Annotated in this window: 52 protein-coding genes and 3 tRNA genes (2 of these 55 running past the window's edge); 38 read left to right on the top strand and 17 right to left on the bottom strand. The window is 75.5% G+C overall.

The genetic code is table 11. The features are described 5' to 3' along the window. From ACI798_RS04925 to ligA, 7 genes are all read left to right on the top strand, one after another. On the top strand, window positions 1–129 hold the final stretch of the coding sequence (locus tag ACI798_RS04925) for an electron transfer flavoprotein subunit beta/FixA family protein (protein WP_456940228.1). The gene continues 651 nt to the left of window position 1, outside the view; only the last 129 of its 780 coding nucleotides appear in the window; its start codon lies off the left edge, out of view; its stop codon occupies window positions 127–129. A 38-nt stretch (window positions 130–167) separates the two neighbouring features. Then, window positions 168–1,130: an electron transfer flavoprotein subunit alpha/FixB family protein gene (locus ACI798_RS04920; protein WP_457047377.1), complete on the top strand. Its 963-nt coding sequence runs from the start codon at window positions 168–170 to the stop codon at window positions 1,128–1,130. A gap of 141 nt (window positions 1,131–1,271) precedes the next feature. Further along, window positions 1,272–2,453: a cysteine desulfurase family protein gene (locus tag ACI798_RS04915; protein WP_456940226.1), complete on the top strand. Its 1,182-nt coding sequence runs from the start codon at window positions 1,272–1,274 to the stop codon at window positions 2,451–2,453. Between the two features lie 5 nt (window positions 2,454–2,458). Continuing rightward, a complete protein-coding gene (mnmA, locus tag ACI798_RS04910; RefSeq protein WP_456940225.1) occupies window positions 2,459–3,526 on the top strand; it encodes a tRNA 2-thiouridine(34) synthase MnmA in 1,068 nt (355 codons plus the stop codon). A gap of 165 nt (window positions 3,527–3,691) precedes the next feature. Next, complete coding sequence (locus ACI798_RS04905; protein WP_457047376.1) at window positions 3,692–5,542, top strand: bifunctional metallophosphatase/5'-nucleotidase; 1,851 nt, start codon at window positions 3,692–3,694, stop codon at window positions 5,540–5,542. Between the two features lie 43 nt (window positions 5,543–5,585). After that, on the top strand, window positions 5,586–6,614 hold the full coding sequence (locus ACI798_RS04900; protein ID WP_456940223.1) for a methionine synthase: 1,029 nt from the start codon (window positions 5,586–5,588) through the stop codon (window positions 6,612–6,614). A 58-nt stretch (window positions 6,615–6,672) separates the two neighbouring features. After that, a complete protein-coding gene (gene ligA / locus ACI798_RS04895; RefSeq protein WP_457047375.1) occupies window positions 6,673–8,823 on the top strand; it encodes an NAD-dependent DNA ligase LigA in 2,151 nt (716 codons plus the stop codon). A 3-nt stretch (window positions 8,824–8,826) separates the two neighbouring features. On the opposite strand, the gene ACI798_RS04890 is transcribed toward ligA, so the two are convergent. After that, entirely contained in the window at window positions 8,827–9,495 is a 669-nt protein-coding gene (locus ACI798_RS04890; protein WP_457047374.1) for an ACT domain-containing protein, read from the bottom strand. A gap of 185 nt (window positions 9,496–9,680) precedes the next feature. Here ACI798_RS04890 and gatC point away from each other — a divergent pair, with 185 nt between their 5' ends. Genes gatC through gatB form a run of 4 tightly spaced genes read left to right on the top strand, consistent with a single transcriptional unit; the run spans window position 9,681 to window position 13,178 of the window. Continuing rightward, entirely contained in the window at window positions 9,681–10,010 is a 330-nt protein-coding gene (gene gatC, locus ACI798_RS04885) for an Asp-tRNA(Asn)/Glu-tRNA(Gln) amidotransferase subunit GatC (RefSeq protein WP_456929161.1), read from the top strand. Continuing rightward, on the top strand, window positions 10,007–11,503 hold the full coding sequence (gene gatA, locus ACI798_RS04880) for an Asp-tRNA(Asn)/Glu-tRNA(Gln) amidotransferase subunit GatA (protein WP_457047373.1): 1,497 nt from the start codon (window positions 10,007–10,009) through the stop codon (window positions 11,501–11,503). The genes gatC and gatA overlap by 4 nt, the downstream gene beginning before the upstream one ends. Continuing rightward, entirely contained in the window at window positions 11,500–11,682 is a 183-nt protein-coding gene (locus tag ACI798_RS04875) for a hypothetical protein (protein WP_456940218.1), read from the top strand. Before gatA ends, ACI798_RS04875 begins: the two co-directional genes overlap by 4 nt. Continuing rightward, window positions 11,679–13,178, top strand: coding sequence for an Asp-tRNA(Asn)/Glu-tRNA(Gln) amidotransferase subunit GatB (gene gatB, locus ACI798_RS04870; RefSeq protein WP_457047372.1), 1,500 nt, complete (start codon window positions 11,679–11,681; stop codon window positions 13,176–13,178). Before ACI798_RS04875 ends, gatB begins: the two co-directional genes overlap by 4 nt. Before the next feature lie 39 nt (window positions 13,179–13,217). Here the strand turns inward: gatB and ACI798_RS04865 are convergent, their stop codons facing one another. Beyond that, window positions 13,218–14,390: a PQQ-dependent sugar dehydrogenase gene (locus tag ACI798_RS04865; RefSeq protein ID WP_457047371.1), complete on the bottom strand. Its 1,173-nt coding sequence runs from the start codon at window positions 14,388–14,390 to the stop codon at window positions 13,218–13,220. A 133-nt stretch (window positions 14,391–14,523) separates the two neighbouring features. On the opposite strand from ACI798_RS04865, the gene ACI798_RS04860 reads away from it, so the two are divergent. From ACI798_RS04860 to ACI798_RS04850, 3 genes are read left to right on the top strand one after another with little or no spacing between them, the layout of a single operon-like run. Next, window positions 14,524–15,912: an NAD(P)/FAD-dependent oxidoreductase gene (locus ACI798_RS04860; RefSeq protein WP_457047370.1), complete on the top strand. Its 1,389-nt coding sequence runs from the start codon at window positions 14,524–14,526 to the stop codon at window positions 15,910–15,912. Window positions 15,913–15,923: 11 nt separating this feature from the next. Beyond that, window positions 15,924–16,877 (top strand): 2-hydroxyacid dehydrogenase, encoded by a 954-nt coding sequence (locus ACI798_RS04855; protein WP_456940214.1) that lies wholly within the window; start codon window positions 15,924–15,926, stop codon window positions 16,875–16,877. 17 nt (window positions 16,878–16,894) lie between these two features. Next, window positions 16,895–17,275, top strand: coding sequence for a PH domain-containing protein (locus tag ACI798_RS04850; protein WP_456940213.1), 381 nt, complete (start codon window positions 16,895–16,897; stop codon window positions 17,273–17,275). On the opposite strand, the gene ACI798_RS04845 is transcribed toward ACI798_RS04850, so the two are convergent. Further along, window positions 17,272–18,096: a helix-turn-helix transcriptional regulator gene (locus ACI798_RS04845; protein WP_456940212.1), complete on the bottom strand. Its 825-nt coding sequence runs from the start codon at window positions 18,094–18,096 to the stop codon at window positions 17,272–17,274. The genes ACI798_RS04850 and ACI798_RS04845 overlap by 4 nt on opposite strands. 79 nt (window positions 18,097–18,175) lie before the next feature. On the opposite strand from ACI798_RS04845, the gene ilvD reads away from it, so the two are divergent. From ilvD to ilvC, 6 genes are all read left to right on the top strand, one after another. Further along, on the top strand, window positions 18,176–19,879 hold the full coding sequence (gene ilvD / locus ACI798_RS04840; protein WP_456940211.1) for a dihydroxy-acid dehydratase: 1,704 nt from the start codon (window positions 18,176–18,178) through the stop codon (window positions 19,877–19,879). 136 nt (window positions 19,880–20,015) lie between these two features. Then, the gene (locus ACI798_RS04835) at window positions 20,016–22,724 is read left to right on the top strand and encodes a putative bifunctional diguanylate cyclase/phosphodiesterase (RefSeq protein ID WP_457047369.1); all 2,709 of its coding nucleotides are present in this window, start codon (window positions 20,016–20,018) and stop codon (window positions 22,722–22,724) included. Then, complete coding sequence (locus tag ACI798_RS04830; RefSeq protein ID WP_456940209.1) at window positions 22,717–25,389, top strand: putative bifunctional diguanylate cyclase/phosphodiesterase; 2,673 nt, start codon at window positions 22,717–22,719, stop codon at window positions 25,387–25,389. The genes ACI798_RS04835 and ACI798_RS04830 overlap by 8 nt, the downstream gene beginning before the upstream one ends. Before the next feature lie 288 nt (window positions 25,390–25,677). Then, window positions 25,678–27,546: an acetolactate synthase large subunit gene (locus ACI798_RS04825; RefSeq protein ID WP_457047368.1), complete on the top strand. Its 1,869-nt coding sequence runs from the start codon at window positions 25,678–25,680 to the stop codon at window positions 27,544–27,546. A 13-nt stretch (window positions 27,547–27,559) separates the two neighbouring features. Further along, entirely contained in the window at window positions 27,560–28,087 is a 528-nt protein-coding gene (gene ilvN / locus ACI798_RS04820; RefSeq protein WP_456940207.1) for an acetolactate synthase small subunit, read from the top strand. A 45-nt stretch (window positions 28,088–28,132) separates the two neighbouring features. Beyond that, window positions 28,133–29,158: a ketol-acid reductoisomerase gene (gene ilvC / locus ACI798_RS04815; RefSeq protein ID WP_456940206.1), complete on the top strand. Its 1,026-nt coding sequence runs from the start codon at window positions 28,133–28,135 to the stop codon at window positions 29,156–29,158. Window positions 29,159–29,225: 67 nt separating this feature from the next. Here the strand turns inward: ilvC and ACI798_RS04810 are convergent, their stop codons facing one another. Beyond that, window positions 29,226–29,807: a hypothetical protein gene (locus ACI798_RS04810; RefSeq protein ID WP_456940205.1), complete on the bottom strand. Its 582-nt coding sequence runs from the start codon at window positions 29,805–29,807 to the stop codon at window positions 29,226–29,228. A gap of 115 nt (window positions 29,808–29,922) precedes the next feature. After that, window positions 29,923–30,795, bottom strand: coding sequence for a hypothetical protein (locus ACI798_RS04805; RefSeq protein WP_457047367.1), 873 nt, complete (start codon window positions 30,793–30,795; stop codon window positions 29,923–29,925). A gap of 194 nt (window positions 30,796–30,989) precedes the next feature. Between ACI798_RS04805 and serA the strand changes: the two genes are divergently transcribed. Both serA and ACI798_RS04795 read left to right on the top strand, forming a co-directional pair. Next, a complete protein-coding gene (serA, locus tag ACI798_RS04800) occupies window positions 30,990–32,591 on the top strand; it encodes a phosphoglycerate dehydrogenase (RefSeq protein WP_457047366.1) in 1,602 nt (533 codons plus the stop codon). A 15-nt stretch (window positions 32,592–32,606) separates the two neighbouring features. Next, entirely contained in the window at window positions 32,607–33,629 is a 1,023-nt protein-coding gene (locus ACI798_RS04795) for a 3-isopropylmalate dehydrogenase (RefSeq protein WP_456940202.1), read from the top strand. 94 nt (window positions 33,630–33,723) lie between these two features. On the opposite strand, the gene ACI798_RS04790 is transcribed toward ACI798_RS04795, so the two are convergent. Next, a complete protein-coding gene (locus ACI798_RS04790; protein ID WP_456940201.1) occupies window positions 33,724–34,143 on the bottom strand; it encodes a nuclear transport factor 2 family protein in 420 nt (139 codons plus the stop codon). Between the two features lie 154 nt (window positions 34,144–34,297). Between ACI798_RS04790 and ACI798_RS04785 the strand changes: the two genes are divergently transcribed. Continuing rightward, window positions 34,298–35,194: a LysR family transcriptional regulator gene (locus ACI798_RS04785; protein WP_456940200.1), complete on the top strand. Its 897-nt coding sequence runs from the start codon at window positions 34,298–34,300 to the stop codon at window positions 35,192–35,194. 181 nt (window positions 35,195–35,375) lie between these two features. Further along, complete coding sequence (gene cimA, locus ACI798_RS04780) at window positions 35,376–36,971, top strand: citramalate synthase (RefSeq protein WP_456940199.1); 1,596 nt, start codon at window positions 35,376–35,378, stop codon at window positions 36,969–36,971. A gap of 111 nt (window positions 36,972–37,082) precedes the next feature. On the opposite strand, the gene ACI798_RS04775 is transcribed toward cimA, so the two are convergent. The 5 genes from ACI798_RS04775 to ACI798_RS04755 all read right to left on the bottom strand — a co-directional run bounded on the left by ACI798_RS04775 (window position 37,083) and on the right by ACI798_RS04755 (window position 40,243). After that, window positions 37,083–37,487, bottom strand: a complete 405-nt coding sequence (locus ACI798_RS04775; RefSeq protein ID WP_457047365.1) for a hypothetical protein — start codon at window positions 37,485–37,487, stop codon at window positions 37,083–37,085. A gap of 81 nt (window positions 37,488–37,568) precedes the next feature. Further along, on the bottom strand, window positions 37,569–38,222 hold the full coding sequence (locus ACI798_RS04770; protein WP_457047364.1) for a response regulator: 654 nt from the start codon (window positions 38,220–38,222) through the stop codon (window positions 37,569–37,571). Then, a complete protein-coding gene (locus ACI798_RS04765) occupies window positions 38,219–39,331 on the bottom strand; it encodes a sensor histidine kinase (protein WP_456940196.1) in 1,113 nt (370 codons plus the stop codon). Before ACI798_RS04765 ends, ACI798_RS04770 begins: the two co-directional genes overlap by 4 nt. An 83-nt stretch (window positions 39,332–39,414) precedes the next feature. Next, complete coding sequence (locus ACI798_RS04760) at window positions 39,415–39,744, bottom strand: putative quinol monooxygenase (protein WP_457047363.1); 330 nt, start codon at window positions 39,742–39,744, stop codon at window positions 39,415–39,417. A gap of 118 nt (window positions 39,745–39,862) precedes the next feature. Beyond that, entirely contained in the window at window positions 39,863–40,243 is a 381-nt protein-coding gene (locus ACI798_RS04755; protein WP_457047362.1) for a VOC family protein, read from the bottom strand. Window positions 40,244–40,297: 54 nt separating this feature from the next. Between ACI798_RS04755 and ACI798_RS04750 the strand changes: the two genes are divergently transcribed. The 10 genes from ACI798_RS04750 to ACI798_RS04705 all read left to right on the top strand — a co-directional run bounded on the left by ACI798_RS04750 (window position 40,298) and on the right by ACI798_RS04705 (window position 48,729). Beyond that, window positions 40,298–41,110 carry a fumarylacetoacetate hydrolase family protein gene (locus tag ACI798_RS04750; RefSeq protein WP_456940193.1) on the top strand — a complete coding sequence of 271 codons (813 nt, stop codon included), beginning with the start codon at window positions 40,298–40,300 and terminating at the stop codon, window positions 41,108–41,110. Beyond that, the gene (gene gltX, locus ACI798_RS04745) at window positions 41,107–42,600 is read left to right on the top strand and encodes a glutamate--tRNA ligase (protein ID WP_456940192.1); all 1,494 of its coding nucleotides are present in this window, start codon (window positions 41,107–41,109) and stop codon (window positions 42,598–42,600) included. The genes ACI798_RS04750 and gltX overlap by 4 nt, the downstream gene beginning before the upstream one ends. A 167-nt stretch (window positions 42,601–42,767) precedes the next feature. After that, window positions 42,768–43,880 (top strand): CPBP family intramembrane glutamic endopeptidase, encoded by a 1,113-nt coding sequence (locus ACI798_RS04740; protein ID WP_457047361.1) that lies wholly within the window; start codon window positions 42,768–42,770, stop codon window positions 43,878–43,880. Window positions 43,881–43,942: 62 nt separating this feature from the next. Beyond that, a tRNA-Gln gene (locus ACI798_RS04735) sits at window positions 43,943–44,014 on the top strand. 45 nt (window positions 44,015–44,059) lie between these two features. Next, window positions 44,060–44,132, top strand: a tRNA-Glu gene (locus tag ACI798_RS04730). A gap of 113 nt (window positions 44,133–44,245) precedes the next feature. Next, window positions 44,246–44,318: transfer RNA gene (locus ACI798_RS04725), tRNA-Glu, on the top strand. A 130-nt stretch (window positions 44,319–44,448) separates the two neighbouring features. Beyond that, window positions 44,449–45,537 (top strand): galactose-1-phosphate uridylyltransferase, encoded by a 1,089-nt coding sequence (gene galT / locus ACI798_RS04720; RefSeq protein WP_456940190.1) that lies wholly within the window; start codon window positions 44,449–44,451, stop codon window positions 45,535–45,537. Then, window positions 45,534–46,697, top strand: a complete 1,164-nt coding sequence (gene galK / locus ACI798_RS04715; RefSeq protein WP_456940189.1) for a galactokinase — start codon at window positions 45,534–45,536, stop codon at window positions 46,695–46,697. Before galT ends, galK begins: the two co-directional genes overlap by 4 nt. Before the next feature lie 21 nt (window positions 46,698–46,718). Beyond that, on the top strand, window positions 46,719–48,401 hold the full coding sequence (locus ACI798_RS04710; RefSeq protein ID WP_456940188.1) for a sodium:solute symporter family protein: 1,683 nt from the start codon (window positions 46,719–46,721) through the stop codon (window positions 48,399–48,401). Window positions 48,402–48,417: 16 nt separating this feature from the next. Further along, window positions 48,418–48,729: a hypothetical protein gene (locus ACI798_RS04705; protein ID WP_456940187.1), complete on the top strand. Its 312-nt coding sequence runs from the start codon at window positions 48,418–48,420 to the stop codon at window positions 48,727–48,729. 45 nt (window positions 48,730–48,774) lie between these two features. On the opposite strand, the gene ACI798_RS04700 is transcribed toward ACI798_RS04705, so the two are convergent. Beyond that, window positions 48,775–49,026 carry a hypothetical protein gene (locus ACI798_RS04700; protein WP_456940186.1) on the bottom strand — a complete coding sequence of 84 codons (252 nt, stop codon included), beginning with the start codon at window positions 49,024–49,026 and terminating at the stop codon, window positions 48,775–48,777. A 178-nt stretch (window positions 49,027–49,204) separates the two neighbouring features. On the opposite strand from ACI798_RS04700, the gene ACI798_RS04695 reads away from it, so the two are divergent. Beyond that, complete coding sequence (locus ACI798_RS04695) at window positions 49,205–49,981, top strand: helix-turn-helix transcriptional regulator (protein WP_456940185.1); 777 nt, start codon at window positions 49,205–49,207, stop codon at window positions 49,979–49,981. Window positions 49,982–50,014: 33 nt separating this feature from the next. Here ACI798_RS04695 and ACI798_RS04690 read toward each other — a convergent pair whose 3' ends face one another. Then, window positions 50,015–50,254 (bottom strand): hypothetical protein, encoded by a 240-nt coding sequence (locus ACI798_RS04690; RefSeq protein ID WP_457047360.1) that lies wholly within the window; start codon window positions 50,252–50,254, stop codon window positions 50,015–50,017. 178 nt (window positions 50,255–50,432) lie between these two features. Between ACI798_RS04690 and ACI798_RS04685 the strand changes: the two genes are divergently transcribed. Continuing rightward, window positions 50,433–51,227 (top strand): response regulator transcription factor, encoded by a 795-nt coding sequence (locus ACI798_RS04685; protein WP_457047359.1) that lies wholly within the window; start codon window positions 50,433–50,435, stop codon window positions 51,225–51,227. Here the strand turns inward: ACI798_RS04685 and ACI798_RS04680 are convergent. Together ACI798_RS04680 and ACI798_RS04675 are read right to left on the bottom strand one after the other, a co-directional pair. Beyond that, window positions 51,208–52,317: a molybdopterin-dependent oxidoreductase gene (locus ACI798_RS04680; protein ID WP_457047358.1), complete on the bottom strand. Its 1,110-nt coding sequence runs from the start codon at window positions 52,315–52,317 to the stop codon at window positions 51,208–51,210. The two genes, ACI798_RS04685 and ACI798_RS04680, sit on opposite strands and share 20 nt — an antisense overlap. A 39-nt stretch (window positions 52,318–52,356) precedes the next feature. After that, the gene (locus ACI798_RS04675) at window positions 52,357–53,019 is read right to left on the bottom strand and encodes an IclR family transcriptional regulator (protein ID WP_456940181.1); all 663 of its coding nucleotides are present in this window, start codon (window positions 53,017–53,019) and stop codon (window positions 52,357–52,359) included. A gap of 105 nt (window positions 53,020–53,124) precedes the next feature. Between ACI798_RS04675 and leuC the strand changes: the two genes are divergently transcribed. Beyond that, window positions 53,125–54,546, top strand: coding sequence for a 3-isopropylmalate dehydratase large subunit (gene leuC, locus ACI798_RS04670; protein ID WP_457047357.1), 1,422 nt, complete (start codon window positions 53,125–53,127; stop codon window positions 54,544–54,546). Between the two features lie 5 nt (window positions 54,547–54,551). Next, complete coding sequence (gene leuD, locus ACI798_RS04665; RefSeq protein ID WP_457047356.1) at window positions 54,552–55,157, top strand: 3-isopropylmalate dehydratase small subunit; 606 nt, start codon at window positions 54,552–54,554, stop codon at window positions 55,155–55,157. 22 nt (window positions 55,158–55,179) lie between these two features. Here the strand turns inward: leuD and ACI798_RS04660 are convergent, their stop codons facing one another. Both ACI798_RS04660 and ACI798_RS04655 read right to left on the bottom strand, forming a co-directional pair. Further along, the gene (locus ACI798_RS04660) at window positions 55,180–56,115 is read right to left on the bottom strand and encodes an NUDIX hydrolase (RefSeq protein ID WP_456940178.1); all 936 of its coding nucleotides are present in this window, start codon (window positions 56,113–56,115) and stop codon (window positions 55,180–55,182) included. Beyond that, window positions 56,105–57,671, bottom strand: the 3' portion of a protein-coding gene (locus tag ACI798_RS04655; RefSeq protein WP_456940177.1) for an RNA degradosome polyphosphate kinase. Its footprint extends 539 nt past the window's final position; 1,567 of the gene's 2,106 nt are visible here — the last part of the coding sequence; its start codon lies beyond the right edge, outside the window; its stop codon occupies window positions 56,105–56,107. The genes ACI798_RS04660 and ACI798_RS04655 overlap by 11 nt, the downstream gene beginning before the upstream one ends.

The following is a 57,671-nucleotide window of genomic DNA, read 5'->3' as shown; positions in this document are numbered from 1 at the left end:
GCCACCGCCACCAGCCAGGTCCTCGACTTCGCCGGCCGCCCGCCGAAGGGCGAGGGCGTCAAGGTCACCGACGAGGGCAACGGCGCCGAGGAGCTCGTGGGCTTCCTCGCCGCCCAGAAGCTCGTCTGACCCGGCCCGGATCGAAGCGAAGAGGAGACTGAACAGCCATGGCAGAGGTCCTGGTCCTCGTCGAGCTGAACCCGGCCGACGGCACCGTCCGCAAGGGCACCCTCGAGGCGCTCACCGCCGCACGCGCGCTGGGTGAGGTCTCGGCGGTCGTCGCCGGCGGCCCCGGCGTCGCCGCCGGCGCCCGCGAGCAGCTCGCCCAGTACGGCGCGGCGAAGGTCTACGTCGCCGAGTCCCCGGAGATCGACGACTACCTCGTCGCCCCCAAGGCCGAGGTGCTCGCCCAGCTGGTGCAGCAGGCGTCCCCGGCCGCCGTCGTCATCCCGTCCTCCCCGGAGGGCCGGGAGGTCGCCGCGCGGCTGGCGCTCAAGACCGGCAGCGGCTTCCTCACCGACGTCAGCGAGATCGCCGCCGACGGCACCGCCACCCAGGTGGTCTTCGCCGGCCAGCAGATCGTGCACTCGAAGGTGACGACCGGCACGCCGGTCTACACGCTGCGCGGCAACTCGGTCACCCCCGAGCCGGCCCCCGCCGCCGGCGAGGAGGTCCCGGTCGAGGTCAGCCTGTCCGACCAGGCGAAGCAGACCCGCGTGGTCGACCGGGTCGTGGAGCAGAAGAGCAACCGGCCCGAGCTGACCGAGGCCTCGATCGTCGTCTCCGGTGGCCGCGGTGTGGCCAGCGCCGAGAACTTCTCGATCATCGAGGCCCTGGCCGACTCGCTCGGCGCCGCCGTCGGTGCCTCGCGCGCCGCGGTCGACTCCGGCTTCTACCCGCACAGCTTCCAGGTCGGGCAGACCGGCAAGACCGTCTCGCCGCAGCTCTACATCGCCGTCGGCATCTCCGGCGCGATCCAGCACCGCGCGGGCATGCAGACCTCGAAGACCATCGTGGCCGTCAACAAGGACCCCGAGGCCCCGATCTTCGAGCTGGCCGACTTCGGCGTCGTCGGCGACCTGTTCCAGGTCGTCCCGGCCGCCACCGAGAAGATCGCCGCTCGGAAGTAGTCGGAGCACCCCGCTGCAGGGGTCGTTCCGGTCCGTCACCAGATGGGCGCCGATCCCCACGGGGGTCGGCGCCCGTCGCCGTTCCCGGGGGTCACCGGCGTCACCCGAGCGGGTCCGTCGTGCGCGACTAACCTGGGCGGAGTGACCTACCTCGACCACGCGGCGACCACGCCGGTGCTCCCCGAGGTCCTGGCCGCGATGACCGAGCAGCTCGGCCGGGTGGGCAACGCCTCCTCGCTGCACGCGAGCGGCCGGGCCGCGCGGCGGGCCGCCGAGCAGTCCCGGGAGCGGCTGGCCGAGGCGCTGGGCGCCCGCCCGTCGGAGGTGCTGTTCACCGGCGGCGGCACCGAGAGCGACAACCTCGCGGTGAAGGGCCTGTACTGGGCGCGGCGGGAGGCCGACTCGCGCCGGCGGCGGCTCGTGGTGAGCCCGGCCGAGCACCACGCCGTCCTCGACAGCGCCGAGTGGCTGGCCAAGCACGAGGGCGCGGAGGTCACCTGGCTGCGCCTGGAGCCCACCGGGCGGGTGACGCCGGAGGCGCTGGCCGACGCGCTGGGCGACGGCTCGGACGTCGCGATGGCCAGCGTCATGTGGGCCAACAACGAGATCGGCACGGTCAGCGACGTCGCCGCGCTGGCGGAGGTGGCGCACGCGGCCGGGGTGCCGCTGCACACCGACGCGGTGCAGGCCGTCGGCCAGGTGCCGGTGGACTTCGCCGCCAGCGGCGTCGACGCGCTCACCATGACCGGCCACAAGCTCGGCGGCCCGATGGGCGCCGGCGTGCTGCTGCTGCGCCGCGACGCCGAGTGTATGCCGCTGCTGCACGGCGGCGGCCAGGAGCGGGACGTCCGCTCGGGCACCCTCGACGTGGCGGCCATCGTCGGCCTCGCCGTCGCCGTGACCACCGCCGTCGCCTCCCGGCCCGAGCGCGTCGCCCGGCTGGCCGCGCTGCGCGACCGGCTGGTGGCCGGGGTGCTCGAGCAGGTCCCCGACGCCGAGCTCAACGGCGCCCCGCTCGACGACGTCGTGGCGGGCAGGCCCGGGCGGCTGCCGGGCAACGCGCACCTGTCCTTCCCCGGCGCCGAGGGCGACGCGCTGCTCATGCTGCTCGACGCCCGCGGCATCGAGTGCTCGACCGGGTCCGCGTGCAGCGCCGGGGTGGCCCGGCCCAGCCACGTGCTGACCGCGGTCGGCGCCGACGCCGCGCGGGCGCGCAGCTCGCTGCGGTTCAGCCTGGGCTCGCCGAGCACCGGCGAGGACGTCGACGCGCTGCTGGCCGTGATCGCCCCGGTCGTGGAGCGCGCCCGCGGGGCGGGGAGGTAGCGACGGTGCGCGTGCTCGCCGCGATGAGCGGGGGAGTGGACAGCGCGGTCGCCGCGGCGCTGGCGGTCGACGCCGGCCACGACGTCACCGGGGTGCACCTCGCGCTCTCGCCGGACCGGCAGACGCTGCGCAGCGGCGCCCGCGGCTGCTGCAGCGTCGAGGACGCCCACGACGCCCGGCGGGTCGCCGACGAGCTCGGCATCCCGTTCTACGTCTGGGACCTCGCCGAGCGGTTCACCGAGGACGTCGTCGAGGACTTCGTCGCCGAGTACGCCGCCGGCCGCACGCCCAACCCGTGCCTGCGGTGCAACGAGCGGATCAAGTTCACCGCGGTGCTCGACCGGGCGCTGGCGCTGGGCTTCGACGCCGTCGTCACCGGCCACCACGCGCGGCTGGCGGACGGGGAGCTGCGCCGGTCGGTGGACGCGGCCAAGGACCAGTCCTACGTCCTCGGCGTGCTCACCCCCCGCCAGCTGGCCGGGGCGGTGTTCCCGCTGGGGTCGACGACCAAGGAGCGGGTGCGCGCGATCGCCGCCGAGCGCGGGTTCGCCGTCGCCACCAAGCCCGACTCGCACGACATCTGCTTCATCCCCGACGGCGACACCCGCGGCTTCCTCACCCGGCGGCTGGGGACGGCGCCCGGGCCGGTCGTCGACGCCGCCACCGGCGCCACCGTCGGCACGCACGAGGGCACGCACGGGTTCACCGTCGGGCAGCGGCGCGGGCTGGGCATCGCCGTCGGCGACCAGCGGCCGCGCTACGTGCTCTCCATCGAGCCGGTCACCCGGACCGTGACGGTGGGGACCGCCGAGCTCGCCGGCGTCGCGGAGGTCCGCACCGGCCGGCCGACGTGGACCGGGGCGGCCCCGGAGCTCCCGCTGCGCGCGGAGGTGCAGCTGCGGGCGCACGCCACCGCCGTCCCCTGCACGGTGACCGCCGGTGCCGACGGCGGCCTGGTGATCGCGCTCGACGAGGCGCAGCGCGGTGTCGCGCCCGGACAGTCGGCCGTCCTCTACGCGCCCGACCCGGAGCGGGGCGACCTGGTGCTCGGTCAGGGGACCGTCAGCGGCTGACCGCCCGACACCTGATCGTCACCTGGAGGACGTGGTGCCGGAACCGTCCGTCACCTACCGTGTCGGCCGAGCCACTTCCTGAGCACGGCTACGTAGCTCGGCTCACGACCCCCGCCCGGGCCGCCGTCTCCGATGGCCCGCTCCGCATGTCCTCCGGAGGACTCCTTGCGCCGAACGCGCTTCCCCCTCGCCGCCGCCGTCGCGGTGGCGACCACGGCCGGTCTCGTGGCCGTCCCGAGCGCGGCCCAGGCCGCGCCCAAGGACGTGACCGTCCAACTGCTGGCCATGAACGACTTCCACGGCCGGATCACGCCGCAGACCGGGACCGACGGCTCGCTGGCTACCTCCCCAGGGCCGAACGGCACCTACGGCAACTCCGACGACGTCACCGTCCCGGTCGGCGGTGCGGCACAGATCGCGGCCACCGTGCAGCGGCTCGAGTCCGCCTTCAAGGACACGACGCAGGGGCCGTCGACCTCGCTGTTCGTCGGCGCCGGTGACCTGGTCAGCGCCTCGCCGTTCGAGTCGAGCGTCTTCAAGGACGAGCCGACGATCGAGGCGCTCAACGCCATGGGCCTGGACGTCTCGTCGGTGGGCAACCACGAGTTCGACCGGGGCACCGAGGAACTGCGCCGCATCTCCGCCGCCACGGACGGCACGTACAGCGACGACGTCGAGGCCTGCCAGGGCGTCACCCCGGGCGTCGACGGCTGCTTCGGCGAGGACGAGCACGCCTTCCACGGCGCCGAGTTCCCCTACCTGGCCGCCAACGTCATCGACAAGGCCACCGGCCAGCCGATGCTGCCGCCGTACCAGGTCTTCCGGACGCCGGCGAACCAGCGCTTCGCGCTCATCGGGGTGGTCACCGAGACCACTCCGACCATCGTGTCGCCGACCGGCATCACCGACGTCACGTTCATCGACGAGGCCGAGGCGATCAACCGCTGGGTCCCCGAGCTGCAGCGGCAGGGCATCCAGGCCATCGGCGTGCTGATCCACGAGGGCGGCACGGTCACCGACCCGAACGCCCAGCCCTTCGTCAACGGCTGCGCCGGTCTGTCGGGCCCGATCGTCGACATCAACAACCGGACGTCGTCCGCTGTCGACTTGATCATCAGCGCCCACACGCACAACGCCTACAACTGCCGCCTGAACGATCCGGACGGCACGCCGCGACTGGTCACCCAGGCCGGCTTCTACGGCCGTCTCGTGACCGACATCCGGCTGCCCATCAGCCGGACCACCGGCGACGTCAACCGCGCTTCGGCCGCCTACGCGGCCACCAACGTGCCGGTGACCCGCGAGGCTGCCGACCCCGAGGTGCAGTCGATCGTCGACTACTGGAACGCCCGCGCCGCCGAGCCCGGCAACGTGGTCGTCGGCACTGTCAGCGGCCCGCTGCTGCGGGCGCGGGCCGCGGACGGTGTGACCGTCGTCCGCAACGACGAGTCGGTCCTGGGGACCTTCGTCGCCAACGCGCAACTGGCCGGGGCACAGGCGCGACCGGAGCTGCTGTCCCCGGTGGTCGCCTTCATGAACCCCGGTGGTCTGAGGACCGACGTCGCCGCCGGTGAGGTCACCTTCCGGGAGCTCTTCGACGTCCAGCCGTTCAGCAACACCGTCAACACGATCACGCTGACCGGCGGGGCCATCGACGACGTGCTCGAGCAGCAGTTCCGCGGGCTCCCGGACGGGTCGCAGGACCTGGTCCTGTCCACCTCCGACGGCTTCCGTTACGAGTACGACCGCAGCCGGGCCGAGGGGGACCGGGTGTTCGACTGCTCGATCACCATCAACGGCACCCCGGTGAGCCCGACCGGCACCTACCGGGTCGCGGCGAACTCGTTCCTCGCCGGCGGCGGGGACTCCTTCACCGCGTTCCGGACCGGGACGAACCAGGTCACCGGCCCCGTCGACGTGGACACGTCGGAGGACTACCTCCGCGCCAACACCCCGCTGACGCCGCCCACGGGCGACCACGCGATCCCGGTGACGACGCCCAGCTGCGCCGCCTGACCGGGAGGGTGGCCACGGCGGCGGCGGTACTACCGTCGCCGCCGTGGCCACCCCGACCGAGCCCGACCCGACCAGCACCGACCCGAGGCCGGCTCCCGCACCGTGGGGGCCGGCCTCGGGCGTCGGGTCGCTGCCCGGCACCGACCCGGCCGAGGCGCTGCGGGTCGTCCTCGGGGAGCTGCCGGGCCTGCCGCACCTGCCCGAGCTGCCCGCCCGCGGCGCGGGCGCCGACCTGCTCGGCCGCAGCGCCGCGCTGCTGGTCGACCTCGCCGTGGACCTCACGCCCGCCGGCTGGCGCCTCGTGCCGCGCCCCGGCCGGGACCTGCGCCGCGCCCAGGAGTTCCTCGCCCGCGACCTCGACGCCCTGCACGACGTCGCCGGCGACCACCGCGGACCGTTCAAGGTGCAGGCCGCGGGGCCGTGGACGCTGGCCGCCGGCCTCGAGCGCGAGCGCGGCGAGCGGGCCGTCGTCGACGCCGGCGCCCGGCGCGACCTCGGGCAGTCGCTGGCCGAGGGCATCGCCGCGCACGTCGCGGCCGTCACCGCACGGGTGCCCGGCGCCCAGGTCGTCGTCCAGCTCGACGAGCCCTCGCTGCCGGCGGTCCTCCAGGGCGCGCTGCCGACGGCGAGCGGCTTCGGCCGGCTGCCCGCCGTCGCCGCCCCCGACGTCGAGGCGGAGCTCGGCGCCGTCGTGGCCGCGCTGCCCGTCCCGGTGGTCGTGCACTGCTGCGCGGACCGGGCGCCGCTGGACCTCCTGCGCGCCACCGGCGCGGCCGGGCTGTCGTTCGACCTCGGGCTGGTCCAGGACCTCGACGCCGTCGGCGCCGCCGTCGAGGCCGGCACCCACCTGCTGCCCGGCGTCGTCCCCGGGACCGACGCGCCGCTGCCGGCGCCGAAGGCCACCGCCTCGCGGCTGCGCGCCTGGTGGCGCGAGCTCGGCTTCCCGGCCGATGCGCTGCACGAGGCGGTCACCCTCACCCCGGCCTGCGGGCTGGCCGGCGCGAGCCCCGCGTACGCGCGGGCGGCGATGGCCCACGTCCGCGAGGCCGCGCGGTACCTGCTGCCCGAGTGACCGACACCCGATCGGGCGGACCGGCACCGGAGTCACACCCGGCGGATACCGTGCCCGCGTGAGCACGGACGCCGAGCTGGACACCCCGCAGGTCCCCGCGGTCGCCGACCGGGAGGACCTCACCGAGGTCCCCGACGACGCGCGCACCCGCCACCGCGACCTCTCCGAGGAGCTCGACCGCTACGCCTTCGCGTACTACGTGCGCGACGAGCCGCTGGTCAGCGACGGCCAGTACGACGAGCTCATGGCCCGGCTCAAGGCCATCGAGGCCGACCACCCGGCGCTGGTGACGCCGGACTCGCCGAGCCAGAAGGTCAACGGCGGGTTCACCGCCACCTTCGCGCCCGTGCAGCACCTCGAGCGCATGCAGAGCCTGGACAACGTGTTCGACGGCGACGAGCTGTCGGCGTGGGCCGGCCGGGTCACCCGCGACGCCGGGGCGGGCGTGCGCTGGCTGTGCGAGCTCAAGGTCGACGGGGTCGCGGTCGCGCTGGTCTACGAGGACGGCCGGCTGGTCCGCGCGGCCACCCGCGGCGACGGGACGACGGGGGAGGACGTCACCCCCAACGTGCGCACGATGGCCGACGTCCCGCAGCAGCTCACCGGCGACGACGTCCCCGCGCTGCTCGAGGTCCGCGGCGAGATCTACTTCCCGACGGCGGCCTTCGCCGACGTCAACGCCGGCATGGTCGAGCAGGGCAAGCCGCCGTTCGCCAACCCGCGCAACGCCGCGGCGGGCTCCCTGCGGCAGAAGGACCCGCGGGTGACCGCCTCCCGGCCGCTGCGGCTGGTGGTGCACGGCCTCGGCGCGCGGCGCGGCTTCGAGCCGGAGCGGCAGTCGGAGGCCTACGAGCGGCTGCGCGCGCTCGGCCTGCCGGTGAGCGACCGGTTCGCGGTGGTCGACGACCTCGAGGCGGCGTGGGCCTACATCGAGCGCTACCGCGAGCAGCGGCACTCGGTGGAGCACGAGATCGACGGCGTCGTGCTCAAGGTGGACCAGGTCGCCCTGCAGCGCCGGCTGGGCTCGACCTCCCGGGCGCCGCGCTGGGCGATCGCGTTCAAGTACCCGCCGGAGGAGGCCACCACCAAGCTCCTCGACATCCGGGTCAACGTCGGCCGCACGGGCCGCGTGACGCCGTTCGCCTACATGGAGCCGGTCAAGGTCGCCGGCTCCACCGTGCAGCTGGCCACGCTGCACAACGCCGGCGAGGTGAAGCGCAAGGGCGTGCTCATCGGTGACACGGTCGTCATCCGCAAGGCCGGCGACGTCATCCCCGAGGTGCTCGGCCCCGTCGTCGCCGCGCGCACCGGCGACGAGACCGAGTTCGTCATGCCGACGCACTGCCCCGAGTGCGGCACCGAGCTGCGGCACGAGAAGGAGGGCGACGCCGACATCCGCTGTCCCAACGCGCGGTCCTGCCCCGCGCAGCTGCGGGAGCGGGTGTTCCACGTCGCCGGGCGCGGGGCCTTCGACATCGAGGTGCTCGGCTACGAGGCCGCGATCGCGCTGCTGGCCGAGCAGCTGCTCGAGGACGAGGGCGACGTCTTCGACCTCACCGAGGACAAGCTGCGCCACACGTCGTTCTTCACGAAGAAGGACGGCGACCTCTCGGCCAACGGGCAGCGCCTGCTGGCCAACCTGCAGTCGCGCAAGGACGTCCCGCTGTGGCGGGTGCTGGTCGGGCTGTCGATCCGGCACGTCGGCCCGACCGCCGCGCAGGCGCTCGCCCGCGACTTCCGCTCGCTGGACCGGATCGCCGAGGCGTCGGAGGAGGAGCTCGCCGCCGCGGACGGCGTGGGCCCCACCATCGCCCGCTCGGTGCGCGACTGGTTCGCCGTCGACTGGCACCGCGAGGTCGTGGAGAAGTGGCGCCGGGCCGGGGTGAAGCTGGCCGACGCCGGGGAGGACGCCCCGCCCGGGCCGCTGACCGGCGTCACCGTCGTCGTCACCGGGTCGCTGCGGGACTACAGCCGCGACCAGGCGATCGCCGCGATCCAGGAGCGCGGGGGCAAGGTGACCGGCTCGGTGTCGAAGAAGACCGGCTTCGTGGTGGTCGGCGCCGACCCCGGCAGCAAGTACGACAAGGCCGTGCAGGTCAAGGCGCCGGTCCTCGACGACGACGGCCTGCGGGTGCTGCTCGAGGAGGGGCCCGAGGCCGCCCGCGCCGTCGCGACGATCGGCGACGGGAGCGAGCCGGCGGCGGAGTAGGCGCTACGCCGGGGGCAGGTGGGCGACGCTGGCCGCGATCCCGGTGAGGTGGGTCAGCCGCAGCAGCTCCGAGCGGCGGTAGGCGGGACCGCCCGAGCGCCCCAGGACGACGGCGGTGCGCGGGTCGCCGAAGGGTGCGGCCATCATCTCGACGGCCATCTCCCGCCACCGCTCGGGCAGCCAGTCGTCCTCGCTGGGCAGCAGCCGGGGCGAGGCCAGCGGCAGCCACGGCAGCTGCACGCCCTCGAACGCCGGTGCCGCGTCGGAGGCGGCCAGCGCCTCGCAGCCGCCGTCGTCGTCGGCGTGCAGCACAGCCGCCCAGCCGCTGTGGAACACACGCGGCAGCTCGGCGGCCAGCAGCTTGACCGCGGTGCCCTCGGCCGCCCGCGCCAGCCCCTCGAGCAGGTCGAGCTCGCGGTGGGTGTCCAGCGGCCCGGCGAAGGGGCGCAGCGTCTCCACCTGCACGCCGGGCACCGAGTGCACGGCGGTGATCAGGCTGTCGGGCAGCCGGCCGGGCGGGAGATCGACCACGACGTCGTCGACGGCGACGCCGCCGCCGCGCTCGAGCACGTCGACCGAGACGATGTCGACGCCCGCCGTGCCCAGCGCGGTCGCCACCGCGCCGAGCAGGCCGGGGCGGTCGGGCACGACCAGCCGCAGGAGATAGGACACGGGTGCCTCCGCAGGCGACGAGGTGAGCCGATCTCCGTCGATCGTGGTCCGAGCAGCTTCCCGCATGCGCCGCCCGGGGTCGAGCACCGCGCCCGGCCGGACCGGCGCCGCACCCGCCCCACGTACAGTGAACAGGTTGCGTCCCTGGCGCCGGCCGGCGCCGACGACAGGAGTCCTCCCCGAGCATGAGCCCGACCACGCCCGACCGCGGAGCGTCGCCCGCCCTCGGCCGCCAGGACATCGCGCACCTCGCGCGACTGGCCCGGCTGGCCGTCACCGACGAGGAGCTCGACCGCTTCGCCGGCCAGCTGGGCGCGGTCCTCGACGCGGTGGCCCAGGTGCAGCGCGCCGACGTCGAGGACGTCGCCCCGATGACCCACGCCGTCCCGCTGACCAACGTGCTGCGTGACGACGTCGCCACGCCCTGCCTGCCGCGCGACGCCGTCCTGGCCGGCGCGCCCGCCGCCGAGGACGACCGCTTCCGCGTGCCGCGCATCCTGGGGGAGGAGGAGTGAGCGACCTCACCGCGCTGCCGGTCACCGCGCTGCAGAGCGCGCTCGCCGCCGGCGAGACCTCCGCCGTCGAGGTCACCCGCGCCCACCTGGACCGGATCGCCGCCGAGGACGGCGACCTCGGCGCCTACCTGCACGTCGACCCCGAGGCCGCGCTCCGGCGGGCCGGCGAGATCGACGCCTCCGGCACCGCCGGCACGGGGCTGGCCGGCATCCCGGTCGCGCTCAAGGACGTCTTCGTCACCGAGGGCGTGCCCACCACCAGCGGCTCGCGGATCCTCGAGGGCTGGCGCCCGCCGTACTCGGCCACCGTCGCCACCCGGCTGCACGAGGCCGGCACGGTGCTGCTCGGCAAGACCAACATGGACGAGTTCGCGATGGGCTCGTCCACCGAGAACTCCGCCTACCGGGTCACCCGCAACCCGTGGGACCGCGACCGCATCCCCGGCGGCTCGTCGGGCGGCTCCAGCGCCGCGGTCGCCGGCCGGCTCGCCCCGTTCGCGCTCGGCACCGACACCGGCGGCTCGATCCGCCAGCCCGCGGCGGTCACCGGCCTGGTCGGCCACAAGCCCACCTACGGCTCGGTGTCGCGCTACGGCCTGATCGCGTTCTCCTCCAGCCTCGACCAGGCCGGCCCGATGGCCCGCACGGTCATGGACGCCGCCCTGCTGCACGAGGCGATCGGCGGCCACGACCCGGCCGACTCCACCAGCATCGACGCCCCGGTGCCCACCGTCGTCGAGGCCGCCCGCCACGGCGCCGGCGGCGACCTGTCCGGCCTGCGGGTCGGCGTCGTCCGGGAGCTCGGCGGCGAGGGCGCGCGCGAGGGCTACGACGCCGGCGTGCTCGAGCGGTTCGCCGAGGCGGTCGCGCTGCTGGAGGCGGCCGGCGCCGAGGTGCGCGAGGTGTCCTGCCCGTCGTTCGGGCTGGCGCTGCCGGCGTACTACCTGATCGCGCCGAGCGAGGCGTCGTCGAACCTGGCCCGCTTCGAGGGCATGCGGTTCGGCATCCGGGTCGGCGACGACGGCACCCGCGACATCGACGAGGTCATGGCGCTCACCCGCGAGCAGGGCTTCGGAGCCGAGGTCAAGCGCCGGATCATCCTCGGCACCTACGCGCTGTCGGCGGGCTACTACGACGCCTACTACGGCCAGGCGCAGAAGGTCCGCTCGCTCATCACCCGCGACTTCTCCGCGGCCTTCGACGGCGGCGTCGACGTGCTGGTCAGCCCGACCAGCCCGACGGTGGCCTGGCCGCTGGGCGCCCGCGTCGACGACCCGCTGGCCATGTACGCCGCCGACCTGTGCACGCTGCCCGCGAGCCTGGCCGGCGTCCCGGCCATCTCGGTGCCGTGCGGGCTGTCCGAGGGGCTGCCCGTCGGCCTGCAGGTGATGGCGCCGGCGCTGGCCGACGACCGCTGCTACCGGGTCGCCGCCGCGGTCGAGGCGGCCCAGGGCGCGCCGCTGGCCGACCGGCTCGCGGAGCGTGCCGCGTGACCGGCCCGCTCAAGGTCGCGTGGGGCCTGGTGGCCTTCGTCGTCCTGGCCGGCCTGGTGCTCTGGCTGACCACCGGCCGGGCCGTCTTCGCCGTCTTCATCGTCCTGGGCCTGCTGACCGGCGTCGGTGCCTGGGTCACCGGCCGCAGCACCACCCCGAAGGGAGGGCCCACCCCGTGACCGAGTCCCTCGTCGACTTCGACGACGTCCTCACCCGGTACGAGCCGGTCATCGGCCTGGAGACCCACGTCGAGCTGGGCACCGAGTCGAAGATGTTCTGCGGCTGCTCGACGGCGTTCGGCGCCGAGCCCAACACCCAGACCTGCCCGGTCTGCCTCGGCCTGCCCGGCTCGCTGCCGGTGGCCAACGCCGCCGCCGTCGAGTCGACCATCCGGATCGGCCTGGCGCTGGGCTGCCGGATCGCGTCCTGGTCGCGCTTCGCCCGGAAGAACTACTTCTACCCGGACATCCCCAAGGGCTTCCAGACCAGCCAGTACGACGAGCCGCTGTGCACCGCCGGGCACCTCGACGTCGAGGTGGACGGCGAGACCTACCGCGTGGAGATCGAGCGGGTGCACCTCGAGGAGGACACCGGCAAGAACCTGCACGTCGGCGGCGCCACCGGCCGCATCCACGGCGCCGACCACTCGCTGGTCGACTTCAACCGGGCCGGCATCCCGCTGGTGGAGATCGTCACCCGCCCCGTGGCCGGCGCCGGCGCGAAGGCCCCCGAGGTCGCCCGCGCCTACGTCACCGAGCTGCGCGAGATCATCCAGACCCTCGGCGCCTCGGACGTGCGGATGGAGCAGGGCAGCCTGCGCTGCGACGTCAACACCTCGCTCGCGCCGATCGGCAGCCTGGAGTGGGGCACCCGCACCGAGACCAAGAACGTCAACTCGCTGCGGTCGGTGGAGCGGGCGGTGCGCTACGAGATGCGCCGGCAGGCCGCCGTCCTCGACGCCGGCGGGCGGGTGCTGCAGGAGACCCGGCACTTCCACGAGGACACCGGCAGCACCTCGCCGGGCCGCAGCAAGGAGGAGGCGACCGACTACCGGTACTTCCCCGAGCCGGACCTCGTGCCGCTCGCCCCGGACGCCGAGTGGGTGGAGAAGCTGGCGGCCGGGCTGCCCGAGCTGCCCGCCGCCCGCCGCCGGCGGCTGCAGGAGGAGTGGGGCCTGTCGGCCACCGAGATGACCTGGCTGGTCAACGCCGGGGCGCTCGGCCTGGTCGAGCAGACCGTCGCCGCCGGCGCCACGCCGGCCGACGCGCGCAAGTGGTGGCTGGGCGAGCTCGCCCGCCGGGCCAACGACGCCGGCGTGGAGCTCGCCGACCTCGCCGTCACCCCGGCGCAGGTCGCCGAGCTGACGACGCTGGTCGCCGAGGGGACGGTCAACGACAAGCTGGCCCGGCAGGCGCTCGACGGCGTCCTGGCCGGCGAGGGCGACCCGCGCGCCGTCGTCGAGGCCCGCGGCCTGGCGGTGATGGGGGAGTCCGACGAGCTCGTCGCCGCCGTCGAGGCCGCGATCGGCGGTGCCCCCGACGTGGTGGAGAAGGTGCGCTCGGGCAAGGTCCAGGCGCTCGGCGCGCTGGTCGGCCAGGTCATGAAGGCCACCCGCGGCCAGGCCGACGCCCCGACCGTGCGGCGGATGCTCGAGGAGCGCGTCCTCGGCAGCTGAGGCCGGAGCACCCCCGCGGACCTCCGCGGGGGTGCCGCCTCAGACGGGGGAGCTGCCGGTCGACGACGGCGGCAGGATCCGCAGCACCTTGTCGTCGTCCTCGGCGGGGGTGCCGATGCCGTCCCGGTTGGACGTGGTCACCCACAGCCCGCCCTCGCTGTCGAGGACGACCGTGCGCAGCCGGCCGTAGCGGCCGGTGATCAGCTCGGTCGGCTCCTCGCTGACCCCGCCGTCGCCGTCGAGCTGGACGACGTGCACCCGCTGGCCGTCGAGCGCGCCGAGGAACACCGTGGTCCCCGCCGCCGTGCAACCGCCCAGGCCGCCCTCGGCGTTGCCGACCTCGAGCAGCGGCGCGATCGTCCCGGCGCCCCCGGCCGGCCAGCCGTGGTCGCTGCCCTCGACCAGCTCGTTGAGCTCGTCGGGCCCGGCGGTGGACTCGTCGACGGCGTAGAGCGTGCCCGCCTCGTCGCCGGACGGGCAGACCGCCGTGACGTCGGAGAAGCCGCGGCTGAAGACCGGGCCCGTACCGGTCACGGGCTGGCCGAACACGTCGACGTGCAGCACCTTGCCGCCCAGCGAGGCCGGGTCCTGCGCCAGCGCCGGGTTGCCGGTGTCGCCGGTGCCGACGAACAGGGTGCCGTCGGGGGCGAACACGAGCCCGCCGCCGTTGTGCACCTCGCCGCGGGGGATGCCGGTGAGCACCGGGTTGGGCGTGCCGCCGAGCGGGAAGCGGACGACGCGGTTGTCGGTGGCCGTCGAGACGTAGGCGTAGAACAGCCCGTCCTCGTCGAACGTGGGGGACAGCGCCAGGCCGAGCAGCCCGCCGTCGCCGCCGGTGTCGACGCCGGGCAGGACCATGAGCTCCTGCGCGGGGGACCGGTCGGGGAAGACGTGCAGCAGCCGGCCGGTCTCGCGCTCGCCGACGACCGCGCTGCCGTCGGGCAGCACGACCAGCCCGGTGGGCACGACCAGGTCGGTGGCGACGACGTTCGGGTCCCCGGCGCTGGTGCCGGAGCCGGGGTCCGCGGGGTCGCCGGGCGAGGGCGCCGGGGAGGACTCGGTGGGCGGCGCGACCTCGGGCGGCGCCCCCTCGGGCAGCGGCCGGAAGGGCCCGGCCGGCTCGTAGCCGTCCCCGCCGCAGCCGGCCAGCACGAACGCCAGGGCGACCGCGCAGCCCGCCACGGCGCGCCGCCGTCCCCGCTGCCGCCTCACCCGCCCCACAGTACGGGCGGAACGCCACCGGCAGCCGCACGCCGGGCGCCGTCCGGCACGCGCGCAGCGCCCCGGAGCGGTGCCCGTCCCCGGTAGGTTGCCGACCTCACCCGGGCGAGCAGCGGAGGCCGGCATGCGCATCGCGGGAGACGGCGGCGGGCGGCCGCGGGTGGTCACGGTCGGCGGCGGCTTCGCCGGGCTCACCGCCCTGCGCCGGCTGCAGCGGCTGCTCCCCGCGGACGCCGCCGACCTGGTCCTGGTCACCCCGACGGACTACCTGCTCTACAGCCCGCTGCTGCCCGAGGTGGCCACCGGCGTGGTCGAGGCGCGGCACATCGCGGTGTCGTTGCGGCGCCTGCTGCCCCGGGTGCGCCTGGTCCTCGGCCGGGTCGAGGACGTCGACCCGGCCGGTCACTCGCTGACCCTGCGGCCCGCGCACGGGAGCCCGACGGCGATGTCGTGGGACCGGCTGCTCCTCACGCCCGGCGCGGTCACCCGCCAGGTGCCGGTCCCCGGGGTCCCCGAGCACGGCCGGGCGCTCAAGACGCTGGTCGAGGCGGTGTTCCTCCGCGACCACCTGCTCGAGCAGCTCGACCTCGCCGACGCCCTGCCCGACACCCCGGCCGGCCGCGCCGAGCGCGCCGCGCGGCTCACCGTGGTCGCCGTCGGCGCGGGCTACACCGGCACCGAGGTGGTCGCCCAGACCCAGCGCTGGCTGCGCCGGATCGAGAGCCGGTGGGACCGCACCCGCGCGGAGGAGGTGCGGTGGGTGCTCGTCGACCTCGCGCCCGCGGTCCTGCCGGAGCTGGGTCCCGAGCTCGGCCGCCGCGCGCTGGACGTGCTCGCCCGCCGCGGGGTCGACGTCCGCCTGCGCACGTCGGTCGTCTCCGCCGACGAGGACGCCGTCGTCCTGACCGACGGCGAGACGATCCCGACCCGCACGCTGGTGTGGGGCGCCGGGGTGGTCGCGCACCCGCTGGTCGGCCGGCTGGGGCTGCCGCTGCGCCGGGGCCGGCTCGCCGTCGACCCCGACCTCGCCGTCCCCGGCGCGCCCGGGGTGTGGGCCGCCGGCGACGCCGCCGCCGTCCCCGACCTCGCCGCCGGGGAGCAGGACGGCGAGCTGCCGGACACCCCGCCGACGGCGCAGCACGCCCAGCGGCAGGGCGCCGTGCTCGGCCGCAACGTGGCCGCCAGCCTGGGCGTCGGGCGGCCCCGCCGGTACCGGCACCGCGACCTCGGCCTGGTCGCCGACCTCGGCGGCTGGGACGCCGTGGCCCGGCCGCTGGGCGTGCCGCTGACCGGGCCGCTGGCCAAGGTCGTCACCCGCGGCTACCACCTCTACGCGCTGCCCGCGATGGCCAACCGGGTCCGGGTCGCGGCCGACTGGCTGTTCCAGACGGTGCTGCCGCCGGAGTCCACCCAGCTGTCGGTGGTCCGGCCCGAGGACGCGCGGATCGCCACCGCGCAGGGGATCGCTCCCCAGGCGGTTCCCGGCCGGGAGGTCGCTGCGGGCGCCTCCTAGGGTCGGGGGCCGTGGCCCCCGAGATCCGCGGCACCGACGTCGTCGGCCCCGACGAGACCCTGACCGTCCTGGTGCCCTCGCGGGCGATGGCCGCGGCGGTGGAGGCGCTGTCCCCGCGGGTGCGCGCGGTCCGCGTCGACCCCTCCGGCGGGCTGCCGGAGGAGGCCGCGCGGGCGCAGGTGTGGGTGCCGCGCAGCGGCGGCGGCCCGGACGACGCCCCGCTCGCCGCCCTCCCGCGGCTGCGGCTGGTCCAGCTGCTCAGCGCCGGCGCCGAGCGCTTCGTCGGCCGGCTGCCCGAGGGCGTCGTGCTGTGCAACGCCCGCGGCGCGCACACGCCGTCGACGGCCGAGTGGGTGCTGGCCGTGACGCTGGCCGCCCAGCGCGGCCTGCCCGAGCTGGTCCGCGCGCAGGACGCCGGCCGGTGGAGCCCGGGCACGTTCTCCTCGCTGGTCGGCGCGCGGGTGCTCGTCGTCGGCGCGGGCGACATCGGCCGCCGGATCGGCGCCATGGTGTCCGGCTTCGACGTCGAGCTCACCTACGTCGCGCGCACCGCCCGCGACGGGGTCCACGGCACCGAGGAGCTGCCGCGGCTGCTGCCCGACGCCGACGTCGTCGTGCTCGTCGTGCCGGTGACCCCGGAGACCACCGGCCTGGTCGACGCCGAGTTCCTCGCCGCGATGAAGGACGGCGCGCTGCTGGTCAACGCCGCCCGCGGGGTCGTCGTCGACACCGACGCGCTGGTGGCCGAGCTGACCGCGGGCCGGCTGCGCGCCGCGCTCGACGTCACCGACCCCGAGCCGCTGCCCGAGGGGCACCCGCTGTGGTCGGCGCCGGGCCTGCTGCTCACCCCGCACGTGGGCGGGGCCGTGCCGCAGACGACCGCCCGCGGGGAGGCCGCCGTGGTCGCGCAGCTGCGCCGGGTGCTGGCCGGGGAGCCCCTGGCCGACGTCGTCGGCGACTACTGACGGGGATCATGGGGGACGTGGCAACCCTCGCGCGCATGCGGCTGAGCCGGGTCGCGCTGCTCCCCGTCGTCTTCCTCGCCGTGTGCGTGCTGCCGTTCGCCGCGGCCTCGCCGTGGGCCGCGCTGGTCCTGCTGCTGCCGCTGCTGGCGGCGGCGTGGGTGCTGCGGGTGGGCGTCGACGTCGACGAGGAGGCGATCACCACGCGCGGGCTGCTCGGCCGGCGCCGGGTGGCCTGGGACGACCTGGCCGGCATCCGCGTGGGCCGCAACGCCCGGCTGGTGCTGGTCACCGCCGGCGGCGGGGAGGTGCGGCTGCCGGTGCTCCGCGCCCGCGACCTGCCCCGGCTGGCCGGCTGGTCCGGCGGCCGCTTCGACGTGCCGGCGCCGCCGGCGGGCTAGCCCGCCAGCGCCCGCAGCCGCCCGGCGCTCTCGCTGCCCTCGGCCGCGGTGTAGACGACCAGCTGCAGCCCGGGGGCGTCGGCGGGCGTGAGCTGGTGGTGCTCGAGCAGCAGACTGCCCACCTCGGGGTGCTCGAAGCGGCGCTCGGCGGAGCTGAACCGGTCGACGTCGTGGCTGGCCCACCCCGCGCGGAACTCCGGGCTGGCCGCCTCGAGCCGGGCGACGAGGTCGACGACCGCCGGGTCGGCCAGCCGCGGGCCCACCTCGGCGCGGAACTGGGTGAGGAACCGCCGGCTGTCCCCGGCCCAGTCCGCCAGCAGCGCCCGCACCGCCGGGTCGGTGAAGACCAGCTCCAACAGGTTGCGCCGGCCCGCGGGGGCGGCCGCCACCCCGGGGTAGAAGCGCTCGTAGGCGCGGTTCCACCCGGCGATCCACCAGTCGGCGGTGATCGCGTAGGCGGGGGAGGGGCCCAGCGCGTCGAGCAGGCGCTGCACGTGCCCGGGCATCCCGCCGGCCGGGTCCGCCGGCACCGCGCCGGCGTGCCCGGTCAGCCGCAGCACGTACCCGGACTCCGCGGGCGACATCCGCAGGGTGCGGGCCAGCGCCTCGACCACCTGGCGGGACGGGCGGATGTCGCGGCCCTGCTCGAGCCACGTGTACCAGGTGTGGCTCACCCCGGACAGCAGCGCGACCTCCTCGCGCCGCAGGCCCGGCGTCCGCCGGGCGCCGCCGCCGGCGGGCAGGCCGGCGCTCTGCGGGTCGACCTGGCGGCGGCGCGAGCGGAGGAACTCGGCCAGCTCCCGTCGAGCGGTGGCGGACACGGCGGCTCCCGGGTGGTGGTGTCGGTACCAGTATCAGCCGCGTCTGGGAGCGCCCCGGGACCGCGCCTACGCTCGCGGCGTGACGACCGTGGACGACCCCCGCACCACCGCCGACGTCAAGCCGCGCAGCCGCGAGGTGACCGACGGCATCACCCGGGCCCCGGCCCGGGCGATGCTGCGCGCCGTCGGCATGGGCGACGACGACTGGGACAAGCCGCAGATCGGCGTGGCCTCGTCGTGGAACGAGATCACCCCGTGCAACCTCTCGCTGGACCGGCTGGCCAAGCGGGCCAAGGAGGGCGTGCACGCCGCCGGCGGGTTCCCGCTGGAGTTCGGCACCATCTCGGTCTCCGACGGCATCTCCATGGGCCACGAGGGCATGCGCGCCTCGCTGGTCAGCCGCGAGGTCATCGCCGACTCGGTGGAGACGGTCATGTTCGCCGAGCGGCTCGACGGCTCGGTCCTGCTCGCCGGCTGCGACAAGTCCCTGCCCGGAATGCTCATGGCCGCCGCGCGACTGGACCTCGCCAGCGTCTTCCTCTACTCGGGCTCCACGTTGCCGGGGAAGCTCGGCGACCGCGACGACCTGACGATCATCGACGTCTTCGAGGCCGTCGGCGCCTGCGCCCGCGGGCTCATCACCCAGGACGAGCTGGCCGCCGTCGAGCGGGCCGCCTGTCCCGGCATGGGTTCCTGCGGCGGCATGTACACCGCCAACACCATGGCCAGCGTCGCCGAGGCGCTGGGCATGAGCCTGCCCGGCAGCGCCGCCCCGCCGGCGCCCGACAGCCGCCGCGACGCCTTCGCCGTCGCCTCCGGCGAGGCCGTCGTCAACCTGCTGCGCACGGGCATCACCGCGCGGCAGATCATGACCCGCGAGGCGTTCGAGAACGCGATCACCGTGGTCATGGCGCTGGGCGGCTCCACCAACGCCGTCCTGCACCTCATGGCCATCGCGCACGAGGCGCAGGTCGAGCTCACCCTCGACGACTTCAACCGGATCGGCGACCGCACGCCGCACCTCGCCGACGTCAAGCCCTTCGGCCGGTACGTCATGACCGACGTCGACCGCATCGGCGGCGTCCCCGTCGTCCTGCGCGCGCTGCTGGACGCCGGCCTGCTGCACGGCGACACGCTCACCGTGACCGGGAAGACGATGGCCGAGAACCTCGCCGAGATCGCCCCACCGGACCCCGACGGCGCGATCATCCACGCGATGTCCCAGCCCATCCACAGGACCGGCGGCCTGACGATCCTGCACGGCTCGCTGGCGCCCGAGGGCGCGGTGGTGAAGTCGGCCGGCTTCGACCGCGACGTCTTCGAGGGCACCGCCCGGGTGTTCGACGGCGAGCAGGGCGCCATGGACGCGGTCACCGAGGGCACGCTGCAGGCCGGCGACGTCGTCGTCATCCGGTACGAGGGCCCCAAGGGCGGCCCCGGCATGCGGGAGATGCTCGCGGTCACCGGCGCGATCAAGGGCGCGGGCCTGGGCAAGGACGTCCTGCTGCTCACCGACGGCCGGTTCTCCGGCGGCACCACCGGCCTGTGCATCGGCCACGTCGCGCCGGAGGCCACCGAGGGCGGACCGATCGCGCTGGTCCGCGACGGCGACCCGGTCCGGCTGGACCTCACCACCCGCACGCTGGACCTGCTGGTCGGCGACGACGAGCTGGCCCGCCGCCGCCAGGACTGGGCGCCGCTGCCGCCGCGCTACACCACCGGCGTCCTCGGCAAGTACGCCAAGCTGGTCGGCTCCGCGGCGAACGGCGCCATCTGCGGTTGAAGGACCCCGCTGCCCCCCACGCCTCGCGAGCTCGGCGTGGGCCCCTGCAGCGGGGCCGTTCCAGCACGTCACCAGGAGGGGTGAGACCGCCCCCCGGGGCCTGTCCCCGGGGGGCGCCGCTGCCGACACCCCCGGTGTGGACAGGCGGATCGGGTGGCTGCTGGCGTGTGCCGTGCCGGCCGCGGCGGCGTGCGCCCTGGCGGTCGGCGTGCCCGCGCTCGACCCGGTCTCCGACGCCGTCACCGGCCTGGCCGGGCTGCTCACCTCGCTCGCGCTGCTGGCGCTGAGCCGGCCCGGCGACCCCTCCGCCCCGCCGTGGCGGGTGCTCGCCGCCGCCGCGCTGTTCCCCGTCCTCGGCCTGCTGCTGACCACCGCGGCGCGGCCGGACTCCGTGCTGTCCGCGGTGGTGCTGCGCTGGCTGCCCACCGTCCCCGGCTACGTCCTCGTGGTCGTCGCCCTGCTCGGCATGGTCGAGCGGTCCAGCCTGCGGCGCACCTGCCGGCGGACGACGCTCGAGCTCGCCCTCTTCGGCGTCGCCGGGCTCGCCGTCATGCAGTTCCTGCTGGTCGGCCCGGGCAACAGCTGGTCCGCGCTGTCCCTGGGCGCCCGGCTCGTCCTCGGCGCCGCGGTCGTGGCCGCGGCCGCGACCATGGCCGCCGGCCTCACCGTCCTCGGGGCGGTCGAGGCGCACCGCCGGCGCATGGCCGCGGTGCTGCTCGGCGGCCTGGTCCTCCTCTGCGCCGCGCGTGGCACCGCCACCTCCGCGACGCTGCTCGGCGCGCACGAGCTCGTCCCGGTCACCCGCCTGGCCGTCGTCGCCGGCCTGGCGCTGCTGGTCCTCGCCCGCCTGCTCGACCCCGGCACCGGCCCGGACGTGCCCCGCCGCGGCACCGACGGCCGCGCCGACCAGCTGCGCCCGGTGCTGCCGCACCTGGCGCTGGTGGCCGTGGTGGCGCTGGTCGTCGTCCCGCTGGCGCTGGGCACCCGGCCGACCGCGGTCACCCTCGCCGGGGCCCTCGCCTGCGTGGGCCTGGCGGCCGCGCACCGCTGGGTCACCGCCCGCGAGGACCACCAGCGCGGCGCCCGGCTGCGCCGCGACGAGGCCTACTTCCGCAACCTGCTGCACTCCGGCCGCGACGCCGTCCTCGTCCTCGACGCCCGCCTGCGCGTCGGCTGGGTCTCCCCGGCGATGGCCGCGCTGGTCGGCGCCGCGCCGGAGGAGCTCCTCGGCCGCGACGTGCTCTCCGGCGCCGCCGGCCGGCCCGGGACCCTGGAGCCCGCGGACGCCGCCGCGCTGCGCCGGGTGCTCGACGCCGGCACCGACGGCGGCACGGACGGGCTCGTGACGCTGCACGTCCGCGACGCGGGCGGCGCCCGCCGCTGCCTCGAGGTCAGCGTCTCCGACCTGCGCGGCGACCCGGCGGTCGCCTCGGTGGTGCTGCACTGCCGCGACGTGACCGAGCGGGTGGCGCGCGAGCGGGCACTGGAGGAGCTCGCGTTCACCGACGCGCTGACCGGCCTGCCCAACCGGGCCGGCTGGGACGCGGCCCTGGAGCCCGCGACCGCCTGTGCCGGGTCCGCGGTCCTGCTCGTCGAGGTCGCCGGGCTGGACGAGGTCCGCGAGCACGCCGGCCGCGACGCCGTCGCCGCCGTCCTCGTCGAGCTGGGCCGGCGGCTGCGCGCCGCCGTGCGCGGCGACGAGGTCGTCGCCCGGCTCGTCGGCGGCACCTTCGCGGTCCTGGCCGAGGGCGACGGCGACACCGCCGCGCTGCTCGCCGACCGCTGCCTGGCCGTGCTCGAGCAGCCGGTCCCCACCCCCGCCGGCGTCTTCGACCTCACCGCCGCCGTCGGGATCGTCGTGGTCGAGCGGGGGACCGGCGTCGCCGAGGTCGGCGCCCGCGCCGAGCTCGCGGTCGCGGCCGCCCGGGCCTCCCGCTCGGCGCGGGCGACCTGCTGGACGCCGGCGCTCGGCGCGGCCGCCGCCCGCCGGGACCGGCTGCGCGCGGACCTGCCCGGCGCCGCCGGCCGCGGCGAGCTGTGGCTGGCGTTCCAGCCGGTCGTGTCGATGGCCGACAAGCGGGTCTCGGGCGTCGAGGCGCTGCTGCGCTGGCGGCACCCGGAGCTGGGGGAGGTCCCGCCGCGGGAGTTCGTCCCGATCGCCGAGCGGGCCGGGGTCGTCGGCGAGCTGCAGCGCTGGGCGCTGCGGGAGATCACCGCGGCCGCCGCCGTGCTGCCGGACGGCGACGGCGGGCCCCTGCGGATCGGCATGAACGTCTCCGCCGCGCACGTGGCCGAGCGCACCCTCGTCGACGACGTCGCCGGCGCGCTGTCCGCCTCCGGCCTGGCGCCGGAGCGGCTGGTCCTCGAGGTCACCGAGGCGACCGTGCTGGCCGACGGTGACGCCGTGGCCGTCGACGTCGAGGCGCTGCGGCTGATGGGCGTGCACGTGGCCCTGGACGACTTCGGCACCGGCTCCTCGTCGCTGGGCCTGCTCACCCGGCTCCCGGTCGACGTGCTCAAGCTCGACCGGTCCTTCGTCTCCCGCGTCGACCGCGACCGGCAGAGCCGCGCGCTGTGCGAGGCCGTCGTGACCGTCGGCCGGTCCCTGGGGCTGCAGGTCGTCGCCGAGGGCGTCGAGACGCCGGCCCAGCTCGGCGTGCTGCGCGGCCTGGGCGTCGACCAGGCGCAGGGCTTCCTGCTGTCCCGCCCGCTGCCGCTGGCCGACCTCGTGGGGCTGCTGCGCGACGGCGCCGGCCTGCTGTGGCCGGGGCTGGTCGGGCTGTCGGCCGACCCGGTCCCGGCGCCGGCCGAGCCCCCCGCCGTCCGGGCGGGCCGCCGTGGCTGACCGCGCCGCCCGGGCGGTCCACGTCCTGCCGGCGGTCCTCGGCGTCGTCGCCGTCGCCGGCCTGCTCACCGGTGCGCCCGCCTGGCTGGTGCCCGCCGCGCTCGGGGGAGCGTCCGCCGCCTCGGCCGCGGTGCTCGCCGGCTGCGCCGCCCGGCTGCCGGGACGCGCCGGCCGGCCCTGGTGGGCGCTGTCCGCCGCCGGCGCGCTGCTCGCGCTCGGCCAGGCGCTGACCCTCGCCCACCCCGGTCGCGACCTCGCCACCGGCGGCGTCGAGGACCTCCCGACGCTGCTCGGCGTCCCGGTGGCCGTCTCGGCGGCCGTGCTGCTGCTGCCGCCACGGTCGCACCGGCGGCTCGGCAGCCGGGTGCTGCTCGACGGCGTGGTCGTCACCGTCGCCGTCGCCCTGCTCGGCTGCGTGCTGCTCGGCGACCTCGTCGCCCGGACCACCGGGCCCGGCAGCGGCCTGGTCGCGGTCGGCTACCCGCTGGTCGGGGCGCTCCTGTGCGGCATCGGCCTGGTCACCCTCACCGCCGTCGCCGAGGCCCGCCGCCGCGCCGCCGGGTGGCTGCTCGCCGCCTTCGTCGCCATGTCGCTGGTCTCGGTCGCCGGCGCGCTCGGCCGCACGCCGGCGGGCACCGCCCCGGGATGGGGTGTCGTCGTCGTGCTCGGCTGGCTGGCCATGCTCGCCGCCGGCGTGCGCGCCGCCCGGGCCGACGCCGGCGCGCACGCCGCCGCCGACGCCGGCCGCCGCACCCTGCCCCTGCGCGGGGGCGTGCTCGCGCACGGCGCGGCCACCGCCGCGCTGCTCGCGGTCGCCGGCGGCGCCGCCGCCGGCCGTCCGCTGCCCGCGGCCGAGGCCGCCGCCACCGTCGTCCTCGTGCTGCTCACCTCGGCGCGGACGCTGTACTGGGCCGTGGACGCCGCGGCCCTGACCCGCCGCCTGGAGCGGACCGAGGGCTGGTTCCGCGCGCTGGTGCACAGCGGCGACGCCGTGACGCTGGTCCTCGACGGCTCGGGCCGGGTCACCTCGGCGACCGGCCCGGTCACCGAGCGGCTCGGCGTCGCGGAGGAGGACCTGATCGGCCGGGTGCTGCCCGGCCTGCTGCACCCGGCCGACCGGGACCTGCTCGACCGCGTGTCCGCCGCCCTGCGGGACGGCACGCCCGACGGCCTGCCCGCCACCGGCCGGCTGCGCGCCGCCGACGGCACCTGGCGCGACGTCGAGGTCTCCGGCGCCACCCCCGCCGCGGGCCGCCGGTCCGGCGACGGGCTGGTGCTGCACCTGCGCGACGTCACCGAGCGCCGCGCCGGGCAGCGGGAGCTCGAGCGGCTGGCCTACACCGACTCGCTCACCGGGCTGCCCAACCGCGCCCGCTTCATGGCCGCCCTCGACGGCGCCCTGACCCAGGCGTCCCGCGGCCGGCGCTCCTGCGTGCTGCTGCTCGACCTCGACGGCTTCAAGGCGGTCAACGACGTCGCCGGGCACGACGCGGGGGACCGGCTGCTGTGCGAGGTGGCCGACTCGCTGCGCGCCGAGGCCCGCGCCGGGGACCTGGTCGCCCGGCTCGGCGGGGACGAGTTCGCCCTCGTCGTCGACGCCGGCCCCGACGAGGCGCTGGCCCTGGCCGAGCGGCTGGTCGCTCGGCTGGACCGCACGCAGCGGTACGCCGCCCCGGGCGACCCGGAGGGCTCCGGCCCGGTGCTGCGCACCTCCGCCAGTGTCGGCGTCACCGAGGTGGTGGCCGGCGCCGACGCCTCGGCGACCGTCCGGGAGGCCGACCTCGCGCTGCGCACGGTCAAGGCGCAGGGCAAGAACGGCGTCCGGGCGTCGGGGGAGGCGCTGGTGGAGGAGTCCGCCCGGCGCAGCCGGCTGGCCCGCGACCTGCCCGCCGCGATCGAGCGGGGCCAGCTGCGGGTGGTCTACCAGCCGGTCGCCGGCGTGGAGGAGCGCCGCGTCCTCGGCGTCGAGGCCCTGGTGCGCTGGGACCACCCGGTGCTCGGCCCGGTGCCGCCGGAGGAGTTCGTCGGCCTGGCCGAGGAGGACGGGCTGATCGTGCCGCTGCAGCGGTGGGTGCTGCAGACGGCGACCGCCGAGCACGCGCGCCTGGTCGCGCAGGGCCACGACCTCAAGCTCGGCGTCAACATCTCGGTGCGCCACCTGCAGGCCCGCTGCCTGGTCGAGGACGTCACCCGCGCCCTGCAGCGCTCGGGCCTGCCCGCCCGCCTGCTGATGGTCGAGGTCACCGAGAGCGTCCTCATGGACGACGACGAGCGGCTGCTCGCCGAGCTCGCCGAGCTGTCGGCGCTGGGCTGCATCGTCTCCCTCGACGACTTCGGCAAGGGCTACTCGTCGCTGGCCTACCTCGCCCGGCTGCCCGTGCAGGTGCTGAAGATGGACCGCGGCTTCGTGTCCGGCATCGACACCGACCCGCGCGGCGCGGCGCTGGTCGGCAGCGTCGTCGACCTCGGCCGCACGCTCGGCATGGACGTCGTCGCCGAGGGCGTGGAGACCCGCGAGCAGATGGCCGTCCTCACCGCGCTGGGCTGCCGGTTCCTGCAGGGCTGGCTGATCGGCCGTCCCGTCCCCGCGGCCGCCCTGCCGGCGGTGGTCGACGCCTCCGTCCCCGCCCTGCCGAGCGGCCCGGTGCCCGTCGCCGTCCCATGAGACGGACGACACGAGTCCACTGTGTGGGACGGCCTGGTTGACGTCGCGGCGGCCGAGGCGCACAGTGTCCGCGTGCCCTCCGCCTGCCTGCTCCTCGTAGTCGCCTAGCGCGCCGGTCGCCCGACCGACGCGCTACGCCCCTCTGTGCCCGCGGCACGAGGGGTTTTTTGTTGGCACGAGGCCCGGGGCGGGGCCGGCCCGGCGGACAGCCGGGACCCTCCCGCGCCCGGAGCAGACACCCGGAACCCGCACGCCCGTCCCGCCCGTCCGGCACAGGAGACGCCCCGCATGACCAGCACCCCGAGCGAGTCCGCCACCCGAGAGGCCGCCGCGGCCCTCACCGGTGTCGAGACGACGGCCCGCTCGATCGCCGAGTACGCCGCCGAGCCCGCGACCGGCATCACCGGCGCGCAGAGCCTGGTCCGCTCCCTCGAGGCCGTGGGCGTCGACGTCGTGTTCGGCATCCCGGGCGGCGCGATCCTGCCGGCCTACGACCCGCTGTTCGACTCGCGCGTGCGGCACGTCCTCGTCCGGCACGAGCAGGGCGCCGGGCACGCGGCCACCGGGTACGCGCAGGCCACCGGCCGGGTCGGCGTCTGCATGGCCACCTCCGGCCCGGGCGCGACCAACCTGGTCACCCCGCTGGCCGACGCCTACATGGACTCGGTTCCGATCGTCGCGATCACCGGCCAGGTGCCCAGCGGCGCGATCGGGACCGACGCCTTCCAGGAGGCCGACATCCGCGGCATCACGATGCCGATCACCAAGCACAACTTCCTGGTCACCGACCCGGCGGAGATCCCGCAGCGGATCGCCGAGGCCTTCCACCTCGCCGCCACCGGCCGCCCCGGCCCGGTCCTGGTCGACGTCCCCAAGGACGTCCTGCAGGCGACCACCGACTTCTCCTGGCCGCCGCGGCTGGAGCTGCCCGGCTACAAGCCGACCACCCGCCCGCACGGCAAGCAGGTCCGCGAGGCCGCCGCGCTGATCGCCGGGGCCCGCCGGCCGGTCCTCTACGTCGGCGGCGGGGTGCTCAAGGCCCGCGCCACCGAGGAGCTCGCCGAGCTGGCCGAGCTCACCGGGGCGCCGGTCGTCACCACCCTCATGGCGCGCGGCGCCTTCCCCGACAGCTCGCCGCAGCACCTGGGCATGCCCGGCATGCACGGCACCGTCGCCGCGGTCACCGCCCTGCAGAAGGCCGACGTCCTCGTCGCCCTCGGCGCCCGCTTCGACGACCGGGTGACCGGCCAGCTGTCGACCTTCGCGCCCGGCGCGCTGGTGGTCCACGCCGACATCGACCCCGCCGAGATCGGCAAGAACCGCAAGGCCGACGTGCCGATCGTCGGCGACGCGAAGGAGACGATCACCGAGCTGGTGACCGCGCTGCGCGCCGAGCACGCCGCCGGCCGCACGCCCGACCTCACCGCCTGGTGGGCCCAGCTCGACGACTGGCGGCAGCGCTACCCGCTGGGCTACGACTGGCCCGAGGACGGCGCGCTGTCGCCGCAGTACGTCATCGAGCGGCTCGGCGCGATCGCCGGCCCGGACGCGATCTACGCCTCGGGCGTCGGCCAGCACCAGATGTGGGCCGCGCAGTTCATCCGGTACGAGAAGCCGGGCACCTGGCTCAACAGCGGCGGCCTCGGGACGATGGGCTACGCCGTCCCCGCGGCCATGGGCGCCAAGTACGGCCGCCCGGAGACCACCGTCTGGGCCATCGACGGCGACGGCTGCTTCCAGATGACCAACCAGGAGCTGGCCACCTGCGCCATCGAGGGCATCCCGGTCAAGGTCGCCGTCATCAACAACGGCAACCTCGGCATGGTCCGGCAGTGGCAGACCCTGTTCTACGAGGGCCGCTACTCCAACACCAAGCTGCACCCGGTGGACGACGAGGGCCGGCCCAAGCCGGTGCGCATCCCCGACTTCGTGATGCTGGCCGAGGCGCTGGGCTGCGTCGGCCTGCGCTGCGAGTCCAAGGACGACGTCGACGCCGTCATCGAGAAGGCCATGGCGATCACCGACGCCCCGGTGGTCATCGACTTCGTCGTCGGCGCCGACGCCCAGGTGTGGCCGATGGTCGCCGCGGGCGCGAGCAACGACGACATCCTCGCCGCGCGCGACCTGCGCCCGGTCTTCGGCGACGACCAGGTGTAAGGAGCCCCCGGAGATGACCCGCCACACCCTGTCCGTCCTGGTCGAGAACAAGGCCGGTGTGCTGGCCCGCGTCTCGGCGCTGTTCAGCCGGCGCGCGTTCAACATCGAGTCGCTGGCCGTCGGGCCGACCGAGAACCCCGACCTGTCGCGGATGACGATCGTCGTCGACGCCGAGTCCGCGCCGCTGGAGCAGGTGACCAAGCAGCTCAACAAGCTCGTCGAGGTCATCAAGATCGTCGAGCTCGACGGCGGCGCCGCGGTCCAGCGCGAGCTGCTGCTGGTCAAGGTCCGCGCGCCGCTGGCCGAGCGGACGACGGTGCTGCAGACCGCGGAGCTCTTCCGCGCCCGCGTCGTCGACGTCAACACCGACACCGTGACCCTCGAGGCCACGGGCACCCCGGACAAGCTGCAGGCCCTGCTCGCCGTCCTCGCCCCGCTGGGGATCAAGGAGATGGCGCAGTCGGGCACCGTGGCCCTCGGCCGGGGGCCGCGCTCGATGAGCGGCGCCGGTAGCTTGCGCCCGGTCGACCGCAGCGCCTAGTCCCCGCACTCCCCGCACGAGAACAACCGAAGGAGCACGTACCGCATGGCCGAGATCTTCTACGACGACGACGCCGACCTGTCGATCATCCAGGGGCGCACCGTCGCCGTCATCGGCTACGGCAGCCAGGGGCACGCGCACGCCCTGTCGCTGCGGGACTCCGGGGTGGACGTCCGCGTCGGCCTGCCCGAGGGCAGCAGGAGCAGGGCCAAGGCCGAGGCCGAGGGCCTCCGGGTGGTCACCCCGGCCGACGCCGCCGCCGAGGCCGACCTGATCATGGTCCTGGCGCCCGACCACGTGCAGCGGACGCTGTACAGCGAGTCGATCGAGCCCAACCTGCAGGACGGCGACGCGCTGTTCTTCGGTCACGGCTTCAACATCCGGTTCGGTTACGTCAAGCCCCCCGCCGGCGTCGACGTCGCGATGGTCGCCCCCAAGGGCCCCGGCCACCTCGTCCGCCGCGAGTTCGAGAACGGCAAGGGCGTGCCGTGCCTGGTCGCCGTCGAGCAGGACGCCAGCGGCTCGGCGCTGCAGCTCGCGCTGTCCTACGCCAAGGCCATCGGCGGCACCCGTGCCGGCGTCATCAAGACCACCTTCGCCGAGGAGACCGAGACCGACCTGTTCGGTGAGCAGGCCGTCCTCTGCGGTGGCGCGAGCGCGCTGATCACCGCCGGGTTCGAGACGCTGACCGAGGCCGGCTACCAGCCCGAGGTCGCCTACTTCGAGTGCCTGCACGAGCTCAAGCTGATCGTCGACCTGATGTACGAGGGCGGCATCGCCAAGCAGCGCTGGTCGGTGTCCGACACCGCCGAGTACGGCGACTACACCTCCGGCCCGAAGGTCATCGACCAGCACGTCAAGGACTCGATGAAGGACGTGCTGGCCCGCATCAAGGACGGCTCGTGGGCGGCGGAGTTCATCGCCGACCAGGACGCCGGCGCCCCCGACTTCAAGCGCCGCCGCGCCGAGGCCGAGGCGCACCCGATCGAGGAGACCGGCCGCAAGCTGCGCGGCCTGATGAGCTGGGTGTCGGCCTCCGACGACTACACCGGCACCGCCGCCCGGAGCTGAACGCGCACACGGAACGGCCCCCGCTGCCAGGTGGCAGCGGGGGCCGTTCGGTGTGCGGGGGAGGTCGTCAGTACGCCAGGCCCCGCGAGGCGAAGTACTGCTTGGACTGCGGCTGCTGCAGGAAGAAGACGATCAGCCCCGGCAGCACGAAGCCGAGCAGCGCCGTGAAGTCGAACCCGCCGCCGACGGCCAGCGAGATGACCAGCGTCAGCAGCTGGATGCCGATCGAGGCGTAGCTGCCGAGCAGCAGCAGCCGGGGCGACTTGCCGGTGAGCACCTGGATGCCGCCGACCAGCACGACGACGGCCGTGGCGACCGCCAGCAGGGTGATGATCCCGAGCAGCGGGCTGAGCGCGAAGAGCACGCCGATGCCCAGGACGGCGAGCAGGCCGAACAGCGAGCCCAGGCCGCCGATGACGACGCCGATCACCGCGGCCGCGGTGACCTGCCCGGGACGCTGACCGGCCGGGGCGCCGCCGTAGGGGGAGGGGCCGCCGAAGCCGCCGCCGTAGGGGGCCGGGTTGCCGGGGGGCTGCTGGCCGTAGGGCTGGTGGCCGTAGGGCTGCGCGCCGTAGGGCTGGGCGCCGGGCGCGCCGTACCCGGGCTGACCCCCCGGCGGCGTGTTCTTGTCGAAGCTGGGGCTGGTCATGCTCGGGTTTCCTCCTGGAGGTGGCTCCGCCCGGTCGGCGGTCGGCGGCGGAGTGTAGGGGGCCCGCAGGCGCCCGTGGGGGGTCCGCCGCCGCGGCGTCCCCCCACGGACGGACTCAACGACCGCGGCGGGCGCGGTGTGCCGCGAAGAAGGCCGCGGCCGGCTTCATGGACAGCAGCACGACGATCGCCAGCGCGGCCAGGAAGAACAGCAGGCTGGTGACGATCCCGCCGGCACCGGCGGTGTCGGCGTCGGAGAGGTTGCCGATCAGGCCGAACAGGGTGAAGGCCAGGGCGATCGAGCCGCCGACCAGGAGCATCACCCGACTGCGGCCGGTGAGCGCCCACACCGAGCCCCAGATCATGACGACGGTCCAGATCAGCGCGACCAGGCCGAAGACCAGGATCACGCCGCCGACCGCGCCGGCGACCGACCCGAAGCCGGGGATCTCGTTGTCCAGCTCGTCACCGGCGCTGCTGGCCACGGCGCCGGCGAAGACCAGCAGCAGGCTGATCAGGACGCCGATCGCCCCCAGCACGAAGCCGAGGACCGCCGCGGTCACCACGCCGCCGGGCTTGGCCGGCACGCCGCCCTGGCCGTACTGCCCGTACTGCTGGCCGTAGGGCTGGGCCTGCCCGTACTGGCCGTAGTCCTGCCCGTAGGGCTGGGTCTGCCCGTAGCCCTCCTGCCCGTAGCCCTGCTGCCCGTAGCCCTGCTGGCCGTAGCCCTGCTGCCCGTAGGGCTGGGTCTGGCCGTACCCCTGCTGGCCGTAGGGCTGGGTCTGGCCGTAGCCCTGCTGGCCGTAGCCCTGCTGCCCCTGACCCTGGCCCTGGCCCTGCTGGCCCTGACCCTGCTGGCCCTGGCCCTGCTGGCCCTGACCCTGCTGGCCCTGACCCTGCTGTCCGTACTGCTGGCCGTACGACGGGTCCTGGGGCTGACCCTGGCCGGAGGCCGAGGCCCCGCCGGTGTCCTTGCTGAAGTCGGTCATGGTCTCCTCCGGAGGCGCCGGCTCGTCCCGGCGCGTCGCGCCCCAGCGTGCGGGGGGCCACCCGGCAGGGCAAGCGGCCCTCCCTCCGCGGCGGGGGTGTCGTGGCGGCTGGTGCGTACCGTCACCGCCCGGTGATCACGGGCATCCGGACGCGAGACCCCGCCCGGCCACCCGCGTCCCTAGGCTGTGGACCCGTGACCCCGAGCGCGCCCGTCGTCCTGATCGCCGAGGAACTGGCCCCGAGCGTGGTGGAGGTCCTCGGCGGTGACGTCGAGGTCCGCCACGTCGACGGCACCGACCGGTCCGCCCTGCTCGCGGCGCTGGCCGACGCGGCCGCGGTCATGATCCGCAGCGCCACGCGGATCGACGCCGAGGCCCTCGCCGCCGCGCCGAACCTCAAGGTCGTCGCCCGCGCCGGCATCGGCCTGGACAACGTCGACGTCGCCGCCGCCACCGAGCGCGGCGTCATGGTCGTCAACGCCCCGACGTCCAACATCGTCAGCGCCGCCGAGCACGCCGTCGCGCTGCTGCTGGCCGCCGCCCGGCAGATCCCCGCGGCCGACGCGTCGCTGCGCGAGGGCCGGTGGGCGCGGTCGCGGTTCATGGGCGTCGAGGTCACCGACAAGGTGGTCGGCGTCGTCGGGCTGGGCCGGATCGGCCAGCTGGTCGCCCAGCGGCTGGCCGCCTTCGGCACCACGCTCATCGCCTACGACCCCTACATCCAGCCCGGCCGGGCCGCGCAGCTCGGCGTGCGGATGGTGTCGCTGGAGGAGCTGCTCCGCGAGGCCGACTTCATCACCGTCCACCTGCCCAAGACGCCGGAGACCCTCGGGCTGATCGGCGCCGAGCAGCTGGCCACCACCAAGCGCGGGGTGATCGTCGTCAACGCCGCCCGCGGCGGGCTGGTCGACGAGGCCGCGCTCGCCGACGCGCTGCGCTCGGGCCAGGTCGGCGCCGCCGGCATCGACGTCTTCGCGACCGAGCCCACCACCGACAGCCCGCTGTTCGGGCTGCCCAACACCGTCGTCACCCCGCACCTGGGCGCCTCGACGACGGAGGCGCAGGACAAGGCCGGCACCGCCGTCGCGCAGTCGGTGCGCCTGGCGCTGCAGGGCGAGTTCGTGCCCGACGCGGTCAACGTCCAGGCCGGCGGCGTCGTCGCCGAGGACGTGCGGCCGGGCCTGCCGCTGGCCGAGCGGCTGGGCACGGTCTTCACCGCCGTCGCCGGCGGGCTGGCGCAGTCGGTCACCGTCGAGGTGCGCGGCAAGCTCGCCGAGTTCGACGACTCGGTGCTGCAGCTGGCCGTGCTCAAGGGCGTCTTCGCCGACGTCGTCGAGGAACAGGTCACCTACGTCAACGCGCCGCTGCTGGCCCAGCAGCGCGGCCTCGACGTGACCCTCACCAGCGACCTCGACAGCCCCGACTACCGCAACCTCGTCCGGGTGCGCGGCGCGATGGCCGACGGCCGCGAGATCTGCGTCTCCGGCACGCTGTTCGGCAAGAACCAGGTGCCCAAGCTGGTCGAGGTCGACGGTTTCGACATGGACCTCGACCTGTCCGGCCACCTGCTGTTCTTCGTCTACACCGACCGGCCCGGCGTCGTCGGCACCGTCGGCGCGGCGCTGGGGGAGGCCGGGGTCAACATCGCCGGCGCGCAGGTCAGCCGCACCACCCGCGGCGGCGAGGCGCTCATGGCGGTCGTCGTCGACAGCCCGGTGGGCGCGGACCTGCTCAGCGACATCGCCGGCCGGATCGGGGCGCGCGAGGCCCGCTCCGCGGACCTCGACCCGCGCTGACCTAGGGTCGTCGCCATGCGCCTGGCTGTGATCGCAGGGGACGGCATCGGTCCCGAGGTGGTGGCCGAGGGCCTCAAGGTCCTGGGCGCGGTCGCCCCCGACCTGGAGACGACGCCCTACGACCTCGGCGCCGCCCGCTGGCAGCGGACCGGCGAGCTGCTGCCGGACTCCGTGCTCGAGGAGCTCCGCGGGCACGACGCGATCCTGCTCGGCGCGATCGGCGACCCGGGCGTCCCGCCGGGGATCCTCGAGCGCGGGCTGCTGCTCCGGCTGCGCTTCGAGCTCGACCACCACGTCAACCTGCGCCCGGCGAAGCTCTACGACGGCGTCCGCAGCCCGCTGGCCGAGCCCGGCACCATCGACATGCTCTGCGTGCGCGAGGGCACCGAGGGCCCCTACGTCGGCAACGGCGGCGTGCTGCGCCGCGACACCCCGCACGAGGTGGCCACCGAGGTCAGCCTCAACACCGCCTTCGGCGTCGAGCGGGTCGTCCGCTACGCCTTCGAGCGGGCGACCGCGCGGCCGCGCCGGCACCTCACGCTGATCCACAAGACCAACGTGCTCACCCACGCCGGGTCGCTGTGGTCGCGGACGGTGGAGGAGGTGTCGGCGGAGTTCCCCGAGGTCACCGTGGCCTACCAGCACGTGGACGCGGCCTCGATGTTCTTCATCACCGACCCCGGCCGCTACGACGTCATCGTCACCGACAACCTCTTCGGCGACATCGTCACCGACGTCGCCGCGGCCGTGACCGGCGGCATCGGCCTGGCCGCCAGCGGCAACCTCGACGCCTCGGGCACCAACCCGAGCATGTTCGAGCCCGTGCACGGCTCGGCGCCCGACATCGCGGGCACGGGCATCGCCGACCCGACGGCGACGGTGCTGTCGGTGGGCCTGCTGCTCGACCACCTCGGGCACGCCGACCTCGCGCGCAAGGTGAACGCCGCGGTCGCCTTCGACCTGTCGACCCGCGACCCGCAGGCGCAGGTCCGCACCGCCGAGGTCGGCGACCGCCTGGCCGCCCTCGCAGGCGGCTGACCGGCGGCTGACCCCGGCCCGGACCTCGCCGTGTGGTGCCCGGCCGCGCCCCGCAGGGTGAGGCCGGGCACCGCCGCGCGCGGTCGGCGCGACGTCAGGGCCGCGGCGCGTACAGCGGCGAGACGTCCTGGTAGAGCCGGACGGACGTCACCAGGCCGTCGTCGCGGCGGTCGGTCCAGGCCGTGGCGCGGACGGTGACCCGGGGACCGCCCTCGCGGTCGTAGTGGTTCAGCGCCTCCAGCACGAAGCGGGAGTCGTCGCCGTAGACGTTCAGCGGTTCGTGCAGCAGGCGCCAGCCCAGGCCGGTGACCGAGCCCCAGAAGGCGCCCAGCCCGGCCGTGACGGCGTCGCGTCCCCGCAGCGGCTCGTCGTTGCCGAACTGCACCGACACCTCCGGGGCGAGGAAGGCCGCGTAGCCCTCCAGGTCGTAGGCGTCCAGCACGGTCAGGTACTCCTGGTACCACGTCCAGCCGGCGTCGGACAGTTGGTTGACGCGCAACGACCCCAGGTCCACGACCCCACTCCTCCCTCGACGGCGTGCGGACGGCGGGCTGCCACCACCAGCGTGCCGACGTCGGCGACGGGGGGCCAGGACCCGGCGATGGGACCTGCGGCCACCGGCGATCAGCGGGGTTGATCGCCGCCCCCCGGACGTGGTCGGATGCCGCGTGTCCGACCCGGACCCGCGTCTCCTCCCCCCGTTCGTGGTCCTCGCCGAGGAGCTGCACTTCGGCCGTGCCGCCGCCCGGCTGCACCTGACCCAGTCCGCGCTCACCCAGCAGGTGCAGCGCCTGGAACGCCAGCTCGGGACGCGGCTGTTCGACCGGGACAGCCACGGCGTGGACCTGACCCCGGCCGGGCACGCCTTCCTCGCCGGGGCGCGCGGGGCCGTGGAGCTGGCCCGTCAGGCGGCCGCCGAGGCACGCCGCGCGGGCGGCACGCAGACCAGGCTGCGGCTCGGCGTGGACATCCACTGTCCCGACCCGTGGGTGCGTCGGCTGCGGCGGTTCGGGACCTCCCGGCCCGACGTCGAGCTGCGGCTGGTCATCCAGCAGCAGGACGACGTGGTCCGGGACGTCCGTGCCGGACGGCTCGACCTCGGCGTGGGGTGGACCGCGCCTCCGGACGGCGACACCTCGGTGGACTGGGCGCCGCTCGTCCCCGTGCCGCTGCACGGGGTCGTGCGCGACGACGACCCGCTGGCGCGCCGGGAGCGGTTGCCCCGCGCCGACCTGACCGGCCGGTGCCTGGTGCTGTACCGGCCCACCGCGGGCACGCGCGCCTTCTACGACTCCTTCCTCGCCGCCCTGACCGACCCGGCCGGCCGGCGGCCGTCGGTCACCCACGTCCCGGTCCTGGACGACGCCCAGGCCGCCATGCTCGACGCGGTGGAGGCGGGACGAGGTGTCAGCCTGTGTCCGGCCGGGGAGCTCGACCGCCGGGCCCGGCCCCGCCTGGTCGCCCTGCCGTTCGACCCGCCGATCGACGCGGACCTCGTCGCCCTGTGGCCCCGCGGCCGCCCACCTGTGCTGCTGCCGGACCTGCGGTCCTTCCTCCGGCGCTGACGGTGCCACGCGGGCCGGCGACCGGTGGCGGCGCGCTAGACTCCGCGGTGATGCACCTGTCCGGCACGATCATCATCGCCTAGCGCGCGGTCAGCACCCCCGACCGCGCGCAGACCCTCCGTACCCGGGGGGTCTTTCTCGTGTCAGGGGCCTGATCGCCGTCGAACCCCCGGGAGCACCCGTGGCCACCGACGCCTCCACCCCAGCCGTCACCAGCGACTTCCACGTCTTCGACACCACGCTGCGCGACGGCGCCCAGCGCGAGGGGATCAGCTTCTCCGTCGCCGACAAGCTCGCCGTCGCCCGGCTGCTCGACGAGATCGGCGTCGGCTACATCGAGGGCGGCTGGCCGGGGGCGCTGCCCAAGGACACCGAGTTCTTCGCCCGCGCCCGCACCGAGCTGAAGCTCCGGCACGCGGTGCTGGTCGCGTTCGGCGCCACCCGCAGGGCCGGCGTCCGCGTCGAGGACGACCCGCAGGTGCGCGCGCTGCTCGACGCCGGCGCGCCGGTGGTCTGCCTGGTCGCCAAGTCCGACGTCCGCCACGTGCGGGAGGCGCTGCGCACCACGCTCGAGGAGAACCTCGCGATGGTCGCCGACACCGTCGCGTACCTCGTCGCCCACGGCCGGCGGGTGTTCCTCGACTGCGAGCACTTCTTCGACGGCCACGCCGCCGACCCCGACTACGGCGTCGCGGTGCTCCGGGCCGCGTTCGGCGCCGGCGCCGAGGTCGGCGTCCTGTGCGACACCAACGGCGGGATGCTGCCGATGGGCGTGGCCCGGGTGGTCGCCGACGTCCGGTCGCGGGTGGAGGGCCGGCTCGGCATCCACTGCCAGGACGACACCGGGTGCGCGGTCGCCAACTCGCTGGCCGCCGTCGAGGCGGGGGTGACCCACGTGCAGGGCACCGCCAACGGCTACGGCGAGCGGGCCGGCAACGCCGACACCTTCGCGCTGGTGGCCAACCTGGTCACCAAGATGGGCCTGCCGGTGGTGCCCGCGGAGTGCCTGGCCGAGCTGCAGCGGGTCAGCCACGCCATCGCCGAGCTCGCCAACATCGCCCCCGACGACCACCAGCCCTACGTCGGGACGTCGGCCTTCGCGCACAAGGCCGGCCTGCACGCCAGCGCGATCAAGGTCAGCCCGGAGCTGTACAACCACCTCGACCCGGCCGTCGTCGGCAACGACATGCGCATCCTGGTCACCGAGATGGCCGGCCGCGCCTCGGTGGAGCTCAAGGGCCGCGAGCTCGGCGTCGACCTCGAGGGGCACGCCGACGCCGTCGGCCGGGTGGTGGACCAGGTGAAGGTGCTCGAGGCCGAGGGCTGGTCGTTCGAGGCCGCCGACGCCTCCTTCGAGCTGCTGCTGCGCTCGCAGCTGCCCGGCGCGCCCGCCCCGCTGTTCGAGCTGGAGAGCTACCGGACGACGGTCGAGCACGGGGCCAACGGCGTCGTGATGAGCGAGGCGACGGTGAAGGTCCACGTCGACGGCGAGCGGATCATCAGCACCGGCGAGGGCAACGGCCCGGTCAACGCGCTGGACAACGCGCTGCGCCAGGCGCTGGTCAGCCGCCACCCGCGGCTGGCCGACGTCTCGCTGGCCGACTACAAGGTCCGCATCCTCGGGTGGAAGGGCGGCACCAGCGCCACCACCCGGGTGCTCGTGGACACCACCGACGGGGTGGGGGAGTGGACCACCGTCGGCGTCCACGACAACATCGTCGAGGCCTCCTGGCACGCGCTGGTCGACGCGCTGACCTACGCCGTCCGCCACCGTTAGGCCGCATCCCGGTCGCGGGGGCCGGAGGCCTCCCGACCGGCATGCGGGGGTGGGCTCAGCGCAGGTCGGGGACGGCACCTGGCCGCGGTGTCGGCCGGTGGGCCGACGGTGTCAGTGGTACTCGTCGAGGCGCCACCACATGGCCAGCGCCATCGCCGGGAGCATCAGCACGTGCCCGGCGGTGAACAGGGCCGACGCCGAGATGGTCCCGGTCCAGTACGGCACCAGCAGCACGACGAACGGCACGTACATCGCCGCGGACATCTCGGCGATCGCCGGCCAGGAGTGCCGGCGGAACCGCATCCAGGCGGCCATCCCGATCGCCATGTCCGTCGCCATCACCATCGCGTGGACGTCGGCGCGGTCGTCCAGTCCCGGCCAGAGCCAGGTCCCGACCGGGCCCAGGACCACCATGCCGGCGACCATCGCCACGACCATCTCCAGGTAGTGGCGGACCAGGTGCCAGGTGTGCCGGGTGCGGGTGGGGGTCTGCTCGGGAGAGGTCTGCGTCGTCATGGCGGAGAGCGTCGGGCGCGGCGCCGTCCCCGCCAGGTGCCGGAGGTCACGGCCGCCGGTCACGGTCCGGCGTGACCGGCCTCAGACCAGGTCGAGCGCGCGGGCGCGCAGCGCCGCCTGGGTGCGGTCCCGGGCGCCGAGCTTGCCCAGCACGCTCGTCACGTGGTTCTTGACCGTGCCCTCCGCCAGGTACAGCGCCCGCGCGATCTCCCGGCTGCTGCGGCCCTCGGCCAGCAGCCGGAGCACGTCGAGCTCGCGGTCGGACAGCGGGACGACCAGCGGCTGCGGCCGGGACCGGGGGCCGTCGTCCAGCTGGGCGAAGCGGGCCACCACCTTCGCCGCGACCGACGGCTGCAGCACCGACTCGCCGCGGGCGGCCGACAGGACCGCCTCGACCAGCCGGTCGGAGGAGACGTCCTTGAGCAGGTAGCCCAGCGCGCCGGCGCGGAGCGCGGCGAAGACGTCCTCGTCGTCGTCGAAGGTGGTCAGCGCCAGCACGCGGACGTGCGGCTGCTCCACCCGCAGCCGGCGGGTCGCGCCGATCCCGTCGAGGACCGGCATGTGCAGGTCCATGAGGACGACGTCGGGACGTACGGCCGCCGCCCGCTCCAGCGCCTCGTGCCCGTCCCCGGCCTCGCCGGCGACCTCGACCTCCGGCCGCGCGCCGAGCAGGGTGACCAGCGCCTCCCGGAACAGCGCCTGGTCGTCGACGACGAGCACGCGGACGGCGCTCACCCGGGCACCTCGACCAGCAGCTCGGTGCCCGCACCCCCGCACGGCCCGACGGTGACCCGGCCGCCCACCCGGGCGGCGCGCTCGCGCAGCCCGAGCAGGCCGAAGGTCGGCCGGTCGTCGACGGTGTCGGGGAGGCCGCGGCCGTCGTCGCGGACCGCCAGCCGCACGGTGCCGTCCCCGCCGTAGGCCAGCGTCACCCGGGCACAGGTGGCGCCGGCGTGCTTGCGCACGTTGGTCAGCCCCTCCTGCGCCGACCGGAACAGCGACTCCTCGGTCTCCTCCGGCAGCGGGCGCTCGGGCCCGGTGACCTCGAGCGTGGCGGGCAGCCCCGCGGCCGCCGCCTCGCCGGTCAGCGTCTCCAGCGCCACGCGCAGCGGCGGGCGGGAGACCGGCGCCCGCAGCGTCGCCACCGACCGGCGCACCTCGGCCAGCGCCTCGCTCGCCTGGGACTGCGCCTTCGCGAGCACCTCGTCGGCGCGCGCGGGGTCGGTCGGCAGCACCGCGCGGGCTGCCTGCACCTGCATCTGGACGACGGTCAGGTGGTGGCCGAGCCCGTCGTGGATGTCGCGGGCCAGCCGGTTGCGCTCGCGCGTGGTGGCGAGCTCCGCGGCCTGGGCGGCGTACCCGCGCAGCAGCTCGTTGGCCTCGGCGAGCTCCGCCCGGGCCCGCTGGGCCTGCTGCAGCAGGGCGGTCACGACGGCGGTGAACACCGCGGCGCCGAGCAGCCCGAGCGCGTTGCGGGCGAAGTCGGCCCACCCCATCCCGAGGTGCACCAGCGGCACGACCAGCGTCACCGCCGCGGCGGCGGGCAGGGGGAGCAGCAGCACGCACTGGGCCACCAGCACCAGCAGCAGGAGGGTCGCCCCGACGCCGGCGTGCGCCGCGCCGAACAGCAGGACGCCGAGCGGCAGCTGCAGGCAGACGTGCCCGGCGGTCAGCCAGTACCGGCGCGGGGCCGGCTGCCGGGACAGCCACGGCAGCGCCACCAGGCTGTGCGCCGCGTACGTCGTCCCGAGGGCGACGGCGAGCAGCGGGTGGGGGTCGTCGGTGGCCTCGACCGCGACGGTGAGCAGCGCCAGCAGGGTCAGCACCGCGAGCGCGCGGGTCACCCGGTCACTGTCGCGCCGGCGCCGCGCCGGGGTCAACCACCGGGCCTCCGGAGGGGGCGTCGCCGCCCCTCCGGAGGCGGGCGTCAGCGCCTCGGCTCGACCTCGCCCATCGGGCCGAAGCCGGGGACCGACGGCTCGTCGACGTAGATGATCTGCGGCTGCTCGGCCACGAGCTCCGACATCCAGTCGAAGGCGGCCTTGGCATGCGGGGTGGCCACGTGCGAGGCGCCGGCGTCGGCGTCCCGGAAGCCCTCGATGCAGACGAAGGTGTTGGGGTCCAGCACGCTGCGGGACCACTCGAAGAACAGGCTGCCCTCCTCGGCGTTCACCGCCGCGGCGTACTCGTCCGCGTGGGCCCGGAACTCCTCGACCTTGTCGGGCCGGACGGGGAACTTGATGACGATCAGGATCACGAGCACTCCTCTGGTCGGTCCGAGTGGGGCCCGGAGGGCTCCGCGCAGGAGCGGCCGTCTGGGCTCCGCCCGATCGGGGCCGCTCCCTGGCCGCGGTGTCGTCCGGAGGACGACAGTGTCACAGCGGGTCGAGCCGGCGGCGCAGCAGACAGAAGGGATTGCCCTCGGGATCGGCGAGCACGTGCCAGCTCTCCTCCCCGGTCTGCCCGACGTCGGCCCGGGTGGCGCCGAGGTCCAGCAGGCGCCGGAGCTCGGCGTCCTGGTCGCGGTCGGTGGCGTTGACGTCCAGGTGCAGCCGCGGCTTGCCGGGGTCGGGCTCGGCCACCGGGGCGAACACCAGCGTGGGGGCCGCGCCGCCGAAACCGGCCTCCGGGCCGATCTCCACCGCCCCGTCGTCGTCGCGGCCGAGCACCCGGTAGCCCAGCACCTCCGCCCACCAGGCGGCGAGCGTCTCGGGGTCCCGGCTGTCGACGACGATCTCGCTCAGGCGGCAGGCCACCCGGTCACCGTAGGGCGGGCGGCGGGGACGCGCGGGGTCAGTAGCCTCGACGTCGTGCGCATCGTCCGCTTCGCCTCGCCCTCGGGCATGTCCTTCGGCGTCCTCGACGGCGACGGCCAGGTCGCCCAGATCGAGGGCCACCCGTTCGGGACCATCTCCTTCACCGGCCAGCGGTTCGCCCAGGCCGACGTCCGGCTGCTCTCGCCGATCCTGCCGAGCAAGGTCGTCTGCGTCGGCAAGAACTACGCCGACCACGTGAAGGAGATGAACACCGGCGACGCCCCGGAGCGGCCGCTGCTGTTCCTCAAGCCCTCGACGTCGGTCATCGGCCCCGGCGACGCCATCCGCATCCCGGCCGGCAGCACCAACGTGCACCACGAGGTCGAGCTCGCCGTCGTCATCGGCGCCCGCGGCGCGCGCAACCTGACGCCCGAGCAGGTCCCGGGCAGCGTCTTCGGCTACACGATCGCCAACGACGTCACCGAGCGGGACATGCAGAAGGCCGACGGGCAGTGGACCCGCGCGAAGGGCTTCGACTCGTTCTGCCCGCTGGGCCCGTGGATCGAGACCGACCTGCGGGGCCTGGCCAAGGACCCGGCCGACCTGGAGATCACCTGCACCGTCGACGGCGAGCCGCGGCAGGCCGGGCGCACCAGCCAGCTGCTGTTCGACGTCCCGACGCTGGTCTCCTACATCTCGCAGGTGATGACGCTGCTCCCCGGCGACGTCGTCCTCACCGGCACCCCGGCCGGGGTCGGGCCGATCCGGCCCGGCCAGCGGGTCGAGTGCTCGATCGAGGGCCTGGGCTCCCTGGCCAACACGGTCAGCGGCGCCGACACCGCCTCCACCGCGGGCGGCGCGCGATGACGGGCGTGCGCACCCGGTTCTGCCCCTCGCCGACGGGCATGGTGCACGTCGGCCTGCTGCGCACCGCGCTGTTCAACTGGGCGCACGCGCGGCACACCGGCGGCACGTTCGTCTTCCGCATCGAGGACACCGACGCCGCCCGCGACTCCGAGGAGTCCTACCGGCACCTGCTCGACTGCCTGCGCTGGCTGGGCCTGGACTGGGACGAGGGCCCCGAGGTCGGCGGCCCGCACGGCCCCTACCGGCAGTCGGAGCGCTCCGAGGTCTACCGCGAGGTGGCGCAGAAGCTGCTCGCGGCGGGGCACCTCTACGAGTCCTTCTCCACCAACGAGGAGGTCGAGGCGCGGCGCCTGGCCGCCGGGCAGGACCCCAAGCTCGGCTACGACAACGCCGACCGGTTCCTCACCGACGCGCAGAAGACCGCCTTCCGCGCCGAGGGCCGCGAGCCGGTGCTGCGGCTGCGGATGCCCGACGAGGACCTGTCCTGGACCGACCTGGTCCGCGGCGAGGTGCGCTTCGCCGCGGGATCCGTGCCCGACTTCGTCGTCGTCCGGGCCAACGGCGCGCCGCTCTACCCGTTCGTGAACCCCGTCGACGACGCCCTCATGGGCATCACCGACGTGCTGCGCGGCGAGGACCTGCTGCCCTCGACCCCCCGCCAGCTCGCGCTCTACGCAGCCCTGCAGGACGTCGGGGTCGCCGCCGGCACCCCGCGCTTCGGCCACCTGCCCTACGTCACCGGCGAGGGCAACAAGAAGCTGTCCAAGCGCGACCCGCAGTCCAACGTCGACGTGTACCGCGAGCGCGGTTTCCTGCCCGAGGGGTTCGCCAACTACCTGGCGCTGCTGGGCTGGTCGATCGCCGAGGACCGCGACGTGTTCTCCACCGCCGAGATGGTCGAGGCCTTCGACGTCACCCGGGTCAGCGCCAACCCGGCCCGCTTCGACGTCAGGAAGGCCGAGGCGATCAACGCCACCCACGTCCGCGAGCTGCCGGTGGAGGAGTACGTCGCCCGCGTGGTGCCCTTCCTCGCCGGCGCCGGGCTGGTCACCGACCCGCCGACGGCCGAGCAGGACCGGGTGCTGCGCGCGATCGCCCCGATGGCGCAGGAGCGGACGGTCGTCCTCTCCGACGCCGTCGGCCTGCTCGGCTTCCTCTTCACCGAGGAGGTGGCCGTCGACCCGGCCGCGGCGGCCAAGAACCTGCGCCCCGACGACGGCGCGGTGCTCGACGCGGCGGCCGGCGCGCTGCGCGACCTGGCCGACTGGAGCGCCGCCGGCATCGAGCAGGCGCTCAAGGCCGCGCTGGTCGAGGGCCTGGGCCGCAAGCCGCGGCAGGCGTTCGGGCCGGTGCGGGTGGCGGTGAGCGGCCGCACGGTGTCCCCGCCGCTGTACGAGTCGATCGAGCTGCTCGGCCGCGAGCGCACGCTGGCCCGGCTGGCGGCGGCCCGCGCGGCGACGGGGGGCACGACGGGGGACACGGCGGGGTGACCGTCCCGCCCTGGGGACCGCCGCCCCCGGACCGCCCGCCGGCCCCGGAGGACGAGCCCTACACCGGCCCGCCGCCCACCGGCCCGTACGGGGCGCCGCCGCAGGTCCCGGGCACGCCGTACGGGGCGGCTCCGTGGGCGCCGGCCGGGGGAGGAGGGGCCGGGCCGGTGCCCTGGCCGCTGGGTCCCGTGGCGCTGCCGCCGGGACCGCACGGCCCGGCCGGGCACGGCCCGTTCCCGCCCGGCCCCCTCCCGCACGGCCCGTTCCCGCCCGGTCCCCACCCGCACGCCCCGTTCCCGTCCGCGCCCCTCCCTCCCGGCGTCGCGCTGGCCCCGCCGCCCGGGACGCCGCCGCACGACGTGCCGCAGCCCTACCTGCTCGCGATGCGCGCGCGGGACTGGGGCTGGTGGCGGCCGGTGCTGGGCCTGCTGCTGTTCACCGTCGCCTACGGGGTCGCGGCGTTCGTCGTGGTCCTCGCCGTGCTGCTCACCGGCGTCACGCCGGACCTGCAGCTGCTCGACCTGGTCGACCCCGGCGTGCTGCTGCTCACCAACCTCTCGCTGATCGTCGCGATCCCCATCGTCTGGCTGGCGTGGGTGGCCGCCCACGGCATGGCGCCGGGGTGGTCGTCGTCGGTGCTCGCCCGGCTGCGCTGGCGGCTGTTCGCGCCGCTCACCCTCCGGGCGCTGGGCACCCTCGGCGTCGGCATCGCGCTGTCGGTCGTCCTCGGCTACCTGTTCGACGACGGCGAGGTCACCGGCCCGGTCGACGACCTGGCCTGGCTGCTGCTGGTCGTGGTCCTCACCACGCCGCTGCAGTCGGCGGCCGAGGAGTACGTCTTCCGCGGCTACCTGAGCCAGGCGATCGCCGGCTGGATCCGCGACCCGCGCGCCGGCGCCGTGGTGGCCGCGGTGGTCACCGCCGCGCTGTTCTCGCTGGCCCACGCGCCGGGCGACGTCGTCACCTTCCTCGACCGGTTCGCCTTCGGGCTGGCCGCCTCGGCAGTGGTCTTCCTCACCGGCGGCCTCGAGGCGGCGATCGTGCTGCACGCGGTCAACAACGTGCTGGTGTTCCTCCTGGCCGGGACCCTGGGCGAGGACGTCGCCACGGAGGAGGTCCCGGCCGGCGTCGGGCTGCTGTACCTGCTGGTCACGCTCGTGTCGATGGGCGCCTACGTCGCGCTCGTGGCCGCCTCCCGCCGCCGGCTGCGGTTCGAGATCCTGACCGGGGCGCTGGACCTGCGCGTCCCGGCCGTCGACCCGCGGACCGGGGGGTGGTGACACGGGCTCCGGGAACGTCGGGTATCGTCTTCCCCGGCGCCGCGAGGTGCCCGCCAACACCTTGGGGTATGGGGTAATTGGCAGCCCGACGGATTCTGGCTCCGTTAGTCTAGGTTCGAGTCCTGGTACCCCAGCGAGGAAGCACCACCTCCTCAACAGCACGACCCGCACCACCGCACGGCCCCGTCGTCTAGCGGCCCAGGACGCCGCCCTCTCACGGCGGTAGCGAGGGTTCGAATCCCTTCGGGGCTACAGCGCAGCGAGAGCCCCCGGTCACCGACCGGGGGCTCTCGCCGTTCCCAGGGCCGGTCGCCCGGACCCGGTCGCGGGTGCCGGTGCGGGGCGTGGCAGGATGGATCTCGTCCGGCCCCGTCGTCTAGCGGTCCAGGACGCCGCCCTCTCACGGCGGTAGCGAGGGTTCGAATCCCTTCGGGGCTACAGCGCAGCAGGGCCCCCGGCCACCCGGCCGGGGGCCCTGCGCCGTTCCCGGCCCCCGAGTGGCCCATGATCGCGAGCGGACGTAGCGTTCCCAGGGCCCCATCCCGGGCCGGGAACGGAGGCGGACCTGGTGATCCGGACCAGTCGACGGCTGGCCGACGGCCGCGAGATCGTCTACTTCGACGCGGACGGCACGCCCGCCCGCGTCGCCGAGGACACCCGCGACCTGCCGCCCGTCGGCACCCACTCGCAGCTGCGCCGGGACGCGCTGCTCGGCGAGTGGGTCGTGATCGCCGCCCACCGGCAGACGCGCACCTTCCTGCCGCCGGCCGACCAGTGCCCGCTGTGCCCGTCGCGGCCCGGCCGGCCCACCGAGGTGCCCGAGGCCGACTACCAGGTCGCCGTCTTCGAGAACCGCTTCCCGTCGCTGTCGACCGCGGTCGACCGCGACGTGCCGCCCACCGCGCCCGGGGCCCCGCTGGCCGAGCTGCGCCCCGGGTTCGGCCGCTGCGAGGTGGTGCTGTTCACCAGCGACCACGACCAGCACTTCGCCGGGCTGGGCCGCGACCGCGCGCGGCTGGTGATCGACGTCTGGGCCGACCGCACCGCGGAGCTCGGTGGCATCGACGGCGTCGAGCAGGTCTTCTGCTTCGAGAACTCCGGCGAGGAGATCGGGGTGACGCTGTCGCACCCCCACGGGCAGATCTACGCCTACCCGTTCGTGACCCCGCGGGTGGAGAAGGTGCTCGCCTCGGTGCGCCGGCACCGCGAGGAGACCGGCGGGGACCTGTTCGCCGAGGTCGTGGAGTCCGAGCGCACCGGGCCGCGGGTGGTGGCGGCGAACGAGCACTGGGTGGCCTTCGTCCCGGCCGCGGCGCGCTGGCCCTACGAGGTGCAGCTGTTCCCCACCCGCCGGGTGCCCGACCTGCCCGCCCTCGACGACGCGCAGCGGGACGCGCTGGCCGAGGTCTACCTCGACGTCCTCGGCCGCTTCGCGCACCGCATGGACACCCCGATGCCCTACATCGCCGCGTGGAACCAGGCGCCGGTGCGCACCGGGCGGGAGGACTGGTGGCTGCACCTGCAGCTGTTCTCGCTGCGCCGCGCGCCGGGCAAGCTCAAGTACCTGGCGGGCTCGGAGTCGGGGATGGGCGCGTTCATCACCGACACCAACCCCGAGGACGTCGCCGAGCAGCTGCGGAACGTGGTGGTCCCGTGAGCGGGCTGCCCACCGACGAGGAGGCCGCGGCCCGCGCCGTCGCCGCGTTCACCGAGCGGTTCGGCGCCGCGCCCGAGGGCGTCTGGGCCGCGCCCGGGCGGGTCAACGTCATCGGCGAGCACACCGACTACAACGGCGGGCACGTGCTGCCGGTCGCCCTGCCGCACACCACCCGGGCCGCGGTCGCCCGCCGCGACGACGGCCGGCTCGTCCTCGTCTCCGCCCAGCACCCCGGCGCGGACGCCGACGTCGCGGTCGCCGACCTCGAGCCGGGCACCCCGGGGGGCTGGGCCGGCTACCCGGCCGGCGTCGTCCACCAGCTGCGCGAGGCGGTGCCCGGGGGCCTGAGCCTGCTGGTCGACGGCGACGTCCCGGCCGGCGCGGGGCTGTCGTCGTCGGCGGCGCTGGAGTGCGCCGTCGCCGTGGCCCTGCGCGACCTGCTGGACCTGGATCTCGGCCCGGACGAGCTGGTCGACGTCGCCCGGCGGGCCGAGAACGACTTCGTCGGCGCGCCCACCGGGATCCTCGACCAGTCCGCGTCGGTGCTGTGCACCGCCGGGCACGCGCTGCACCTGGACACCCGCGACCGCGGCAGCGAGCAGGTGCCCCTCGACCTCGAGGCGGCGGGCCTGGCGCTGCTGGTGGTCGACTCGGGCACCACCCACAGCCACGCCGACGGCGGCTACGGCGACCGGCGCCGCGAGTGCGAGGAGGCCGCCCGGCGGCTGGCCGTCGGCCTGCTCTGCGAGGCGCCCGGCGTCGACGCCCTCGCGCCGCTGGACGACGGCACCGGGCGCGGCGCGCTGCTGCTGCGCCGGGCCCGCCACGTGGTCACCGAGGACGCCCGCGTCGCGGAGGTCGTCGGCCTGCTGCGGGCCGGCGGCGACCCGCGGGAGGTCGGCCCGGTGCTCACCGCCGGGCACGCCTCGCTGCGCGACGACTTCGAGGTGTCGGTGCCCGAGCTCGACGCGATCGTCGAGACGGCGCTGGCCGCCGGGGCGCACGGTGCGCGCATGGTGGGCGGCGGCTTCGGCGGGAGCGCGGTCGCGCTCGTCGACGCCGCGGCCGTCGACGACGTCGCCGCCGCCGTCACCGGGCGCGCCGGCGCCACCCGTTCCTACGTCGTGGTCCCCTCCGCGGGGGCCCGCCGCCTGTCCTGACCTGACCCGAGGGAGGCCCGAGTGGACGACCTGAGACTGGACGCGGGGTTCGTCGACTACCTGCTGGTGGCCGTCTACTTCGCCGTCGTGCTGATGATCGGCGCCGCCGCCCGCCGGCGGGTGTCCGACAGCCTGGACTTCTTCCTGTCGGGCCGCTCGCTGCCCGCCTGGATCACCGGCCTGGCGTTCATCTCCGCCAACCTGGGCGCGGTCGAGATCGTCGGGATGTCGGCCAACGGCGCGCAGTACGGCATGAGCACCGTGCACTACTTCTGGATCGGCGCGGTCCCGGCCATGCTGTTCCTGGGCGTGGTGATGATGCCCTTCTACTACGGGTCGAAGGTCCGCAGCGTCCCGGAGTTCATGCGCCGCCGGTTCGGCACCGGCGCCCACCTGGTCAACGCGCTCAGCTTCGCCACCGCGCAGATCCTCATCGCCGGCATCAACCTGTTCCTGCTCGCCACGATCGTCAACGCCCTGCTCGGCTGGCCGCTGTGGGTGTCGCTGATCGTCGCGGCGGCCGTGGTGCTCAGCTACATCACCCTCGGCGGGCTGTCGGCGGCGATCTACAACGAGGTCCTGCAGTTCTTCGTCATCGTCGCCGCGCTGCTGCCGCTGACCCTCATCGGCCTGCACCGCGTCGGCGGCGTCGGCGGTCTGGTCGACAAGGTCACCGACGCCGGACGCGCCGAGGAGCTCAGCTCGTGGCCGGCCACGGAGCTCTCCGGCATCGAGAACCCGGTCCTGTCGGTCATCGGCATCGTCTTCGGCCTCGGGTTCGTGCTGTCGTTCGGCTACTGGACGACGAACTTCGTCGAGGTCCAGCGGGCCATGGCGACCAAGTCGATGTCCGCGGCGCGCAGCACGCCGGTCATCGGGTCCTTCCCGAAGATGTTCGTGCCGTTCATCGTGGTGGTCCCGGGCATCATCGCCACGGTCCTGGTGCCGGAGGTCATCGAGGCCCGGGCCACCGCCGACGCGGAGTTCGACTACAACAACGCGCTGCTCATGCTGATCCGCGACACCCTGCCCAACGGCCTGCTCGGTGTCGCGCTCGCCGGCCTGCTGGCGGCCTTCATGGCCGGCATGGCGGCCAACATCTCCGCCTTCAACACGGTCTTCAGCTACGACCTGTGGCAGCAGTACGTGAAGAAGGACCGGCCCGACCACTACTACCTGGTCGTGGGCCGGTGGGCGACCGTCGGCGCCACCGTGGCCGCCATCGGGACGGCGATCATCGCGTCGGGCTACACGAACCTGATGGACTACCTGCAGACGCTGTTCGGCTTCTTCAACGCCCCGCTGTTCGCCACGTTCATCCTCGGCATGTTCTGGAAGCGGATGACGGCGACGGCCGGCTGGGCGGGCCTGGTGTCCGGGACGCTGGCCGCGGTCACCGTCGCCTTCCTCAGCGAGGACGCGTTCGGGGCGGCGTCGCTGGGTGTGCTCCCCATCAGCGGCCAGGGCGCGAGCTTCGTCGCCGCGAGCGCCGCGTTCCTCGTCGACATCGTGGTCAGCGTCGTGGTCAGCCAGGTCACCGCGCCCAAGCCGGTGGCCCAGCTCGCCGGGCTCGTCTACTCCGAGACCCCGAAGGAGCAGCGGACCGACCCCGACGCGCACCGGCTGCCCTGGTACCAGTCGCCGACCAAGCTCGCCGGCATCTCGCTGGTGATGGTCATCATCCTCAATGTCATCTTCCGCTGACGGCAGGAGTCCGGTCATGAGCAGCAGCACCTCGCGCTCCGGCGCTCCGGCGCACCAGGCGGGCGCGTTCGACGTCCGCAACGTCATCGCCGCACTCATCGGCTTCTACGGCGTCGTGCTGGTCCTCGCGGGCCTGTTCGGGAACTCGCCGGCCGAGCAGGAGAAGACCGGTGACGTCAACGCCAACCTGTGGGCGGGCCTGGCCATGATCGTGTTCGCGGCCGCGTTCGCGCTGTGGTCGCGGCTGCGCCCCATCGTCGTCGAGGCCCCGCCGGACCGGCAGGACCCCGAGGACGACGGCAGCGGCCGTACGGTCCCCGGGCACTGACCCCTCGGGCCCGCCGTCCCCACGGACGGCGGGCCCGGGCGCCGCTCAGCAGAGCAGCGCGGCGGCCACCGACTCCAGGTTGCCGCAGACCTCCACGGAGGGCGGGACCCCGCCGGTGTCCTCGACGGCGGGTTCGGCCGGGGGCGTCGTCCCGGTCACGGGCTCGTCGCTGCTCAGCTGCACGAGCAGGACGATGCCCACGGTGACGGCGGCCGCCATGAGGACGGCGATGACGGCGATGAGCATGCGGTGCGTGGCGGCCCACGCGCCGGCCGGGTGGTGGACGGGCACGGTCATCGGGAGCCCCTCTCCGGGTGCGGCCGTGCCGCCCCTGAGGCGCCGGTCCCGGGCGTGGCACACCCGGGGACGACGACGCTGCACCTCCGCCGCGACAGGCGGAATACGTCAGAGTGCGTATCCCGCGGGCGCGGCCGGGCGGCCTAGCGTGACCGGCACGGCCGACGGGGGGTCCGCCATGGCCACCGGGCACCTGCGCGCGCGGGACGCCGAGGACCTGCTCGCCCTGCTCCGGGCGGCGCGGTCCCTGGACCCCGGGCCCGTGCTGCCCTGGGGGCTGCTCGAGGGGTTGCTGCGCCTGGTCCCCGCGGACCTCGACCTGACCTGCCGGCTGGTCGACCACCGGGACCTGCGGACCGTCGTCGTCCAGGGTGTGCTGGCCGACGGGACGCGCGGTGTCGAGCGCGCCGGTGAGGACGCGCTGACGGGCCCCTCCGGCCGGCTGCGCTCCCCGCTGCTCGGGCCGCGGCCCCAGCGCGCGCTCCGGCGCGTCCTGTCCGCCGCGGACCACCACCCGGGCGACGGCGGCGGCCCGCTGTACCCCGAGGTGACCACCGACGTGCCCGGCGAGCTCGTGCTGCCGCTGCGGGCGCCGCTCGGCGAGCTGCCGGCCCTGCTGTTCCTCCGGTCCGACGGCACCCCGTTCGGCGCGCGGGACCGGCGGCTGCTGGAGCTGGCCCGTCCGCACCTGCTGGAGCTGTGGCTGGACGCCGAGCACCGCCGGGCGGGCGTGCCGCGGCTGACCGCGCGCGAGTGGGAGGTGCTCGGTCTGGCCGGCGCGGGGCTGTACGCCGAGGAGATCGCCGCGGCCCTGCGCATCGCCGTCGGCACGGTGCGCAAACACGCCGAGCACATCCGGGAGAAGTGCGGGACCCACACCGTCGCCGAGGCGGCCGCCCGGTGCCTGCCGTACGGGCCGGGACCGGGTCAGCCGGTCGTGCGGTGGGGCGGCTGACCCGGTCCCGGAGCCGTCGGCGGAACGGGGTGGTCAGCAGATCGGCTTGGCCAGGACGATCGTCATCGCGCCGGGCAGGGTGCACGGGTCGTCGGCCGGGGTCTCCGGGACCGGCACCGGTGCGGCCGGGGCGGGGTCGTCGGCACCGGTCAGCAGCACCGTCAGGGTGACGGCCGCGGCGACGGCGAGGGTGGCCGCGATCGCGAACAGGACGAGCAGGGAGCGGTGGGCGGCGGCCCAGGCGGCGGCCGGGCCGTGGGTGGCGGTGGTCATCGGGAGGCCTCTCCGGTGCGGTACGGGACCGCCCTGGGATGCGCTGGTCCCGGCGGTTCGTGGCCGGGGAGGCTGACGCTCCGCCGGCGCAGGTCCGGGCGGAATACGCCGCGGGGCGTATCCCGGGGACCGGCGGGCGGCCCAGGGTCGGGGCCACCGGCCGGCGGCGGGAGCTCCCATGGGCAGCGGCCACCTGCGCGAGGGCGACCCGGACGCCCTGCTCGACGTGCTGGCGACGGCGTGGCACGACGACCCGGGGCCGGTGTTCCCGTGGGCGCTCCTCGACGGACTGCTGCGGCTGGTCCCGTGCGACGTCGACCTGAGCTACCAGGTGCACGACGTCCGGGACCGGCAGTCGCTCCTGCTGCAGGGCGTGATGCCCGACGGGACCCGCGGCTTCCTCACCCTCGAGCCGCAGGACCCCGACGAGGACCGCTTCTGGCAGCTGTGGTGGACGTCGACGTGCAGCTGGCCGCAGCGCACCGGCGACCTGCGCAGCGTCGTCCACACCGGTGACTTCTTCCCCACCGACCGGGCCCGCCTGGCCGACCCGATGCACGCCGAGGTGCTGACGGGGTGCACGGCGGAGCTGATGGTGTCGCTGCCCGCGCCGCCCGGCGAGGCGCGCCGCCTGCTGTTCAACCGCTGGGACCGGCCCTTCACCGAGCGGGACCGGTCGCTGCTCGAGCTGGGCCGCCCGCACGTCCTGGAGCTGCTGCTCGACGGGGAGCGGCGGCGGGCCGGCGTCCCGCCGCTGACGCCCCGGGAGTGGGAGGTGCTGGCGCTGTTCGGAGCCGGCCTGTCGCGGGAGGAGGTGGCCGGCGCGCTGTGGCTGTCGGTGGGCACCGTGCGCAAGCACGCCGAGCACATCCGGGAGAAGTGCGGGACCCACACCGTCGCCGAGGCGGCCGCCCGCGCGCTGCCGCACGCGCCGTCGTCGGTGGTGCGCCGGCTCAGTCGTCCAGGACGGTGACCGGCACCCGCTGCACGAGGTTGTTGGCCATGCCCTGGCGGTTCCACGGCTGCTCGACCGGCTGCGGGCCCTCGGCGTCGGCGGCGCGCACGACCAGCTCGTACCCGCCGGGCTCCGCGTCCCAGGTGCAGGTCCAGGCCCGCCACGCGTGCGGGTGCGCGGGGTCGGCCGGCGCGAGGGCGGCCGGGGTCCAGGTGGCCCCGCCGTCGGTGCTCACCTCGACGGCGGTCAGCGGGGCGCGGCCGGACCACGCCCGGCCGGTGAGCGTCACGGGGCCGGGCCGCAGGAACCGCTCGCGGGTCATGAAGTCGGGGAAGCCGGGCGGGGCCAGCAGGGCCCGCGGGGCGATCCGGGTGACCGGCACCCCGGCCTCGTGCACCTCGGTCTTCAGCCGGTAGGCGGCCGCGTTCTGGAACCCGTCGAAGGGGTGCTCGAGCACCTCGACCCGGGTCAGCCACTTCACGTGCGCCATGCCGTACCAGCCGGGCACCAGCAGCCGCAGCGGCGCCCCGTGCTGGGGCGGCAGGGGAGCGCCGTTCACGGCCCACACCAGCAGCACGTCGGGACGCAGCGCCTCGGCCAGCGGCAGGCCGCGGGCGTAGTCCTGCTCGACGCCGCGCTCGACCCCGTGGTCGGCGCCGGTGAAGGCGACGTCGACCGCGGCGGGGGAGACGCCGGCCTCCTCCAGCAGCGGTGCCAGCGGCGTGCCGGTCCACTCGGCGTTGCCAACGGCCTCGAGCAGCCACGGCTGGCTCACCGGGCGGGGCTCGAGCCGGGCGCGGCCGTTGCCGGCGCACTCGAGCAGCACCCGTGAGGTGACCGCCGGCCGGCGGCGCAGGTCGTCGAGGTCCAGCCGCAGCGGCCGCTCGACCGCGCCGGTGACCTCCAGCCGCCAGGTCGCCGGGTCGACCGCGGGGATGTCGTAGTGGGTGAGCACGTAGTGGAGGCCCGGCGGCGTGACGTCGTAGCGCAGCGCCTCGAGCGGCAGGCCGTGGTTGCGGGTGGCCAGCGCCAGCTCGTCCAGGCCGATGCCCTCACCGGGCCCGGCGATCCGGGCGCGCCCGCGCTGCCGGGGCTCCGTGGCGGTCATGCGGGCAGTCTCCGCCCCGCCGCGGGCGCGGTGAACCCCTCACCCGGCCGCGCGGGCGATCGCCGCCGCCGTCTCCAGGACGGCGCCGACCACCTCGGGGCTCGGCCGGCGGCCCAGCCGCTCGACCGGGCCGGAGATCGACACCGCGCCGAGCACGGTGCCCGCCGGGTCGCGCACCGGCGCCGACAGCGAGGCGACGCCGGCCTCGCGCTCGGCCACGCTGTGCGCCCACCCGCGCCGGCGGACGTCGAGCAGCGTGCGGGCGGTGAAGCTGGCCTGCGGCAGCAGCGGCGTGACCTCCTCCGGCGGCGCGAAGGCCAGCAGCGCGTGCGCCGCCGACCCCGCCGTCATGGGCAGCCGCGCGCCCACCGGCACGGTGTCGCGCAGGCCGTGCGCCCGCTCGGCGGCGGCGACGCACACCCGCGACCCGCCCTCGCGCACGTAGAACTGGGCGCTCTCCCCGCTGGCGTCGCGCAGCGCCGGGAGGTGCCGGCCGGCGACCCGGGCGAGGTCGGCGCTGCCGTGGCTGAGCTCGGCCAGGGCGGGACCAGGCGCCCAGGTCCCCGCCGGCGTCCGCCGGAGCAGGCGGTGGCCCTCGAGCGCGACGGCCAGCCGGTGGGCGGTCGCCCGCGGCAGGTCGGTGCGCGCAACGAGGTCGGCGAGCGACGCCGGCTCCTGCGCGACGGCGCGGAGGATGGCCACTGCTTTGTCCAGAACGGCGACGGGGTTAGGCTGTCCCACACAGCGATACTCCCATCCCACAGAATGAGACGCCACCGTGGGATGACCCCGACCGGGAGGGACCCCGTGCCGAAGACCCTGGCGGAGAAGGTCTACGACGCCCACGTCGTGCGCAGTGCCGCGGGCGAGCCGGACCTGCTCTACATCGACCTGCACCTCGTGCACGAGGTCACCAGCCCGCAGGCGTTCGACGGGCTCCGGGCCGCCGGCCGCCGCGTGCGCCGGCCCGAGCTCACCATGGCCACCGAGGACCACAACGTCCCCACGCTCGACGTCCTCGCGCCGATCGCCGACCCGGTCAGCCGGGCGCAGGTCGAGGCGCTGCGGAGGAACGCGGCGGAGTTCGGCATCCGGCTGGCCCCGATGGGCGACCGCGACCAGGGCATCGTGCACGTCATCGGCCCGCAGCTCGGGCTGACCCAGCCGGGCACGACGATCGTCTGCGGCGACAGCCACACCTCGACGCACGGCGCGTTCGGCGCGCTGGCGTTCGGCATCGGCACCAGCGAGGTCGAGCACGTCCTGGCCACCCAGACGCTGCCGCAGCACCGGCCGAAGCAGATGGCGGTCACGGTGAACGGGCAGCTGCCCGAGGGCGTGTCGTCGAAGGACGTCATCCTCGCCGTCATCGCGCGGATCGGCACGAACGGCGCCGCGGGCCACGTCATCGAGTACCGCGGCAGCGCCGTCGAGGCGCTGTCGATGGAGGCCCGGATGACGATCTGCAACATGTCGATCGAGGCCGGCGCCCGCGCCGGGATGATCGCCCCCGACGAGACGACGTTCGCCTACCTGCAGGGCCGCCCGCACGCCCCGCAGGGCGCCGACTGGGACGCCGCCGTCGCCCACTGGCGGACGCTGCGCACCGACGAGGGCGCCGTCTTCGACACCGAGGTGGTCCTCGACGCCGCCGAGCTGTCGCCGTTCGTCACCTGGGGCACCAACCCCGGCCAGGGCCTGCCGCTGACCGGGCGGGTGCCCGACCCGGCCGAGTTCGCCGACGACAACGAGCGCCGCGCCGCCGAGCAGGCGCTGGCCTACATGGGGCTCACGCCGGGCACGCCGTTGCGCGAGATCGAGGTGGACACCGTCTTCCTCGGCTCGTGCACCAACGGCCGGATCGAGGACCTGCGCACCGCCGCCGAGCTGCTGCGCGGGAAGAAGATCGACGCCAACACCCGGATGCTCGTCGTCCCCGGGTCGATCGGGGTCAAGCAGCAGGCCGAGGCCGAGGGTCTGGACCGGGTCTTCACCGAGGCCGGCGCCGAGTGGCGCGGTGCCGGGTGCTCGATGTGCCTGGGCATGAACCCCGACCAGCTCAAGCCGGGCGAGCGGTCGGCGTCGACCAGCAACCGCAACTTCCAGGGCCGGCAGGGCAAGGGCGGGCGCACCCACCTGGTGTCGCCGTCCGTGGCCGCCGCCACCGCGCTCACCGGCCGGCTGACCGCCCCCGCCGACCTGGCCGACCTCGAGACCGCTGGAGTCTGAGCCCGATGCAGCCCTTCACCACGCACACCGGCACCGCGGCCCCGCTGCGCCGCAGTGCCGTCGACACCGACCAGATCATCCCGGCCGAGTACCTGAAGCGGATCACCCGCACCGGGTTCGAGGACGGCCTGTTCGTCGCCTGGCGCACCAACGAGCCGGACTTCGTGCTCAACCAGCCGCACCACGCCGACGCCTCGGTCCTGGTCGCCGGCCCCGACTTCGGCACCGGCTCCTCGCGGGAGCACGCCTGCTGGGCGCTGCTCGACGGCGGCTTCCGCGTCGTGATCAGCTCGCGGTTCGCCGACATCTTCCGCAACAACTCGACCAAGTCGGGCCTGCTCACCGTCGTCCTGCCGCAGGCCGACGTCGAGGCGCTGTGGCAGGCGGTCGAGGCCGACCCGGCGCTGCCGGTGACGGTCGACCTGCAGGCCAAGACGGTCACCTACGGCGACACCACGGTGCCGTTCGAGGTCGACGACTACGTCCGCTGGCGCCTGCTGGAGGGGCTGGACGACGTCGGCCTCACCGAACGCCACCTGGCCGACGTCGAGGCCTACGAGGCGCAGCGCCCGTCCTGGCTGCCCAAGGCGCTCCCGGCCCTCCCTGCCTGACGCCCGCCGGCCCCGGCGCCCCTCAGGCGGGGGCGTCGGGGTCGGGGCCGAGGTCGCGGTAGTAGTCGGCGAGCAGCGCGCCGGGGCGCCCGCCGAGCGCCCACACGCTGCCCTTGGCCGCCGGGGGGTACAGCCGCCCGGCGACGCCCTCCCAGCGGACGCCGAGGCTCATCAGCACCGACGGGATCGCCCCGCCCTGGCTGCACACCACGGCGACCCCGGCGCCCTCCCGCGGCTCCAGCAGCCGCTCGACGGCGGCCAGGCCCGCCTGCGGGTCGGCGGCGAACTCCTCCTCGCCGAGCTCCGGCAGGTCGCGCACGGGCAGCCCGGTCCGCTCGCCCAGCGGCTCCAGGGTCTGCCGGCAGCGCACCCGGGCGGCGGTGAGCAGCTCGACCGGCCCGAACGCCGGCAGGACGTCGGCCAGCTGCCGCGCCTGCCGCCACCCCTTGGTGTCCAGCGGCCGCTCGTCGTCGGGGCCGTCCCAGTCGCTGCGGCTGCCGGCCTTGGCGTGGCGCACCAGCAGCACCGACGGCGCCCGCGGGACGTCGGCGCGGGTCAGGTCGGCCAGCACCCGCCGGTCGTGCTCGTGGGTGACCAGCGCGGCGGCCGCGCCGAGCGGCAGCCAGCGCAGCTCGTCCACCTCGTCGTTGGGCTCGAACGGGTGCTCGGTGCCGACCGCCTGCATGAGCCAGTAGTCCACGTGCTTGGGCCCGGCGGCCACCTCGTAGCGGGTGCGCAGGCTGCGGCGGCCCACCACCACCTGCAGGCCGGTCTCCTCGACGACCTCCCGCACCGCCGCGGCCAGGGCGTTCTCCCCGGCGTCGAGCTTGCCCTTGGGCAGCGACCAGTCGTCGTAGCGCGGCCGGTGCACGAGCGCGGCCTCGACGCCGCCGTCGCCGGCCGGCCGCCAGACCACCCCGCCGGCGGCCGCGACGACGGCCGTGCGCTCAGCCGGCATGCTCGGTCACCCGGTGCATGAGGGCGGCCTGGTAGTCCCGGGACCCGATGCGGGCCCAGTGGCCCTCGGGGCCGAGCTCCCAGCAGCGCACGCCGGGGGCCATGGCGGCGTCGAACACCGCCTGCAGCTCCCGCTGGGCGGGGTCGTCGCACACGCGCAGCAGCACCTCGACCCGGCGGTCGAGGTTGCGGTGCATGAGGTCGGAGCTGCCGATCCACCACTCCGGCTCACCCGCGTTGGCGAACGACATGACCCGCGAGTGCTCGAGGAAGCGGCCCACGATCGAGCGCACCCGGACGGTCTCGCTCAGCCCGGGGACGCCCGGGCGCAGCGCGCAGATGCCGCGGATGAACAGCTCCACCGGCACCCCGGCGCGGGAGGCCTCGTAGAGCGCGTCGATGACCTGCTCGTCGACCAGCGAGTTCACCTTGAACCGGATGCCGGACGGGCGGCCCTCGGCGGCGTGCCGCGCCTCCCGGCGGATCTTCTCCACCAGCCCGGCGCGGACGCCGTGCGGTGCCACCATCAGCTGCCGGTAGGTGGTCTGCCGCGAGTAGCCGGTGAGCACGTTGAACAGGTCGGTGAGGTCGGCGCCCACCCGCGGGTCGGCGGTGAGGATGCCGAGGTCCTCGTAGAGCCGCGCCGTCTTCGGGTTGTAGTTGCCGGTGCCGATGTGGCAGTAGCGGCGGATCACGCCGCTCTCCCGGCGCACCACCAGCGCCGTCTTGCAGTGCGTCTTCAGCCCGACCAGGCCGTAGACGACGTGGCAGCCGGCCCGCTCCAGCGACCGGGCCCAGCTGATGTTCGCCTCCTCGTCGAAGCGCGCCTTCACCTCGACCAGGACGACCACCTGCTTGCCGAGCTCCGCGGCGGTGATCAGCGCGTTGACGATGGGGGAGTCCCCGGAGGTGCGGTACAGCGTCTGCTTGATCGCCAGCACGTGCGGGTCCTCGGCGGCCTGCTCGATGAAGCGCTGCACGCTCGTGGCGAACGAGTGGTACGGGTGGTGGACCAGCACGTCGCCCTCGCGCAGCGTGGCGAACACGCTCATCGGCGTCTCGCCCTCGGACAGCCGCGGGTGGGTGGCCGGCACGAACGGCTCGTCCTTGAGCTCGGGACGGTCGATGTCGTACAGCGCCCACAGCGAGGCCAGGTCGAGCAGCCCGGGCACGGTGACGACGTCGTGCGGGCTGACCTCGAGCTCGGAGACGAGGACGTCGAGGATCTGCGGGTCCATCGTCTCGGTGACCTCGAGCCGGACCGCGGGGCCGAACCGGCGGCGGGCGAGCTCGCGCTCGAGGGCCTGCAGCAGGTCCTCGTCGCGGTCCTCCTCCACCTCGAGGTCGGCGTTGCGCGTGACCCGGAACAGGTGGTGGTCGATCACGTCGAGGCCGGGGAAGAGCAGCGACAGGTGCGCGGCGATGAGGTCCTCGAGGGGCAGGAACGTCGCCTGCGCGTCGACCGGCCCCACCGGCACGAACCGCGGCACGTTGTTGGGCACCTTGAGCCGGGCGAAGCGCGGCGCGCCGGACTCCGGGTCGCGCACCACGACGGCG

Source organism: Geodermatophilus sp. SYSU D01045 (genome assembly GCF_054050295.1).
Note: the sequence above shows the minus strand (reverse complement) of the source record. Positions and strands in the feature narration are given on the sequence as shown.

Coding starts and splice junctions, on each gene's coding strand:
- ACI798_RS04920 (WP_457047377.1), top strand. CDS start 168: ATGGCAGAGGTCCTGGTCCTCGTCGAGCTGAACCCGGCCGACGGCACC.
- gatC (WP_456929161.1), top strand. CDS start 9,681: ATGAGCCCGACCACGCCCGACCGCGGAGCGTCGCCCGCCCTCGGCCGC.
- ACI798_RS04860 (WP_457047370.1), top strand. CDS start 14,524: ATGCGCATCGCGGGAGACGGCGGCGGGCGGCCGCGGGTGGTCACGGTC.
- ACI798_RS04825 (WP_457047368.1), top strand. CDS start 25,678: ATGACCAGCACCCCGAGCGAGTCCGCCACCCGAGAGGCCGCCGCGGCC.
- ilvN (WP_456940207.1), top strand. CDS start 27,560: ATGACCCGCCACACCCTGTCCGTCCTGGTCGAGAACAAGGCCGGTGTG.
- ilvC (WP_456940206.1), top strand. CDS start 28,133: ATGGCCGAGATCTTCTACGACGACGACGCCGACCTGTCGATCATCCAG.
- ACI798_RS04810 (WP_456940205.1), bottom strand. CDS start 29,807: ATGACCAGCCCCAGCTTCGACAAGAACACGCCGCCGGGGGGTCAGCCC.
- ACI798_RS04805 (WP_457047367.1), bottom strand. CDS start 30,795: ATGACCGACTTCAGCAAGGACACCGGCGGGGCCTCGGCCTCCGGCCAG.
- ACI798_RS04795 (WP_456940202.1), top strand. CDS start 32,607: ATGCGCCTGGCTGTGATCGCAGGGGACGGCATCGGTCCCGAGGTGGTG.
- ACI798_RS04775 (WP_457047365.1), bottom strand. CDS start 37,487: ATGACGACGCAGACCTCTCCCGAGCAGACCCCCACCCGCACCCGGCAC.
- gltX (WP_456940192.1), top strand. CDS start 41,107: ATGACGGGCGTGCGCACCCGGTTCTGCCCCTCGCCGACGGGCATGGTG.
- ACI798_RS04705 (WP_456940187.1), top strand. CDS start 48,418: ATGAGCAGCAGCACCTCGCGCTCCGGCGCTCCGGCGCACCAGGCGGGC.
- ACI798_RS04700 (WP_456940186.1), bottom strand. CDS start 49,026: ATGACCGTGCCCGTCCACCACCCGGCCGGCGCGTGGGCCGCCACGCAC.
- ACI798_RS04695 (WP_456940185.1), top strand. CDS start 49,205: ATGGCCACCGGGCACCTGCGCGCGCGGGACGCCGAGGACCTGCTCGCC.
- ACI798_RS04690 (WP_457047360.1), bottom strand. CDS start 50,254: ATGACCACCGCCACCCACGGCCCGGCCGCCGCCTGGGCCGCCGCCCAC.
- ACI798_RS04685 (WP_457047359.1), top strand. CDS start 50,433: ATGGGCAGCGGCCACCTGCGCGAGGGCGACCCGGACGCCCTGCTCGAC.
- ACI798_RS04680 (WP_457047358.1), bottom strand. CDS start 52,317: ATGACCGCCACGGAGCCCCGGCAGCGCGGGCGCGCCCGGATCGCCGGG.
- leuD (WP_457047356.1), top strand. CDS start 54,552: ATGCAGCCCTTCACCACGCACACCGGCACCGCGGCCCCGCTGCGCCGC.
- ACI798_RS04660 (WP_456940178.1), bottom strand. CDS start 56,115: ATGCCGGCTGAGCGCACGGCCGTCGTCGCGGCCGCCGGCGGGGTGGTC.